At 59.2% G+C, this 56,045-nt stretch carries 59 protein-coding genes, 3 tRNA genes and 2 rRNA genes (1 of these 64 running past the window's edge); 32 read left to right on the plus strand and 32 right to left on the minus strand.

Annotation, left to right across the window (positions count from 1 at the left end; all coding sequences use genetic code 11):
• Positions 1 to 169 precede the first annotated feature (169 nt).
• The 12 genes from ACRCJM_RS05665 to ACRCJM_RS05720 form a co-directional block, all read right to left on the minus strand.
• Entirely contained in the window at positions 170 to 1,444 is a 1,275-nt protein-coding gene (locus ACRCJM_RS05665) for a DUF418 domain-containing protein (RefSeq protein WP_431464148.1), read from the minus strand.
• A gap of 329 nt (positions 1,445 to 1,773) precedes the next feature.
• Positions 1,774 to 2,100, minus strand: a complete 327-nt coding sequence (locus ACRCJM_RS05670) for a hypothetical protein (protein ID WP_185173747.1) — start codon at positions 2,098 to 2,100, stop codon at positions 1,774 to 1,776.
• Between the two features lie 130 nt (positions 2,101 to 2,230).
• Positions 2,231 to 2,680, minus strand: a complete 450-nt coding sequence (gene rplI / locus ACRCJM_RS05675; RefSeq protein ID WP_237199864.1) for a 50S ribosomal protein L9 — start codon at positions 2,678 to 2,680, stop codon at positions 2,231 to 2,233.
• Between the two features lie 22 nt (positions 2,681 to 2,702).
• Positions 2,703 to 2,939, minus strand: a complete 237-nt coding sequence (gene rpsR, locus ACRCJM_RS05680; protein WP_004005948.1) for a 30S ribosomal protein S18 — start codon at positions 2,937 to 2,939, stop codon at positions 2,703 to 2,705.
• A 129-nt stretch (positions 2,940 to 3,068) separates the two neighbouring features.
• Positions 3,069 to 3,737: a single-stranded DNA-binding protein gene (locus ACRCJM_RS05685; RefSeq protein ID WP_431464149.1), complete on the minus strand. Its 669-nt coding sequence runs from the start codon at positions 3,735 to 3,737 to the stop codon at positions 3,069 to 3,071.
• Positions 3,738 to 3,825: 88 nt separating this feature from the next.
• Positions 3,826 to 4,131, minus strand: a complete 306-nt coding sequence (gene rpsF / locus ACRCJM_RS05690) for a 30S ribosomal protein S6 (protein WP_135011322.1) — start codon at positions 4,129 to 4,131, stop codon at positions 3,826 to 3,828.
• A gap of 176 nt (positions 4,132 to 4,307) precedes the next feature.
• A complete protein-coding gene (locus tag ACRCJM_RS05695; protein WP_185173750.1) occupies positions 4,308 to 4,661 on the minus strand; it encodes a TM2 domain-containing protein in 354 nt (117 codons plus the stop codon).
• A 25-nt stretch (positions 4,662 to 4,686) separates the two neighbouring features.
• Positions 4,687 to 5,961, minus strand: a complete 1,275-nt coding sequence (locus ACRCJM_RS05700) for a hypothetical protein (RefSeq protein ID WP_431464150.1) — start codon at positions 5,959 to 5,961, stop codon at positions 4,687 to 4,689.
• Positions 5,962 to 6,055: 94 nt separating this feature from the next.
• The gene (locus tag ACRCJM_RS05705; protein WP_431464151.1) at positions 6,056 to 6,952 is read right to left on the minus strand and encodes an ABC transporter permease subunit; all 897 of its coding nucleotides are present in this window, start codon (positions 6,950 to 6,952) and stop codon (positions 6,056 to 6,058) included.
• A gap of 2 nt (positions 6,953 to 6,954) precedes the next feature.
• Positions 6,955 to 7,971 carry an ABC transporter ATP-binding protein gene (locus ACRCJM_RS05710; RefSeq protein ID WP_431464152.1) on the minus strand — a complete coding sequence of 339 codons (1,017 nt, stop codon included), beginning with the start codon at positions 7,969 to 7,971 and terminating at the stop codon, positions 6,955 to 6,957.
• 119 nt (positions 7,972 to 8,090) lie between these two features.
• On the minus strand, positions 8,091 to 8,669 hold the full coding sequence (locus ACRCJM_RS05715; RefSeq protein ID WP_431464153.1) for a helix-turn-helix domain-containing protein: 579 nt from the start codon (positions 8,667 to 8,669) through the stop codon (positions 8,091 to 8,093).
• Positions 8,670 to 8,734: 65 nt separating this feature from the next.
• On the minus strand, positions 8,735 to 10,141 hold the full coding sequence (locus tag ACRCJM_RS05720; RefSeq protein WP_431464154.1) for a CCA tRNA nucleotidyltransferase: 1,407 nt from the start codon (positions 10,139 to 10,141) through the stop codon (positions 8,735 to 8,737).
• 92 nt (positions 10,142 to 10,233) lie between these two features.
• On the opposite strand from ACRCJM_RS05720, the gene ACRCJM_RS05725 reads away from it, so the two are divergent.
• From ACRCJM_RS05725 to trxA, 5 genes are all read left to right on the plus strand, one after another.
• Positions 10,234 to 10,737: an NUDIX domain-containing protein gene (locus tag ACRCJM_RS05725; RefSeq protein WP_237197713.1), complete on the plus strand. Its 504-nt coding sequence runs from the start codon at positions 10,234 to 10,236 to the stop codon at positions 10,735 to 10,737.
• A 24-nt stretch (positions 10,738 to 10,761) separates the two neighbouring features.
• Positions 10,762 to 12,444, plus strand: coding sequence for a murein biosynthesis integral membrane protein MurJ (gene murJ / locus ACRCJM_RS05730; RefSeq protein ID WP_431464155.1), 1,683 nt, complete (start codon positions 10,762 to 10,764; stop codon positions 12,442 to 12,444).
• A 49-nt stretch (positions 12,445 to 12,493) separates the two neighbouring features.
• Positions 12,494 to 13,756: a serine/threonine protein kinase gene (locus ACRCJM_RS05735; RefSeq protein WP_431464156.1), complete on the plus strand. Its 1,263-nt coding sequence runs from the start codon at positions 12,494 to 12,496 to the stop codon at positions 13,754 to 13,756.
• Between the two features lie 93 nt (positions 13,757 to 13,849).
• On the plus strand, positions 13,850 to 14,884 hold the full coding sequence (gene trxB / locus ACRCJM_RS05740) for a thioredoxin-disulfide reductase (protein WP_431464157.1): 1,035 nt from the start codon (positions 13,850 to 13,852) through the stop codon (positions 14,882 to 14,884).
• Between the two features lie 35 nt (positions 14,885 to 14,919).
• Entirely contained in the window at positions 14,920 to 15,240 is a 321-nt protein-coding gene (trxA, locus tag ACRCJM_RS05745) for a thioredoxin (protein WP_185173759.1), read from the plus strand.
• A gap of 143 nt (positions 15,241 to 15,383) precedes the next feature.
• Here the strand turns inward: trxA and ACRCJM_RS05750 are convergent, their stop codons facing one another.
• The 6 genes from ACRCJM_RS05750 to ACRCJM_RS05775 form a co-directional block, all read right to left on the minus strand.
• Positions 15,384 to 16,043 carry a hypothetical protein gene (locus tag ACRCJM_RS05750; RefSeq protein WP_431464158.1) on the minus strand — a complete coding sequence of 220 codons (660 nt, stop codon included), beginning with the start codon at positions 16,041 to 16,043 and terminating at the stop codon, positions 15,384 to 15,386.
• Between the two features lie 182 nt (positions 16,044 to 16,225).
• Positions 16,226 to 17,011 (minus strand): helix-turn-helix domain-containing protein, encoded by a 786-nt coding sequence (locus ACRCJM_RS05755; protein WP_431464159.1) that lies wholly within the window; start codon positions 17,009 to 17,011, stop codon positions 16,226 to 16,228.
• 97 nt (positions 17,012 to 17,108) lie between these two features.
• Positions 17,109 to 17,387: a hypothetical protein gene (locus ACRCJM_RS05760; protein WP_431464160.1), complete on the minus strand. Its 279-nt coding sequence runs from the start codon at positions 17,385 to 17,387 to the stop codon at positions 17,109 to 17,111.
• Positions 17,388 to 17,403: 16 nt separating this feature from the next.
• Entirely contained in the window at positions 17,404 to 17,832 is a 429-nt protein-coding gene (locus ACRCJM_RS05765) for a hypothetical protein (RefSeq protein WP_431464161.1), read from the minus strand.
• 459 nt (positions 17,833 to 18,291) lie between these two features.
• Positions 18,292 to 19,401 (minus strand): ParB/RepB/Spo0J family partition protein, encoded by a 1,110-nt coding sequence (locus ACRCJM_RS05770; protein ID WP_431464162.1) that lies wholly within the window; start codon positions 19,399 to 19,401, stop codon positions 18,292 to 18,294.
• 199 nt (positions 19,402 to 19,600) lie between these two features.
• Positions 19,601 to 20,647, minus strand: a complete 1,047-nt coding sequence (locus ACRCJM_RS05775; protein ID WP_431464163.1) for a ParA family protein — start codon at positions 20,645 to 20,647, stop codon at positions 19,601 to 19,603.
• A gap of 126 nt (positions 20,648 to 20,773) precedes the next feature.
• Between ACRCJM_RS05775 and ACRCJM_RS05780 the strand changes: the two genes are divergently transcribed.
• On the plus strand, positions 20,774 to 21,289 hold the full coding sequence (locus tag ACRCJM_RS05780) for an N-acetyltransferase family protein (protein WP_431464164.1): 516 nt from the start codon (positions 20,774 to 20,776) through the stop codon (positions 21,287 to 21,289).
• A gap of 65 nt (positions 21,290 to 21,354) precedes the next feature.
• Here the strand turns inward: ACRCJM_RS05780 and rsmG are convergent, their stop codons facing one another.
• The 6 genes from rsmG to rpmH all read right to left on the minus strand — a co-directional run bounded on the left by rsmG (position 21,355) and on the right by rpmH (position 24,595).
• Positions 21,355 to 22,005, minus strand: coding sequence for a 16S rRNA (guanine(527)-N(7))-methyltransferase RsmG (gene rsmG, locus ACRCJM_RS05785; protein WP_237205115.1), 651 nt, complete (start codon positions 22,003 to 22,005; stop codon positions 21,355 to 21,357).
• 3 nt (positions 22,006 to 22,008) lie between these two features.
• A complete protein-coding gene (locus tag ACRCJM_RS05790; protein ID WP_431464165.1) occupies positions 22,009 to 22,539 on the minus strand; it encodes a protein jag in 531 nt (176 codons plus the stop codon).
• Positions 22,540 to 22,561: 22 nt separating this feature from the next.
• Positions 22,562 to 23,533 (minus strand): membrane protein insertase YidC, encoded by a 972-nt coding sequence (gene yidC / locus ACRCJM_RS05795; protein ID WP_237205117.1) that lies wholly within the window; start codon positions 23,531 to 23,533, stop codon positions 22,562 to 22,564.
• Between the two features lie 58 nt (positions 23,534 to 23,591).
• Positions 23,592 to 23,996: a membrane protein insertion efficiency factor YidD gene (yidD, locus tag ACRCJM_RS05800; protein WP_431464166.1), complete on the minus strand. Its 405-nt coding sequence runs from the start codon at positions 23,994 to 23,996 to the stop codon at positions 23,592 to 23,594.
• Positions 23,997 to 23,999: 3 nt separating this feature from the next.
• A complete protein-coding gene (rnpA, locus tag ACRCJM_RS05805; RefSeq protein WP_377127337.1) occupies positions 24,000 to 24,362 on the minus strand; it encodes a ribonuclease P protein component in 363 nt (120 codons plus the stop codon).
• Positions 24,363 to 24,457: 95 nt separating this feature from the next.
• Entirely contained in the window at positions 24,458 to 24,595 is a 138-nt protein-coding gene (gene rpmH / locus ACRCJM_RS05810) for a 50S ribosomal protein L34 (RefSeq protein ID WP_083091541.1), read from the minus strand.
• Between the two features lie 496 nt (positions 24,596 to 25,091).
• On the opposite strand from rpmH, the gene dnaA reads away from it, so the two are divergent.
• The 17 genes from dnaA (at position 25,092) to ACRCJM_RS05895 (ending at position 40,833) form a co-directional block, all read left to right on the plus strand.
• On the plus strand, positions 25,092 to 26,663 hold the full coding sequence (dnaA, locus tag ACRCJM_RS05815) for a chromosomal replication initiator protein DnaA (RefSeq protein WP_431464281.1): 1,572 nt from the start codon (positions 25,092 to 25,094) through the stop codon (positions 26,661 to 26,663).
• A 459-nt stretch (positions 26,664 to 27,122) separates the two neighbouring features.
• Entirely contained in the window at positions 27,123 to 28,250 is a 1,128-nt protein-coding gene (gene dnaN, locus ACRCJM_RS05820) for a DNA polymerase III subunit beta (RefSeq protein ID WP_431464167.1), read from the plus strand.
• 36 nt (positions 28,251 to 28,286) lie between these two features.
• Complete coding sequence (recF, locus tag ACRCJM_RS05825; RefSeq protein WP_237187074.1) at positions 28,287 to 29,480, plus strand: DNA replication/repair protein RecF; 1,194 nt, start codon at positions 28,287 to 28,289, stop codon at positions 29,478 to 29,480.
• Between the two features lie 18 nt (positions 29,481 to 29,498).
• A complete protein-coding gene (locus ACRCJM_RS05830; RefSeq protein WP_431464168.1) occupies positions 29,499 to 30,092 on the plus strand; it encodes a DUF721 domain-containing protein in 594 nt (197 codons plus the stop codon).
• 299 nt (positions 30,093 to 30,391) lie between these two features.
• Positions 30,392 to 32,419, plus strand: coding sequence for a DNA topoisomerase (ATP-hydrolyzing) subunit B (gene gyrB, locus ACRCJM_RS05835; RefSeq protein ID WP_237187034.1), 2,028 nt, complete (start codon positions 30,392 to 30,394; stop codon positions 32,417 to 32,419).
• A gap of 74 nt (positions 32,420 to 32,493) precedes the next feature.
• Positions 32,494 to 35,145, plus strand: coding sequence for a DNA gyrase subunit A (gene gyrA, locus ACRCJM_RS05840; RefSeq protein WP_431464169.1), 2,652 nt, complete (start codon positions 32,494 to 32,496; stop codon positions 35,143 to 35,145).
• A complete protein-coding gene (locus ACRCJM_RS05845; protein WP_237187036.1) occupies positions 35,135 to 35,641 on the plus strand; it encodes a DUF3566 domain-containing protein in 507 nt (168 codons plus the stop codon). The genes gyrA and ACRCJM_RS05845 overlap by 11 nt, the downstream gene beginning before the upstream one ends.
• Before the next feature lie 151 nt (positions 35,642 to 35,792).
• Positions 35,793 to 35,866 (plus strand) — tRNA-Ile (locus ACRCJM_RS05850).
• A 23-nt stretch (positions 35,867 to 35,889) separates the two neighbouring features.
• Positions 35,890 to 36,009 carry a DLW-39 family protein gene (locus tag ACRCJM_RS05855; protein WP_221625849.1) on the plus strand — a complete coding sequence of 40 codons (120 nt, stop codon included), beginning with the start codon at positions 35,890 to 35,892 and terminating at the stop codon, positions 36,007 to 36,009.
• Between the two features lie 12 nt (positions 36,010 to 36,021).
• Positions 36,022 to 36,094: transfer RNA gene (locus ACRCJM_RS05860), tRNA-Ala, on the plus strand.
• A gap of 3 nt (positions 36,095 to 36,097) precedes the next feature.
• Positions 36,098 to 36,214 (plus strand): 5S ribosomal RNA (gene rrf / locus ACRCJM_RS05865).
• Between the two features lie 211 nt (positions 36,215 to 36,425).
• Positions 36,426 to 37,619, plus strand: coding sequence for an inorganic phosphate transporter (locus tag ACRCJM_RS05870; protein ID WP_377127325.1), 1,194 nt, complete (start codon positions 36,426 to 36,428; stop codon positions 37,617 to 37,619).
• A complete protein-coding gene (locus ACRCJM_RS05875) occupies positions 37,620 to 37,907 on the plus strand; it encodes a hypothetical protein (protein WP_135011291.1) in 288 nt (95 codons plus the stop codon).
• 127 nt (positions 37,908 to 38,034) lie between these two features.
• Positions 38,035 to 38,769 carry an ATP-binding cassette domain-containing protein gene (locus tag ACRCJM_RS05880; RefSeq protein ID WP_377127319.1) on the plus strand — a complete coding sequence of 245 codons (735 nt, stop codon included), beginning with the start codon at positions 38,035 to 38,037 and terminating at the stop codon, positions 38,767 to 38,769.
• A gap of 123 nt (positions 38,770 to 38,892) precedes the next feature.
• Positions 38,893 to 38,965 (plus strand) — tRNA-Ala (locus tag ACRCJM_RS05885).
• A 3-nt stretch (positions 38,966 to 38,968) separates the two neighbouring features.
• A 5S ribosomal RNA gene (rrf, locus tag ACRCJM_RS05890) occupies positions 38,969 to 39,085 on the plus strand.
• Between the two features lie 281 nt (positions 39,086 to 39,366).
• Positions 39,367 to 40,833 (plus strand): sodium/glutamate symporter, encoded by a 1,467-nt coding sequence (locus ACRCJM_RS05895; RefSeq protein ID WP_431464170.1) that lies wholly within the window; start codon positions 39,367 to 39,369, stop codon positions 40,831 to 40,833.
• Positions 40,834 to 40,895: 62 nt separating this feature from the next.
• On the opposite strand, the gene ACRCJM_RS05900 is transcribed toward ACRCJM_RS05895, so the two are convergent.
• Positions 40,896 to 41,867: an amidohydrolase family protein gene (locus ACRCJM_RS05900; RefSeq protein ID WP_431464171.1), complete on the minus strand. Its 972-nt coding sequence runs from the start codon at positions 41,865 to 41,867 to the stop codon at positions 40,896 to 40,898.
• 92 nt (positions 41,868 to 41,959) lie between these two features.
• On the opposite strand from ACRCJM_RS05900, the gene ACRCJM_RS05905 reads away from it, so the two are divergent.
• Positions 41,960 to 43,030: a hypothetical protein gene (locus ACRCJM_RS05905; protein WP_431464172.1), complete on the plus strand. Its 1,071-nt coding sequence runs from the start codon at positions 41,960 to 41,962 to the stop codon at positions 43,028 to 43,030.
• Between the two features lie 106 nt (positions 43,031 to 43,136).
• On the opposite strand, the gene ACRCJM_RS05910 is transcribed toward ACRCJM_RS05905, so the two are convergent.
• On the minus strand, positions 43,137 to 43,769 hold the full coding sequence (locus ACRCJM_RS05910) for a hypothetical protein (RefSeq protein WP_237197752.1): 633 nt from the start codon (positions 43,767 to 43,769) through the stop codon (positions 43,137 to 43,139).
• 244 nt (positions 43,770 to 44,013) lie between these two features.
• Positions 44,014 to 44,622: a class I SAM-dependent methyltransferase gene (locus tag ACRCJM_RS05915; protein WP_237221988.1), complete on the minus strand. Its 609-nt coding sequence runs from the start codon at positions 44,620 to 44,622 to the stop codon at positions 44,014 to 44,016.
• Positions 44,623 to 44,809: 187 nt separating this feature from the next.
• Between ACRCJM_RS05915 and ACRCJM_RS05920 the strand changes: the two genes are divergently transcribed.
• The 3 genes from ACRCJM_RS05920 to ACRCJM_RS05930 all read left to right on the plus strand — a co-directional run bounded on the left by ACRCJM_RS05920 (position 44,810) and on the right by ACRCJM_RS05930 (position 47,492).
• Positions 44,810 to 46,000, plus strand: coding sequence for an AAA family ATPase (locus ACRCJM_RS05920; protein WP_431464173.1), 1,191 nt, complete (start codon positions 44,810 to 44,812; stop codon positions 45,998 to 46,000).
• Between the two features lie 89 nt (positions 46,001 to 46,089).
• A complete protein-coding gene (locus ACRCJM_RS05925) occupies positions 46,090 to 46,614 on the plus strand; it encodes a peptidylprolyl isomerase (protein ID WP_135011286.1) in 525 nt (174 codons plus the stop codon).
• Positions 46,615 to 46,721: 107 nt separating this feature from the next.
• On the plus strand, positions 46,722 to 47,492 hold the full coding sequence (locus tag ACRCJM_RS05930) for a rhomboid family intramembrane serine protease (protein ID WP_431464174.1): 771 nt from the start codon (positions 46,722 to 46,724) through the stop codon (positions 47,490 to 47,492).
• Positions 47,493 to 47,737: 245 nt separating this feature from the next.
• Here the strand turns inward: ACRCJM_RS05930 and ACRCJM_RS05935 are convergent, their stop codons facing one another.
• On the minus strand, positions 47,738 to 48,325 hold the full coding sequence (locus ACRCJM_RS05935) for a PepSY domain-containing protein (protein ID WP_431464175.1): 588 nt from the start codon (positions 48,323 to 48,325) through the stop codon (positions 47,738 to 47,740).
• 191 nt (positions 48,326 to 48,516) lie between these two features.
• Complete coding sequence (locus ACRCJM_RS05940) at positions 48,517 to 48,675, minus strand: hypothetical protein (RefSeq protein ID WP_431464176.1); 159 nt, start codon at positions 48,673 to 48,675, stop codon at positions 48,517 to 48,519.
• Positions 48,676 to 48,723: 48 nt separating this feature from the next.
• Here ACRCJM_RS05940 and ACRCJM_RS05945 point away from each other — a divergent pair, with 48 nt between their 5' ends.
• Complete coding sequence (locus tag ACRCJM_RS05945) at positions 48,724 to 49,488, plus strand: IS6-like element IS6100 family transposase (protein WP_001389365.1); 765 nt, start codon at positions 48,724 to 48,726, stop codon at positions 49,486 to 49,488.
• A gap of 269 nt (positions 49,489 to 49,757) precedes the next feature.
• On the opposite strand, the gene ACRCJM_RS05950 is transcribed toward ACRCJM_RS05945, so the two are convergent.
• The 3 genes from ACRCJM_RS05950 to ACRCJM_RS05960 all read right to left on the minus strand — a co-directional run bounded on the left by ACRCJM_RS05950 (position 49,758) and on the right by ACRCJM_RS05960 (position 52,111).
• On the minus strand, positions 49,758 to 49,988 hold the full coding sequence (locus tag ACRCJM_RS05950) for a CsbD family protein (protein ID WP_237187049.1): 231 nt from the start codon (positions 49,986 to 49,988) through the stop codon (positions 49,758 to 49,760).
• Between the two features lie 162 nt (positions 49,989 to 50,150).
• Entirely contained in the window at positions 50,151 to 51,524 is a 1,374-nt protein-coding gene (locus ACRCJM_RS05955) for a galactokinase (RefSeq protein WP_431464177.1), read from the minus strand.
• 44 nt (positions 51,525 to 51,568) lie between these two features.
• Positions 51,569 to 52,111, minus strand: a complete 543-nt coding sequence (locus ACRCJM_RS05960) for a TetR/AcrR family transcriptional regulator (RefSeq protein WP_431464178.1) — start codon at positions 52,109 to 52,111, stop codon at positions 51,569 to 51,571.
• An 81-nt stretch (positions 52,112 to 52,192) separates the two neighbouring features.
• Between ACRCJM_RS05960 and ACRCJM_RS05965 the strand changes: the two genes are divergently transcribed.
• From ACRCJM_RS05965 to ACRCJM_RS05980, 4 genes are all read left to right on the plus strand, one after another.
• A complete protein-coding gene (locus ACRCJM_RS05965; RefSeq protein WP_431464179.1) occupies positions 52,193 to 52,894 on the plus strand; it encodes a hypothetical protein in 702 nt (233 codons plus the stop codon).
• Positions 52,895 to 53,031: 137 nt separating this feature from the next.
• A complete protein-coding gene (gene bioB / locus ACRCJM_RS05970) occupies positions 53,032 to 54,267 on the plus strand; it encodes a biotin synthase BioB (protein ID WP_431464180.1) in 1,236 nt (411 codons plus the stop codon).
• A 93-nt stretch (positions 54,268 to 54,360) separates the two neighbouring features.
• Entirely contained in the window at positions 54,361 to 54,918 is a 558-nt protein-coding gene (locus ACRCJM_RS05975) for a cation:proton antiporter (RefSeq protein ID WP_431464181.1), read from the plus strand.
• 13 nt (positions 54,919 to 54,931) lie between these two features.
• Positions 54,932 to 56,045: the 5' portion of a cation:proton antiporter gene (locus ACRCJM_RS05980; protein WP_272878703.1), read on the plus strand. It continues 86 nt past the right edge of the window; 1,114 of the gene's 1,200 nt are visible here — the first part of the coding sequence; the start codon lies at positions 54,932 to 54,934; its stop codon lies beyond the right edge, outside the window.

A 56,045-nucleotide genomic window follows, 5' to 3' on the forward strand; every position in this document is an offset into this window, starting at 1 on the left:
GCCGGGTCCCCCGACCCAGCCTCATCAATACACACACATTTACACATCGGGGCTAGGCCCCATGCAAGAAACACACACTACTGCTTTCTTGAGATTCTCCAGGGCCACCCTGCGGGCGGCTGCTCTTTCGAACCTTGTACCTCTAGTATGGCGGAGCCTTCTTAAGCTCTTATATACCGTTCCTGTGCGCCAGCTGGGAATATTGGCCAGCTAGCCCGTCCTTACCGTAAGACATCCTGCGGTGCAGGGCCTCTAGCGGGCCGGGCTTGCCCGCCGCTTCAAGAGCCACCGCCACAAGAACCGTCACCAGCCACCCGGCGGTGCCAACCAGCAGGAGCACGGAGGCACCGGCGTCCGCAAAGAGCCCCAGGGCAAAGCCACCGAAGACCACTAAGAAAATCACCGACTGCAGCACGTAACCGGTCATAGACCGCTTACCCAGGGCAATCATGGGCCGAAGCGGGGCAGGGACGGGGGCACCGGCGTCCACACGCTCCTGAACACCGGTTAGTGCCAGCGCCAGCAGGGCAATAAAGCCCGGGCCGCCCAGAACACCCAGGGTCATCGTGAGCACCCCGAAAACACCGGTAGGCAGCAGGCCCAGGGTCTCAAGCCCGGCAGGAATACCGGTGCCCAGGGCAGCAACCAGGCCCACCCCGGCCAGCCACACCAGCACCCGGCGGTGACGCGCAGGATCAGCCAGCACGCCCTCACGCGCCAGCACAAAACCCAGAAGCATCAGCGGGAGCAACATAAAAGCCTGCAAGGGCACGCCGAGGAAACTACCGAGCAGCACAATCAGGCCGTTGAGCAGTACCGACCAGTAGCTTGTTATAGGTAGTAGGCCACCGCTACTACCCCCGCCTAGTAGCTCCTGAAGCTGACCAGCGCCGAGCACCGCCTCAAGTAGGAGCACCCCGGCTAGAGCCACCAGGTTGGTCACGGCAAAAAGCGTACCGGCCACCCAGAGCAAGACCTTAGTGCGCACCGCGATTAGGCAGGCCATGAATAGGCCAATCAGGCCGTAGGCCAGCATGATGTCGCCCCAGAAGAGAAAGACCATGTGTAGGGCGCCAAAAATCGCCAGCATACCGTAGCGGCGGGCGATCACGCCGCGGGCCTTGGGTAGCGGGTAGCCGCGCCGATAGAGGCTGGCGGCAATCAGCCCCACGCCAAAGCCCAGCAGGGTCGAGAACATGGGGAAACCGCGGGCATGCACGAAGGAGGTGGTGAACATGATGGTCAGCTTGTCCCAGAAGCTGTCATTTACCACCCGGCCCGTCATCGAGGCCGGGCCACCGGCAAAGAGAACCCAGGCGGTGGTCACGTTAGCCACCGCAATACCCCAGAGCATCAGCCCGCGGGCAACATCGGGCACAAGCATGCGAGGTGCAGGAAGAGTCTGAGGGGGCTGGGGCTGAAGGGTCTGGTGTGGGCGCTCCATTGCTACCTTTCGTGTGTGGGTCTTCTGCTTCTACCCTAAAGAAAACGGAGCTAGGGCACATCCGCCGGGCGGGTGAAAAACGCTTTAAACACCGATGGCGAGACCCCCATACTGGTCTCGCCATCAGTGAGTGAAAACCGGGTTCAGCATTACCCGCTTTTCGAAGCACACACACATTCGCTTCTTATAGCCTTTCGAGCTGTTACATCTATATAACCGCACTAGGCTTGAGTTGGGTTTTGAGTTGCCTGGGAGCAAGCTGGGTATTTTCGCGGACGCCCGTGGGCGCCTCCCGGGCACGGGCAGGCACCGGCCAGCCCGGGGAACTTCTAGGAGAAGTAGCCAATCAAGAAGAACCAGAGCACCGGGTTAGCCAGCACAGACACCACCAGAATCACGATGAACCAGAGCGTATGCCGGGCAAAGCGCAACAGACCCACCAGAGCCAGCACAAAGGCCAGAGTAGCTGCCACAACAGAAATCGCCATAAACCCCAAGAAAGTCGCTAGAACCGTTGAGGGGGACCCCACGTTCACCACAAAAGCCAACACCAGCGTCAGCACCGCCACGCCCTCGGTAATCGCAGCCGCAATCAGGGTCTGGGTGCTCTGCGGGCGGCGGGTACGGGCAGCAGGAGGTGTCGATTGTAAAGCCATACCCTCTAGCATGCCAGACTCCCCTATGAAAACCGCAAGCCCACCACACGCAGAACGCCCCGCTCCCCCAAGATGGGGGAACGGGGCGTCCTGATGCTGCTAGAAGCCTAGCGAATAATCCTTAAGGGAATTACTCAGCTACAACGTCCAGCTCAACGTTAGCTACAACGTCTTCGTGCAGGCGCACGGAAACGGTGTAAACGCCGGTGCGCTTGATAGCGGAACCGAGGTTGATCGCACGCTTGTCGACGGAGCCTGCGCCTGAAGCCTCGATGGCGTCAGCAACGTGCTCAGCCTTGACGGTGCCGAAGAGGCGGCCGTCAGCGCCAGCCTTGTGAGCAACAACAACGGGCTTTGATGCCAGAGCAGCTGCGGTTGCCTTTGCCTCTTCGAGGTTAGCCTTAGCGCGAGCAGCGCGGGCTGCGCGGATGGACTCAACCTGCTTTTCGCCGCCTACAGTCCAGGTGACTGCGAAGCCGCGGGGCAGCAGGTAGTTACGTGCGTAGCCGTCCTTGACGGTTACAACGTCGCCAGCGGCGCCGAGGCCGGTGACTTCCTGAGTAAGAATGATCTTAGCCATGTTCTTCTACTCTCCTATCGATTTAGCGGCCAGCGCCTGAGTAGGGCAGCAGTGCAACTTCGCGGGCGTTCTTGATTGCCTGAGCGATCTTGCGCTGTTCCTGAACGGTCACGCCGGTGACGCGACGTGCACGGATCTTGCCGCGGTCGGAGATGAACTTACGCAGAAGTGCGACGTCCTTGTAGTCGATTACGGTGACGTCAGCAGCCTTCAGGGGGTTCTGCTTGGGTTTGGGCTTGCGGATTTCAGCCTTAGCCATCGTGGTGCTCCTTTTTCTGGTGGGAGCCCGCGGGATAAACCGCGGGATGGATGAATATTTTGTCTTGGTTCAAAGAAGGACGCCGGGCGCCCCTTCCCTTCTAACGTGCAGGCGGTACCTGCCCGGGGTTTAGAAGGGGGGTTCGTCGTCTGCGCCGGAGCCCCAGTCGTAGTTGCCACCGGACTGCTGGCCCCAGGGGTCAGCAGCAGGTGCCTGCTGGGCCGGTGCGGCCTGGGGGGCTGCTGCCGGTGCGGCAGGGGCAGCATTGAAGTTGCCCTGCTGTGCGCCGCCGGTGTTACCACCGTAGCCACCCTGGTTGCCGTAGCCTGCGCCACCACCGTAACCACCCTGGCCACCGGCGTTGAAGCCGCCACCCTGCTGGTTACCGTAACCGCCACCGAAGCCCTGGTCGCCACCGAAGTTGCCACCTGAGCGCTGGTTGCGGGATACGTTAGCGGAGGCGAAGCGGAGTGAGGGACCGATTTCTTCGATCTCTAGCTCCATGCTGGTGCGGCGTTCGCCTTCTTTGGTTTCATACGAGCGAGACTTCAGACGGCCTTGCGCAATCACGCGCATGCCCTTCTTGAGGGTCTCGGCGACGTTCTCGGCAGCTTCACGCCAGACGCTGGCGCGGAGGAAGAGGGTTTCGCCTTCTTTCCATTCGCCCGATGCGCGGTCGAAGTTGCGGGGAGTCGAAGCGATCGTGAAGTTAGCTACCGCTGCACCGTTAGGGGTGAAGCGAAGCTCAGGATCGCCGGTCAGGTTACCGATGACGGTAATGACGGTATCGCCAGCCATGTGATGCCTCCAGTCGTAATAAGAGTAAGTATTTGAAGTTTTGCACGGGGGTCTGACATTTTAGTGAACAGGGCCCCGTCTCAAACATTTACTTGGAGGAGATCTGCTGATCTTCCGGGCGGATGATCTTGGTGCGCATGACGGATTCGTTCAGGTTCAGAACGCGGTCCAGTTCAGCTGCAGTCTCGGGGGTTGAGGTGAAGTTAACGACGGCGTAGATGCCTTCGGACTTCTTCTGGATCTCGTAAGCGAGCTTACGGCGGCCCCAGATGTCCATGTTGTCAACGGTGCCGTTGTCCTTGGTGACAACTTCGAGGAACTTGGTGAGGGTGGGCTCTACGGCCTTGTCCTCTACCTCGGGGTTGAGGATAACCATCAGTTCGTATGCACGCATGATTAAACCCCTCCTTTGGGCTAAGCGGCTATGGGATTTCCATAGCAGGAGATTACGTACGGTCTGGCCGGTCTCAGGTGTTGGCCGAGTGCCAGCACAGACTTGACCAACTTTACCGCAGGACGCCCGGTTTGGGCAGGGGTGGCGCGGTTAAAGCGGTGTTGTTCACAGCACCATTAGTAGATGCGGCGGTTAGCGAGGGCGTTGAGGTAGCCGACGCGTACGGGGATGGTGAAGAGGTCCCAGATCATGACGATGACCAGGGGGATGTAGAAGATCCAGCCGATGAAGGGCACCGCTGCGGTGATACCGCCCGCAATGAGGTTACCCACGATGTAGAAGATGCCCATAATGGGCTGGCGCAGGTAGAACTTGTGGGCCCCGAGCCACCAGAGGAAGAAGAAAAGCAGGTAGGCCACCAGGGTGGACTTGGCCTGCACGATATAGACGGGCTGGCCCTGCGCAAAGGAGCGGGCGCGGCTGGGATTGTTGATGTAGGTGGGCTGGTAGTGCTGGGGCTGTTCGGGCATGGTCTCCTGCCTTTAGAGGGTGGGCCTAGAGTGAGGCCACAAATTTTTGGAGGGTAGATTTGGCGGCGTCTTCACTGGTGATGGCCTGGCGCAGCTGGGCTTCACTTTCTTCGCTGCCGCCAAGACCCACGCTGATGTCAGCTTGGGTTCCATCTGAGACTACCTCAGCGTTGATGTAGAAGGGGATGATTTCTCGTTGGGCTTTACCGTCGGCGAGGTAGGTGACTTCAAAGGTGGCCTGGCGGTAGCGGGAGGCCCGCCAGACTGTGGGGTCGGTGCGGTCCGGCACCAGGTAGAAGGCGGGGCGGTCGGTGAGTTCCCAGGAGACGTTGCTGATGGTGGCAGTTGAGTCTTCGCCGTGCAGGAGGGAGGTGGGGCACCCGGCAACATCCAGGCGTCGGGCGCTCTCGCAGCGTTCTAGCCAGGAGGTGATGAGGTTGTTGGTTTCGTTCCACATGCGGGGGGACGGGCGCACGTCGAGGGTGAGCTCTTGGGTGGTTTGCCCCTGGCCCGGTAGAGGTGCGGTGATGATGTGGTCGGTGTGATCCAGGGTGTAGTAGGAGCTGCTGGGCAGGGTGAAGTCATAGGTACCAGGGAGGGTGGGGATAGTCCATTGGTAGCCTGCCTCTGTTTCTGTACGCCGAGTGGTGGGTAGGTCGAGAGATTCTCCGTTGACCTGCACTCCGGCCAGCGCCACTGGCGCGGTCAGGGTGAGGTAGGACTGGGCCGGGGTAGCCAGCTGCCAGCTGTCATTAAAGGGCCCGGTACGGGATACCTGGCGCAGGGGGAGGGTGAGCTGGTGTTCCTGCCCGGCAACGGTGGCAAGGATGCTGGCGGTCACCTGCCCAGTGGCGTCCTTATCTGTACCCGTGATGGTGTAGTTTTCTATGCGCCCCTGTGCGGCGCGGTAGATGGAGTTGGTGAGGTAGGTGTAGTTGAAGTTGCTGTAGGCTTCACGGTCAATACCCGAGATATAGTCGCCGTTTTCAAGGGCACCCATGTAGCGGTCAAGGCTATCTTCGGGGGTGTGAGTCAGGGAGAGGTAGTTGCCGACAGCGGCCACGAGTACCGCCAGCAGGGTGACAAAGAGGGTGGTGAGGGTCAGGCGGACGCGGACGGCACGGGCGTCCTTGCGGGTGAGGATTCCGGCGGCACGGCCCGAAAATTCGCCGACCTGGCCGGGGATTCGACTGACTCGCTGTATGGACGTAGAGAAGGTTGTGCGGACGACCTCGGGGCGGGCATGCGAGACGGCACGGGCAAGCCACTGTTCGCCGTCCTTTTTCTTACGCTCAACCATGGCTCTATTGTAAAGCTAAACGATAAGGGTGGTGGCTTCTTCTCTATCGGAGAGAAGAAGCCACCACCCTGTGTCTATGAGGAGCTAGCTGGTTTTAGCCGCGGGTGTCCGTGAGCGTAAACCGCAGGTAGCCTAGCAGGGCGGGCACAGCGGCCCACAGGGCAAACCAAGCGCCGCCCTCTAGGTAGCTAATGTCGGCGTCCTCGCTCAGATCATAGGTGAGAATCACGCGCCCCAGCCCCGAGGGCAGGTAGTTGTAGGCGTCCGCCACCCACTCGAACTGCCCCATGAAGATAGCGGCGATGATGGGTAGCACGAAGAGCAGGAAGACCACCATGACGATGCCGCCGGCGTTGTTGCGGAAGAGGGCACCGAAGCCGTAGCCCATCCAGGTCATGAACATGAAGTAGAGACCCACTGCTACCCAGTTGAGCAGCAGACCATCAGTGAACTCTAGGGTGTCTCGAATGCTCGAATCGAGCACGGGGTAGCCTGCCGCATAGGCCAGGGTAGCTAGCACAAAGCCCAGCACGAAGCCGTAGATGCTCAGCACCAAGAGCTTGGCGATATAGAGGGAAGAGCGGCGGGGAACAACCGTCAGACTAGTATGTATAGACCTAGTGGCATATTCGGCACCAATAAATACAGCGGCAACAGCCGCGATCAGCATATTGGCTAAATCAACACCCGAGGCACCCAAGGCATATGCCATATTGGTCATAGATTCAATGCCGGCGTTGGTCTGCGCCATACCCTCAGAAGCCTGAGCCATCATCTCAGCATTCTCAGCCATAGAGTTCAACATGAGAGAGTAGAGCGGGGCCATGCCCACCATCACCACAGCCAGAATCAGGGTCATAACCCAGTTGGTGGTAAGGGTGCGGAACTTCAAGACCTCGGAGCGCAGCACGCCCCAGAAGGTCAGCTTGCGGTCGGCAAAACGGGAACGATTAACCTGCGCGGACGCAGGAGAAACAGGTGCGGTAGTCATGGTTAGTTCTCCTGTGCTGAGGTTGAGGACCAGGGAGCTGACGGGGTAGCGGTACCAGCCTGGGGCTGGGAGCTGGCGGGGGCGTCCGTACCGAGATTCTGCTGAGGGGCATCGAAGCTAGCTGAGCTGTATTCCACATCGTCACGGGTCATGTTCATGTAGACCTGCTCCAGGGTGGATTTTTGCGGGGTGAGCTCGTGGAGCAGGACGTCGGTGCGGGCAGCCAGCTGGGCCAGGTCGCGAGCCTGGACCTGCTCAACCATCAGACCGTCAGTATCAACGGGGGTGAAGACGTGGCCAGCTCCACGCAGAGTGGCGGCGAAAGCCTCGCGGGCGTCGGTTCGCACAAGAACCTTATTTTCATCGCCGATTTTCAAGAAGTCTTCCATGGAGCAGTTAGCCAGCAGACGACCGCGACCAATCACAATGAGGTCGTCGGCGGTCTGGGACATCTCACTCATCAGGTGGGAGGAAATAAGTACGGCGCGCCCCTCTGAGGCCAGGTGACGGGCCAGGTTGCGCACCCAGATGACACCCTCGGGGTCAAGACCGTTGACGGGCTCGTCGAGGATGACGTTCTGGGGGTCACCCAGCAGGGCGGCAGCGATACCCATGCGCTGGCCCATACCCAGGGAGAAGCCCTTGACCTTCTTCTTCGAGACAGCGGCCAGACCGGTCATCTCGATGACCTCGTCAACACGGGATTTCGGGATGCCGTGCGTCAGCGCCAGCGAGCGCAGGTGGGCCGCACCGTTACGCCCGGGATGCATGGCTTTGGCGTCGAGCAGGGCGCCGACGGAGGTCAGCGGGCTCTTGAGGGAGCGGTAGGGCCGGCCGTCGACCAGGGCGCTACCCTTGGAGGGGTTTTCTAGTCCCACCAGCATGCGCATGGTGGTGGATTTCCCGGCGCCGTTGGGGCCGAGGAAGCCGGTGACCCGGCCGTTGGGAACGGTAAAGCTGATGTCGTTGACGGCCGTTTTGGGGCCGTAGGTTTTGGTGAGGTTTCTGACCTCGAGCATGGGTCTCCCCTTGTTGTGCGTGACGGTATCGCTTTTAACACTAGGGGGTCAGGCTGAAGAAAACATCAGTCTGCGGGGTGAGTTCTTCATGCACCTTAGGAATGGAGCAGATATATGGACTACCGCAGGATCTCTACCAGTTCGTCTATCAGGGCTCGTGTTTCAGACCAGTAGCCCTCACTGAGCCGCTGGCTCACGGCAGACTGACTTATCCCAAGTTTTTCAGCTATCTGTTTCTGAGACAACCCCTGACGAGCCATTTCTCCTGCCTGCTGGCGGGTTTCTTGCCGGTCTATTTCAAGACGGGCGAGCAGGCTCAGGGCTCTATCAACCAGCTGAGCTGACGCTACAGACCCAGCGAAGCAGCAGCGTCCTTTTGCTTTTTTAGCCCGCTCAACCGCCCTACGGGCGTACTCAAAAGCGGGCCCGGCCCCTGCACGGGTTTCTTCAGGTAGCGGCACGTTTACCGCACCTTCCCCAATACCCACGTACCAGTGACCGGTGCGTACCAGGGTCAGAGCGGTTACAAGCGCAGCAGCTGGGTCATCAAACACCGCTTGGGCTTCGTCGCCTGCGGTGCGCTGAAACGGACGGACTGGGGCACCACCGCTCTCTAGGCCATCGATAAGGGCAAAGAGGTCAGGGATCCGGTCCCTATCACCGGATGACCCTACCTGGTCAACAGTCAAAACAAACATAAGATAAGCATATAGCCTTATATATTGAAATATAAGGCTATATGCTTATACCCAAGTTTCTAGCTTTACTTCTTACTCCACTCCAGCAGGCGGGCAGTGGCTTCTTCCTTGCCCAGGGCACCTTCGTCCAGGCGCAGGTTGAGCAGGAACTTGTAGGCCTGTCCCACCTGGGGGCCGGGCTTGATACCCAGAATCGCCATGATTTCTTCACCGTCCAGGTCGGGGCGGATAGCGTCCAGCTCCTCCTGCTCGGCCAGTTCTGCAATACGGCGCTCCAGGTCGTCGTAGGCAGACGCGATGCGGTTAGCCTTGCGCTTGTTGCGGGTGGTGACGTCCGCCCGGGTTAGCCGATGCAGGCGCTCCAGCAAGTCCCCGGCGTCACGCACGTAGCGGCGCACGGCAGAATCTGACCAGCCGGCATCCCCGTAGCCGTAAAAGCGCATGTGAAGCTCGACCAGGCGGGCGACAGCCTTGATGGTGTCGTTATCGAAGCGCAGCTCACGCATACGCTTCTTGGTCAGCTTGGCCCCCACCACGTCGTGGTGCAGGAATCTCACAGCCCCGTTGCTCTCGAACTTGCGAGTGGCGGGCTTGCCAATATCGTGCATGAGGGCGGCAAAGCGCAGAATGAAGTCGGGGCCGGGAACGGCGCCGTCCGCGTTGGTTTCGAGGGCGGCAGCCTGTTCCATGACGGTCAGGGAGTGCTGGTAGACGTCCTTGTGGCGGTGGTGCTCATCGACCTCCAGCTTGAGCGCTGGGATTTCAGGCAGAACAAAGGACGCCAGCCCCGACTCCACGAGCAGATCAACGCCGCGGCGGGGGGCAGCACCGCAGATGAGCTTGACCAGCTCATCGCGCACGCGCTCAGCCGAAATAATCTGAATACGGTCGGCCATATCGACCATGGCTTCAAAGACCTCGGGGGCCAGGTCAATATCCAGGCGGGAGGCGAAGCGGGCGGCGCGCATCATGCGCAGCGGGTCGTCAGAGAAGGACGCCTGTGGGGTGCCGGGGGTGCGGATAATGCCCTTCCGCAGGTCCTCCTGGCCCCCAAAGGGGTCAACCAGTTCGAGGGAGGGCAGGCGCAGGGCCATGGAGTTGATGGTGAAGTCGCGGCGGAAGAGGTCTTCCTTCAAATCTGTACCGAAAGCGACCACCGGCTTACGGGAATCAGGGTCGTACTTTTCAGCACGGTAGGTGGTGATTTCAACCATCTCATTGCCCTTGCGGATACCGATGGTGCCGTACTCCTTGCCAATCTCCCAGGTAGCGTCGGCCCAGCCGTCCACCACAGCCAGGGTTTCATCGGGTGTGGCGTTGGTGGTGAAGTCCAAATCTACCGAGGTTTCCCCCAAAAACAGGTCACGGACGGGCCCACCCACCAGGGCTAATTCAAAGCCCGCGCGGGCAAAGAGCTCGCCCGCTTCACGTGCTACCGGGTGGATGAGGGAGGTATCAAAAACATGCGCCATAACCCTTCAATCGTGCCAGCAAACCGCACAAGTTACCACTTACACCCTCAACTTTTAAAACATAGCCCCGATATATCGGTTAAGGTAGAGACATGACTTTTCCTATTCCCCGGGCACCGAAGAGGCGGGCTTTCACGCCCGTTGCTGCCATGCCCACGGTTGAGGAGGTCTCTGCAGGCGGCGTCATCGTCAACTTTGACGACCGCAACCTGCCCGTTGCTATCATCGCCCGCATCAACCGCGGCGGGCGCCTGGAATGGTGCCTACCCAAGGGCCACCCCGAGGGGGACGAGTCCAAGGCGGCAGCGGCTGCCCGTGAAATTGAAGAAGAAACCGGTATTTCTGGCGATGTGATTACTTCGCTGGGATCCATCGACTACTGGTTCAATGTATCAGGGCACCGCGTGCACAAGACGGTTCACCATTTCTTGTTCTCTGCAACCGGTGGCGAACTAACCACCGAGAACGACCCCGACCATGAGGCGGTTGATGTCGCCTGGGTCAACATCGATGATTTGGGGCGTAAACTCTCCTTCCCCAATGAGCGGCGCATCGCTGAGATTGCCCGTGAGTACATCATTCACCAGCTCTCCTAGCTGACTGAGTAGATAAGGATTCCCGTGGCACGTTCCGGTGCTTTATCCAGCGCAATTATGGCCGCTGGTACGCTCGTTTCGAGGGTTCTGGGCTTCGTCAAAACCTTCCTGATTACTGTTGCTCTCGGTGCCACCACTACCGTGGGCGATATTTTTGAAACCGCTAACACCCTGCCCAACCTAATTTATGTGCTGGTAGCTGGCGGTATTTTTAACGCCGTCCTGGTGCCGCAAATCATCAAAGCAGCTAAGCACGACGACGGCGGCTCCGACTACGTCTCGCGTCTGGTGACGCTGGCGGTCAGCGGTATCGCGGCAGTAACCGCGGTCGTCCTCCTCTTCTCCTGGCCCATTATTGCGGTGATGGGTAGCAAGTGGACGCCCGAGCAACAGCATTTCGGCTGGATTTTCGCTCTCTGGTGCCTGCCCCAGATTTTCTTCTACGGCCTCTACACGGTCCTAGGCCAGGTGCTCAACGCCCGCGGTGCCTTCGGCTGGTACATGTGGGCTCCCGTCCTCAACAATGTGGTAGCCATTGCCGCCCTGGTTGTCTTCATCGTTTCTTTCGGCCCCCAGGACGTCACCACCAACCCGCCCTTCCATAACCTAGAGAGCTGGACGTCCACCCAGACCCTGGTACTGGCAGGTTCAGCTACCCTGGGCGTTGCCCTGCAGGCCCTCATTCTCTTTATCCCCCTGCGCAAGGTGGGCCTGAAACTGCGCCCGAAATTTGGCTGGCGCGGCATCGGCCTGGGCACCGCAGCTAACCTGGCGGGGTGGACGCTGGCCACCGGCGTCGTCTCCAACCTGGCCTTCCTCTACCTGGCCAAGGTTGCAGCAGGTGTGGTCGGCGCCCGCGAGGACTTCCTGGCTATGGGCGTGCAGATTCCCGGTGTGCAGGCCCTGAACTACTCATCCATGCTCTACTCCCTGCCCCACGGCGTCATTGGTCTTTCCATTGCCACGGTGCTCTTCAACCGCATGTCTGCCGCCTCCCAAGACGACGACCATACCTCGGTAGCCACCGCGCTCTCGTCCGGCCTACGCACCGCCTCCATCGCCACCATCTTCTGCGCCGTAGCCCTCATTGTCTTCGCCGGCCCCATCGGTATGATCTTCGGCGGCGGCTCCCAGCAAGCGGGTGCGGTCATCGGCCAAACCATCGCCGTCATCGCCCTGGGCGGGCCCTTCCTCACCATCGCCTTTATGATGGGCCGCGTCTTCTACTCCCAAGAAGACGCCAAAACCCCCTTCTACATCCAGCTCTTCTCGGCTGTGGTTATCGTGGCCATGGGCTTCATCGCCTCCCGCCTAGCACCCCAGCACATCATCTACGGCCTAGCCCTCACCTACGCCCTGCAGAACGTCCTAGCGGTCTACCTGAGCCACCGCGTCCTGGCCCGCCGCCTGGGCAACTACGGGGTACGTGATCTCATCTCAACCCATGCCCGTGTCTCCTTTGCCTCCATCGGTGCGGGCCTGGCCGGGGCCGCCGCCCTCTACCTGCTGGGTGGCTACACCTTCGACGGCTTCGCCTGGGCCTCACGTGGCAGCGCCTTCATCACCGTCCTCGTCGGCGGAATCGTCATGGGCCTGGCCTACTACGCCATGCTCATGCTCTTCCGCGTGCGAGAACTCGACACCCTCATGAACCCGATTATGGCGAAAATCGGTATGCGCCACCCCACGGCCCGCCACAGAGGGTAAACTCAGTAACCTAACCAATCACTCACCCATTCGCAACGGGAGGCCCCACTTGACACAGCAGATTCCCCTCAACACCCTGCTGGGAGATCGCTACAAAGTCACCGCGCACCTGCTCGATACAGCCAAGGGCGACGCCGTGCTCGACGGCCTTGACACGGTCCTCGGCCGCAAGGTCTCCATTGTTGTGGCCGCCCCCGACCACAGCCGTCTTCTGGTCACCAACGCCCGCAATTCCAGCGCACTTTCCCGTTCTGCGGTGCAGGTACTCGATTTAGGCAACCACAGCGAGCGCACCTACCTGATTACCTCTCATTCCCGCCCCGACACCCTACTCGATGTACTACTGACCGAGGGCGAGAGCAACTCTGCCGAAGAGTTCGGCGAAGAGATCTTTGGTGATACCGGTTCCATGACTGCCCCCAACACCTACGTGGTGGCAAAGGGCAAGCCCTCCGGGCAGGGTCAGGACGCCACCGCCGCGGCAGGTGCAGCAGCGGCAGCGGGTGCCACCTCCATCTCAGCCACCCGCAATCTCTCCACCGTTGAAGAAGAGCCCGCCGACGAGTTCGAAGAATACGATGCCGAAGAAGAGGGCTACTACGAGGGCGAAGAATCCACTGAACGCAACGGTGGCGTGTGGGTAGTCGGCATCGCTGCTGTCCTGCTGCTAGTTATCGGCGCAGGAGCCGTCTTCGCCAGCCTCGGCGGCATGGTGGATTCCGGGGCCTCAAAGCAGGTACTCGACGCTAACGGTACCGCCGTAGCTACCGCCTCCGCGAGCGCGTCCGCGTCCGCCTCAGCCAGTGCGTCCGCCTCAGCAACCCCCAGCGAAACCGCCCTACCCACCCCCAAGATTGAGGGAACCTTCACCCGCACGGTTCCGTCCGCTCCCACCCTCATGGCTGAAAGCGATTCCCTGCTGGACAACCTGACCGACGGCAATGCCTCCACCACCTGGCTCTCCCTGGCCTTTGGCTCAGCGAACTTCGGTGGGCTGACCGATTCCTTCTATCTCTCAGCCAAGCTCGATGAGGCAACCACCGTCAACAGCATCACCATCAACCAGGTGTCAGGTGTAGGCGGCGCATTCACTATCTACGCCAACGACTCAGCCTCCATCGACGGGGCCACCGAAATCGGCTCTGGCAGCTTTGCAGCCACCGGTGAGACCACCGTCCAGCTCGACAAGGACGCCCAGGACGGCAAGACCGAATACATCATCGTTCAGTTCACCAGCGCCCCGCAGCTGAGCCAGCCCATCGTCCCGGGCTACGTCTACGGCCTGCGACTGGCAGAAATTTCCGTCAAGTAACACACTAGCTACACCGCCGGCGGGTGGGTTGGGAATAAACCCCACCCACCCGCCGTTCCTTTCTATAGCGCACTACCAACACCAAGGAGAACAATGACCGACAACGCACTCGGAGGCCTCTTCGGCGGCGCTGCTGCCGGCCTCAGCCTGGCAGGAGCGGCCACTACCACTGCCCCCGACGCCACCGCCGAGAGCGGCGACCAGCCCGTCCACAACGTCATCATCGTGGGCTCAGGCCCCTCGGGCTACACCGCCGCTATTTACACCGCACGGGCCAATCTCAAGCCCGTCCTTTTTGCTTCTTCTATCTCCCCCGGTGGTGACCTGATGACCACCACCGAGGTCGAGAACTTCCCCGGCTTCATTAACGGCATTCAGGGCCCAGAGCTGATGACCAACATCGGTGCCCAGGCCGAGCGTTTTGGTGCGGATATCCGCTACGAGGACGTTGCCGAGGTTGAGCTGGAGGGCGATGTTAAGAAGGTTATTCTGACCGACGGGTCAGTTCATCTGGCCAAGACCGTTATCATCTCCACCGGTTCTGAGTACCGCAAGCTGGGCGTGGATGGCGAAGCCCGCCTTTCTGGCCACGGCGTCTCCTGGTGTGCAACCTGCGACGGCTTCTTCTTCAAGGAGAAGGCCCTGGCTGTTATTGGCGGTGGCGACTCCGCCCTCGAAGAGGCCCTTTTCCTGACCTCTTTTGCCTCGAAGGTTTACCTAGTTCACCGCCGCGATTCTTTCCGCGCCTCAGAGATTATGGCTCAGCGAGCTCTGGCCCACGAGAAGATTGAGGTCATCTGGGATTCGGTTGTTAAGACTATCGACGGTGGCGAGAAGGTCTCCGGCCTGACCCTGTCGAATGTAAAGACCGGTGAGGAAACCTCCCTGGATGTTGAGGGTGTATTCGTTGCTATCGGCTCAGACCCCCGTACCTCCCTGGTTCAGGGCCAGCTGGACCTGACCGAAGCCGGCACGATCGCCGTTGAGGGCCGTTCTTCTCGTACCTCTATCCCGGGTGTCTTTGCCGCAGGCGACGTCATCGACCCCACCTACCGCCAGGCCATCACAGCAGCCGGTTCAGGCTGCGTCGCAGCCCTGGATGCCCAGCACTACCTCGAGGCCCTCTAAGCCTCCTCTACCCCCTCTACGAAAGGTTATTTATCATGGCACAGCAGGTTACTGACGCTACTTTTGCTGACGAGGTTCTGAAGTCAGACAAGCCCGTCATCGTCGATTTCTGGGCTGAATGGTGCGGCCCCTGCCGCATGGTCGGCCCTATCATCGACCAGCTCGGTGAAGAGTACGGCGACAAGGTCAAGGTACTCAAGCTCGACGTTGAGAACAACCCCGCCACCGCAATGAAATACGGTATTACCTCTATCCCCGCTATCTATGTTTTCAAGGACGGCGAGGTTGCCAAGCAGACCGTCGGCGCTAAGCCCAAGGCTGCCCTGGAGCAGGAGTTCGCGGAGTTCCTCAAGTAGGCTCTGCTTCTTCTCTAGACGCCCCTGACAAGCCCCTCAGCTTCCTGCTGAGGGGCTTGTTTGTGGCCACAGATGACTGCCAGAGACATCAGAAGAGGGTCGGAATGTTTCACGTGAAACTCAGCAGATTGACCGCCTGATAACTAGGGACGAAGCGTGCAGGATACGAGAAAACGCATGAGCTGTGTTGCATTATCGCGAGTGAAGAGGGTGTCAAGCGCCTGGTTGAACTCTAGCCGTCGAACAAAGGGAATATTGATGGCGTCAAAGCCATGCGACATTAGCTCTCCTGCCATCATCAATCGGGCGGTACGTTTGTTTCCATCAAAATAGAACTGAGATCGCACTGCGGAACAAAAGTAGGCAAGGGACCGCTCCCGAGGGTCTTCTATCTGGCTTAAGGCAGCCAGGAGGTTTGCGTAGTCTGCTAGAAGTTTTTCCCCGTTCTCACCGTGATCATCGCCGTCAATGACGCCACCTTGAGAGAGGCGCACATTTCCTCCGCCGGTCACAATTCCCTGACCTCGAAAAAGCCCGCTCTCGATAGCTTCATGCCGGGCAACAAGGGCATGAACCTGATTGGAGAACTCCCTGGTTAGTTCAAATGTTCCGGACTCAACATGCTCTGCAACGAAGTTGTAGCCCTCACTCAAGGCAAAAATTTGCTCCTCATCTTCAATGCTTTTCCCGCCCACCGTTACTCCATCGAGCAGGGTAATGACTTCTGGCAGAGTGAAAGCATTTCCTTCTAAGGCTGCAGTATTCCAAATCAGCTCGTTCAAATTGTGTTTAAAACGTGCCACAGCTCGCCCAGGCTCACTAGGCAAGATAGAGGAAGTATCTATAGGGCCGTTCCAAAAAATGCGTCCTGTCGTGTGCCGCTCATCTTGGGGAGCTATAAATCCTTCAGGTTGGGACGGCTGTAAAGAGCTGCCCGAAGGGTTACCGTTGCCCCAATGTATGCGGCGAGGAGGGAGACTCATGGTTAGTTTTCACCCCACTGGCTTGTTATCTGGCGGGCTAATGCTCCAAAGCTAAGAGAGTGCAGGTCAAGTATGCCTTGGACGGGGGAAACTAGGTTTATGCCTCCTTCATGAGTGGCTCCTTCGAGCTCATAGGTTTCAGCCTGCGCTAGAACAATTCCTGCAGGTTGAAAATTTGTGGCTTCGACCAGGTTTAGAGAAAGGTTCTGAGCTGCTAGCTCAAGGTTTTCTGCTACCCAGAGAACAATGGGAGCCAAAACAGCTTGCTTCCCCAAAAGGTGCGAGGCAAGGGGGGCACCAGAAAGAGCCCAGGAGGCTTTGCTTTGATCTCCTGCTGAAGCTACACGCAAGGCAAGTTCGGCTGGTGACATCGAAGGAGCTGGCGCGTAGAAACGCACTCCCTGCCGCTGGGCCAGGTTTCCGTAAGGAGCGATTTTTTCAGCAATTTTTTCAGGGTCAAGGGGAGCTTCTGGGGTGGTGGGGATAATTTCCCACCGCTCATAGCGAGTTAACCATTGGGCTACTTCTGGACGAGTTTGAGGCAGGTTTTCCGGCAGGGTAGGGTCGAGAAGATAACGAGCTGCAGTAACAGCCCAGGGGTCTGAGGCTGGCCTGATGGAGCAGCTGAGATCATACCCATGAGCTAGTGCTATTTCGCGCAAGGTCGCGGGTGTGGGCTCCGTTTTTTCTTGGGTTATTCGGAGCAAGGTTGAGCGAGCTATACCGGCTTTTCGAGCTGTTTGGGTAGGCTGTTTGGCTGCTTCACTGATGAGTTCAGATATATCCACATGTCCCACCCTAAAATATCTGTTGCATATATGCAACAGACGGCGCACACACGCAACACATATTTTGAAATGTCACTCCATTCGTTTCACAAGAATCTTATTTTATTTTCTTTCCAAGAAGACTAAATCCCCACAATAAAAGCACCAGCGGTGCCAGCAGGGTTGATAGAGATGGATAACTTTTTATTACCGCACCCTCAGGGAGATTCTCCCATGTGCAGGTATACCCTAAAGGAATAAATGAAAAGCCTGCTTCACCATAAATGGAATCAAGATTAGTTGGGCATGAGGTAAACGTTTGTGAGAAAATAAACAATTCAGCGCCTACAGCACATATCCATATAAGAAGAGCTGCAAAAAATAATTTATTCGACATATTCCAATCTCTATTTTCAGTTGAAAGTCAGCGATGACTGAGCGTACCAACCAGGTTCTGTTTCACGTGAAACGGAGGAATGACCTTTCAATTTAAACAAACTTGATTCTTTAAGGTTGTTTTTCTGACTCAAGAGGGTCTTTGCCAGAATCATAGATTGATGAGCTCTCGCGGCCGTTTTTCGGGGCACTTCGAGCCTAACCGATCGGCCGGGAGCAAAAGAAGAACCATATAATTCCATGGGCTGGGCTAAAGCATCACCCAGCGTCGATTTATTACCAGAAGATATATCACCCTTACTAGCAGCAGATTTATTTTTAGAATTTCCCGCTTTAGGCTTTTCTTTAATAACCACACGGCGCACAACGATAACAGAGGCAAGAAACATCAAACCGTAAATAATAAAAACACCAAACCAGGAAATAAATTCATAGAAAAAATTCACGACCACCACCTCCTTGTGATACACCCAGTGTAAAACATGCGGTATTCACGACCACCACCTCTCTACGCCCACATTTCACGCCCTCACAGACATTTCACCGGGAAGCAGAAGATAAGCCCCCCCTACCAGGGGGCCAGACAAAGATCTGCTGAATGCAACGCAACAAGGAATTCATACGATTTTGCGCTCTAGCAGCAAAAAACTGAAGCCCCAGAAACCCCTCTCCCGGCCTAACTCTCCCCTCCCCATATCCAAGTAAGCCTCACGTCTTTCAAAGCCCGCACAGAGCCTCACAGCGCTTTTTACCTCTCTACCAGCCCCAAAAACCCTGATTTTCGTTGAGGAAACCCCTCGTGCGTCCCGTTTCACGTGAAACATAAAGAAGCGGCACCTACATTTCACGCAGGTGCCGATCCTAGCTAGCAAGGAGGAGTAAAGCGGTATGGACTGCCCGCCCCCCTACTTTTTCTTGATCTTAGGATCAATAACATCAAGGATTCGATTGAGGTCATCCACCGAGGCGAACTCGATGGTCATCTTGCCCTTACGAGCTCCCAGATTAATTTTGACGTTGGTATCCAGTTTGTCGGCCAAAGCATCGGCCAGATAATCCAGACGTTCTGAGTGGTCCTGCACCTTAGTGGTCTTCTGAGCACGCTCAGGGGCAGCAGAGCTACCAGCTGACACGAGCTCTTCAACAGCTCGCACAGACAGGCCCTCATTCACAATCTTCTGAGCCAGAGTCTCAATATCAGCGGCCTTTTTCAGCCCGAGTAGAGCACGTGCGTGCCCCGACGAAATAGTACCGGCAGCAACCCGACGCTGGACCAGGGCAGGCAGTTTCAGCAGGCGGATAGTATTTGAAATCTGTGGGCGAGAGCGACCAATACGTTGGGCCAGCTGCTCCTGGGTGGTCCCGAACTCTTCCAGAAGCTGCTGGTAGGCGGCAGCTTCTTCTATGGGGTTGAGCTGTGAACGGTGGAGGTTCTCCAGCAGGGCATCCCGCAGCAGGTCTTCGTCCTGGGTCTCACGAATAATCGCAGGAATGGTGATCAGGCCCGCCCGCTGGGTAGCGCGCCAGCGGCGCTCACCCATGATGAGCTCGTACTTTTCAGCACCCTTTTCCCGGCTGGGGCGCACAACAATCGGCTGGAGTACACCGATTTCTTTAATAGAGTGCACCAGCTCCTGCATATCGTGCTCGTCAAAGTCGGTGCGCGGCTGCTTACGATTGGGGTGAATATCGGTGACATTCAGGGTCGCAAAATCAGCGCCCGGCACAGGCACAAGGCCGTCTCCTGCTGCAGCGGTTTCGTCGCCGAAGAAGAAATCGACAGGACGCCGGGAACTGGTTGCGGTGCGGAGGGCAGCTCCCATATCCGCCCGCTTCTTCTTGGATGTTTCATGTGAAACACTCTTTTGAGCGGGGGCAGGAACCTCCACACCTAGGCCCAGATCGAGCTGTTCACTATCTACCGGAGCGTTTTCTTTCTTCTCGACCGGGGGCTTTGTGCTCTCCGGAATGAGGGCTCCCAAACCCCGACCTAGACCGCGTTTTTTCTCTGCCACATTGACCTCCGTGCTCAAAAGTTTTCTCCACCCAAGTCTAGTGGAGTCAACTGCGCTGCGTAGACCAACGGCGCCCCGTGTAAACACAAGGCGCCGCTATTCTCACTGAGCTTATCCGAGAGACCCAGCAAGCTCACGCTCGCTGCGAGCCCGCTGGGGCTTTCTGTAAATGTTTGCTAAAACATCTTTGATATTGTGTTTATACTCTTTTTGCCATCTCCATGGCGGCTTTCAAATAAGCCACAGCGCCGGGTGAGGTAGGGTCATAGCTCATCACCGTTTGTTGATAGCTGGGGGCTTCAGAGATGCGCACAGACCGGGGAATAGCGGTATCGAGCACCTGATCGGGGAAGTGCTCCCGCACTTCGTCAGCAACCTGGGATGAGAGGTTGGTGCGACCGTCGTACATGGTGAGCAAGATAGTGCTGATGTGCAGATCAGAGTTGAGGTGCTTTTGAATCATGCCAATATTTTTGAGCAGCTGGCTCAGCCCCTCTAAGGCGTAGTACTCACACTGAATGGGAATGAGCACCTCCCGGGCGGCGCAGAAGGCATTGATGGTGAGCAGCCCCAGGGAGGGAGGGCAGTCGATAAAGATGTAGTCCAGACGCGGCAGCCCGGCAGCTTCTCGAGCAGCAGCATAATCAGAGACAGCGGTCTTCAAACGGGTCTCTCGAGCCACCATAGAAACCAGTTCAATCTCGGCTCCCGCAAGATCGATATTGGCTGGAGCGCACCAGAGGTTTTCGATATCGGGGCAGAGCTGCACAATATCGGCCAGGGGCTTATCGTCAATCAGAACATCGTAGGTTGAAGGAACCTCTACCCCATGCTCAATGCCTAGGGCAGTAGATGCGTTACCCTGGGGGTCGTTGTCGATCACCAAAACATTCATGCCTTTGAGGGCGAGAGCGGCAGCTAGATTGACAGCGGTTGAGGTCTTACCAACCCCACCCTTCTGGTTGGAGATAGTAAAGATACGAGTCTCGTGGGGGCGGCTGAGAGTCTCGCTTGCCAGCGCTTCAAACTGCTGCTTGGCAGAGCGGGCCTGTTGGCTAATGGGGTTATTCTGGGCGGACGCAAGGTCAGCACGCTCTAGCTTTTCACGTGTTTCACGTGAAACATGTGAGCCGCGGTCGGGCTTTGCGGAGGCATCCTGAGGTTCAGGTGGTAACCCAAAATCGGGAATATTGGAGATAGTAGACACCGGCTGTGCTCCCTCGGTAGGTGTGATGGTCTCGCTCATCTAAGGTTACCTGCTTATACCCGGCCGTCTGAATCACTAAATAGCAAACACTATTTATAGGTTGTTTAAATAAATATTTCCCCACGTTTCACGTGAAACACCCCGCCAGTTCTATAATCACAAACCATGACCATCATTCGACCAGCCCGCCCAGAAGACGCCGCCAACCTGGCCGTCCTTTCAGCAGAAACCTTCTCTGAAACTTTTACCTACTACCCACCAGAAGACCTAGCCACCTACCTGGCCGAGGCCTACACAGAGGCGGGATATACGCGTGATATCGCCAGCCCCGACTACGGCATCTGGGTAGCGGAGCAGGGCGGCAACCTCATCGGCTACGTAGTAGCATCCTCCGCCCATCTCCCCCACCCCGAGCTCAAAAGCACTGATGGAGAGATTAGGCGGCTCTATGTGCGTTCTGAGCACCAGGGGCAGGGTCTAGGCTCCCAACTCCTTGAAAAGGCCCTCCAGTGGCTTCTCAAGGACAAGCCACAGCGCACCCTGTGGCTGGGCGTCTGGTCTGAAAACTATGGGGCTCAGCGCCTCTATAGCCGCTACGGCTTTAAACGGGTGGGCGACTACTACTTCGAGGTGGGCAGCACCCGGGACTTTGAGTTCATCTTCAGAAGGGATCCCCGCTAGGCCCATAAGAAAAAGCCCGGCTCCCCTTGTCAGGGGAGCCGGGCTGTGCCGTCCTGGTCTAAAACCTAGAGGCTTACTCGCACCACGGTGGTGGGCTCTTCGAGCAGGGTCTCGCCAGCGACCAGAATTTCGGTCTCGCGAGCGCCGTACTTGTTGAGCTTCTTCTTAGCCTTGGTGATCTCATCAGCCGCGCTACGACCCTTGAGGGCTAGCAGCTGGCCGGTGCCACGCAGAATCGGCAGGGTGATGTCCAGCAGGCCTACCAGGGCAGAAACGGCGCGGGCGGTCACGTAGTCAGCCTCGACCTGCCCCACGGCCTGCTCGGCGCGGGAGCGCAGGATCTCGACGTTATCCAGCCCGAGGTCGTCCACAACCTCGGTTAGCCAGATGACGCGGCGTTCCAGGGGCTCGATGAGGGTCAGTTTAAGGTCGGGGCGGGCAATAGCCAGGCAGAGGCCGGGCAAGCCCGCACCGGAGCCCACGTCGGCGACGCGGGCACCGTCCTCGATGAACTCCTCAACCACGGCGCAGTTGAGCACGTGGCGCTCCCAGAGGCGGGGAACCTCGCGGGGGCCAATCAGGCCTCGTTCGATGCCGCTGGTAGCCAGGTGCTCCACATAGCGCTCTGCCAGGGGCAGGCGGTCACCGAAGATCTGGTCGGCAGCTACCAGGGTAGGGCCAGCCAGTTCGGGAAGGTCGGTGGTTGCTTCGCTCATGGTTTAGTCCTCCGCCGGCATGATGACGATGTGACGGTCGGGGCCAGCGCCTTCGGACTCGGAGTGGAGGCCGTGGGCTGCCACGATGTCGTGTACCAGCTTGCGCTCGTAGGAGCCCAGGGGCTCCAGGTGCACGTCGTCACCGGTTTCTTTGACGCGGGCAATGGCGGTTTCAGCCATGTCCACGAGAGCCTTCTGGCGGCCGGCACGATGCTCAGCGATGTCCAGAATCAGGCGGGTACGCTGACCGGTGGCAGCTAGCACCGAGAGGCGCACGAGCTCCTGCAGGGCGTCCAGCACTTCACCGTCTTCACCCACGAGGGCAGAGAGTTCGGTGTTATTGCCGTCCTCGGTTACAACCGAGAGGTAGGTGCGCCCGTTGCGCACCTCGATGTCGATGTCGCCGTCGATGTCTGCGATGTCGAGAAGTTCTTCGAGGTAGTCAGCGGCGATGTCGCCTTCGTCCTCAAAGCCCTGCTCGGGGTCGATATCTAGGACGTCGTCTGCAGCGGTTTCTTCGTAGGCTTCAGTCATGGGGTTCCTCCTGTAGCTGCCGCTATTTCTTCTTGTTCTGCTGCTTTTGGCGCTTCTTGCTCATAGGCTGCTGACGCTGGCCGCGGTTGGCACGCTCACGCTGGGCTTCGAGCTCAGCTTCGTGCTCTTCCTTGGTCTTACCAACGGGGGGCAGACCCTTGGCGGCGCGGCGCTCGTTGAGCTCACGCTCGGCCTGAGAACCGGGGGTGGGGTTGTTCTTGATGACCCAGTACTGCTGGCCCAGTGACCAGAAGTTGGAGACGGTCCAGTAGACGAGCACGCCCAGGGGGAAGTTGATACCCGAGATAGCGAAGACCAGGGGCAGCACGTAGAGCATGATCTGCTGCTGGCGGTACATGGGGGACTGCTTGGCGGCGTCCGACATGTTCTTCACAGAGAGCTGCTTGGTGATGTAGAACTGGGTGGCGCTCATGAGCACAACCATGATGGCGGCGATGATGATGGTGGCGGCGTGGTTGCCGTCGCCGGGGCGCATCATGGTGGAGAAGAGGGGGGCGCCGAAGATGTAGGCATCGTTGAACTGCTCAACCTTGTCGTTGGAGAGCATGAGGATGCTCTCGTTGTTGGCAGCTGCGCTGGGTACGCCGTTGAGTACCTGGAAGAGGCCAAAGAAGATAGGCATCTGCACCAGGATAGGCATGCAGGAAGCCAGCGGGTTGGAGCCGGTCTTGCGGTAGAGTTCCATTTGCTCCTGCGCCATGGCCTGGCGGGAGAGCTGGTCGGTCTTGCCCTTGTATTTGGCCTGAAGCTTGGCCAGTTCAGGCTGTAGCTCCTGCATACCGCGCATGGCCTTGATCTGCTTCATGAAGAGCGGGATGGTGAGGGTTCGCATGACCAGGGTCAGGCCGATGATGGCCAGCACCCAGGTGACGCCGGACGCGGGGTCCATACCGATGGCGGTGAAGAGTTCGTGGAATGCCCAGAGAATCGCCGAAACGATCCATTTGAAGGGCCAGAGAATGATGTCGAACATAGTTCTCTCCCTGGCTCGGGTGTGTGAGCCGGTTGTGGTGGACTGCAGCCAGTGCCTGTTAGTAGTTCAGGTGCTGGTGCGGGTGGTTTAGAAGTATTATTTTGGGTTCGGTACCGGGGGCGAAGGTGCGCCGTCCGGGTGGAACCGGGTCAAGGCCTCCGGTGGCCCAGGGGTGGCAGCGCAGTAGGCGGCGGACGGTCAGTGAGAGCCCGCGTATGGCGCCGTGGGTGGTGAGTGCTTCGAGCCCGTAGGCTGAGCAGCTCGGATAGTACCGGCAGACGTTGCCGTAGAGCGGCGAGACGATGGCGCGGTAGACCTTGATGAAAGCGATGAGGACGTTCTGGGGCAGGGTGATAGCTGCCTGAACGATGGTGGTGGGCACGACGAATTCGTGGGGGGCGTTATCGAGCAGGACGTCTTCGTCCGTGGGCGCCCCGGCGGGGTGCTGGTGGGAGGTGCTCATAGGTTAGAGCTCCTCTCGGGCGGTGGCACCGAGTTTTTTGAGGGTGGTGGCCAGCGCGCTGGTCAGGTCTGTTTCGAGGTCGGTGTAGGTGGCGGACGCTGCCGGCGGCAGGGCGCGCACAACCACCCGGTAGCCGGTGGGGTTTTCGGCGACGAAGGGGGCGATGATGTCGCGGAGGCGTCGCTTGGTTTTGTTGCGGGTAACGGCGTTACCGACGGCCTTGGAGACGATGAAACCGATGATGGTTGGTTCTTCGCCTGTTTTGGCTGTATATAGAACTAAGTTCCGACGCCCTGAGCGGGCGCCGGAACGTGTAGTTGCTGAGAATTGAGCCGAAGCTCGCATCCGGTGCTGTTGTGCCAGCACGTAGTCTCCTTTGTCTTTTCGGTCGTCTCTCGGCTGGCTGCGTGATCACGCTGGCCTGCACAAGGGGCTAGGCCGAGGCGAGGAGATGTGAAGCCTTATGCTGAGAGGCTTGCGCGGCCCTTTGAACGACGGTTCGCGAGGATGGCGCGGCCTGCACGGGTGCGCATGCGAAGACGGAAGCCGTGCTTCTTGGCGCGGCGGCGGTTATTCGGCTGGAAAGTCCGCTTGCTCATTTGGTTACTCCAAAAATGGTTGGTACGGGGGCCAACCTTTCAACAGTTCTTCGAACAGGTTGACGCTTCTTGCTCGTGTGTTAGCTCCGCCGCGTAAGGGGCGGATATCAGGCCTTAGATATAGGCATAGTCCTAGCACACTTTGACTAAACAACTCTAGAAGAGGTTGCGATATAAGGTCAAGCCCGCTAGGGGTAGGTCTTTAATCACAGGTAGGTGGGAGAGTTTGCCCACACCTGTGGATAGCTTGCGAGCGCGCTCGCCCTAGCGAGAGTTATCCACAGGCGCACCGGGGAAAGTTGTAAGTTACAAAAACTGCGGCTTTGAGCTAGCGGTACGCGGTTTAATCACATACTGTAAACAGGTACTCCCCTCGTTAAATCACAAGTTTTCCACCCTGTGGATAACATGGTGATAAATCGGTGGGCCCTGCGGCTAAGCTGTGGGTAAGTTTTTTGCGTGACCTGAGATTAAAGGAGAGCCAGTGGGCGATTATATGGACCCGGAGCTTCAGAAGAAGTGGATGCACCTGGTAACCCTGTTGCGGGCAGATACTTCGGTGGCTCAGCGTCACCGCGCGCATATTGGCCTGGCTCAGCCTCACGCTTTTATGGGTAATGTGCTGCTGATTGCGGTGCCGAGCGAGTTTACCCGCGATATTTTTCAGCACGAGCTGAAGGAGACCCTGCAGGAGGCTATTACTGCGACCTTTGGCCAGGGGGTGACCGAGGCTTTCATTATTGATACCAGCCTCGAGAATTCTCCTGAGAAGGTGGTGCTGCCCGCAGCGGAACGTCCTGTTGCTCCGTCTTTCCCTGCGCCCGCTGAGAGGGAGCAGGCTTCCCGTGCCGGTTTCGACGACGCTGCCCACCAGCGTCCGGACGCCGCCCCCGCCTTTGGACAGACACCGGCGGCCCCCGAGTTTGCCCAGGTCAACCACGAGGCAGAGCCTCTTGAAGAGCCTGTTGAGGCAGGCGAGCTGGTCGAGGCCCCCGCAGAGCCTGGGGAGGCAAAGACCTGGGACTCCACCGCGCGCCTGAACCCCAAGTACACCTTCGATAGCTTTGTGATTGGCCAGTCCAACCGTTTTGCCCATGCGGCTGCCTTCGCGGTGTCCGAAACCCCGGCGTCTGCCTACAACCCCCTCTTTATCTACGGCGGCTCGGGTCTGGGTAAGACCCACCTGCTGCACGCCATCGGCCACTACGCTAAGAGCCTCTACCCCGGTTTGCGGGTGCGCTACGTGAATTCTGAAGAGTTCACCAACGACTTCATCAACTCCATTCGCGATAACAACGGCATCACGTTCAAGCAGATTTACCGCAATGTCGATATGCTCCTGATCGACGATATTCAGTTCCTGGCGGGGAAAGACAGCACCCAGGAAGAGTTCTTCCATACCTTCAACGCCCTGCATAATCACCAGAAGCAGGTGGTCATTACTTCTGACCTACCGCCCAAGCAGCTCACCGGTTTTGCTGAGCGTATGCGCTCGCGTTTTGAGTGGGGTCTGATTACCGATGTTCAGCCGCCGGAGCTTGAAACCCGTATCGCGATTCTGAGTAAGAAGGCCCAGAACGAGGGTCTTGATGTGCCCGATGACGTGATGGAATATATTGCCTCGCACATCTCCACCAACATTCGTGAGCTGGAGGGCGCACTGATTCGTGTGACCGCTTTTGCCTCCTTGCAGGGGCAGCCGGTGGACATGCAGCTGGCGGAGCAGGTGCTCAAGGATCTGTTGCTGGACGACGGTGCCCAGGAGATTACGGCATCGCAGGTGTTGCAGGCGACGGCAGAGTACTTTGACGTGACGATTGATGATCTGCGGTCGAAGTCCCGTAGCCGTACTCTGGTGAACGCGCGTCAGATTGCCATGTATCTCTTGCGAGAGCTCACCGATATGTCGCTGCCCCGTATCGGGCAGGAGCTGGGCGACCGTGACCATACCACCGTGATGTACGCAGATCGCAAGATTCGTAACCTCATGGCGGAGCGTCGACCTATCTTTAACCAGGTCACAGAGCTTACCAACCGTATTAAGCAGGGGTCTCGCGACGCATCCTAACCCTAAAAGGCCTAGTCATAGGGCTGTGGATAACTTTGAGACTTAAGGGGTTTTAATGTGGATGTTAAGTGCATGAATATGCAAAGCCTGTGCAGTTCGATGATTGCATAAATATCCATCCACTATTCATTCACAGTGGAGGCGGGTTTTCTGCACAGGCACCCCACAAGCACTTGGTTGAGATTCCGGGCTCAAACGGGGTTTTCCACAGTTTTCACAAGGGTTATTAACACTACGATTCTTAAAGAAAAAACGTCAAATAACAAAAAATCTGTGCTCGTGCTGCCGGGCGGGGTTGGGCTCTTGTAATTACAGATTTTCGTGAGGGCTCTTTGGTTAAGGGTCACGGCTTGTAATTACAGAAAAACAGCTTTAGTGCCACGGTAGTCCGGTAGACTGGACACCTGAACTGTGCCCGTTTAAGGGCTTCTCATGTTTAAAGCTTTGGAAGGTGCTCCAGTGAAATTTACTGTCGAACGCGATACTTTGGCCGAGGCCGTCAGCTGGACTGCCCGCTCCCTCTCCCCCCGTCCGCCTGTACCGGTACTCTCTGGCCTGCTCATCAAGGCAACAGCCGGTGAAGTGTCTATCGCCAGCTTCGACTACGAGACCTCAGCTAAGCTCAACATCGCAGCCGATATCGCTGAAGAGGGCGAAGCCCTGGTATCTGGCCGTCTGCTTGCCGATATCTGCCGTTCACTGCCCAAGTCTGACGTGCTCTTTGAACTGCGTGAGGGCAAGGTTCACCTCTCCTGCGGTTCTTCTAACTTCAACCTGTCGTCCATGCCTGTAGCTGACTACCCCGAGCTTCCTGCCCTCCCCGCGGTATCAGGTACCGTTGAGGGCTCTGAGTTCGCCAAGGCTGTTACCCAGGTGTCAGTAGCAGCGTCCAAGGACGATACCCTGCCGATTCTGACCGGTGTGCGCATGGAAATCGAAGGTGACCAGATTACCCTGCTCGCAACCGACCGCTACCGTCTGGCTATGCGCGAGCTGACCTGGAACCCCGCAGACGCTTCTATCTCAACCGCTGCGCTGGTCAAGGCTAAGACCCTTTCTGAGGTCGCCAAGACCCTGGGGGGTGCAGGAGAACTGTCCATCGCCCTGTCAGATGCCCACGAGCTCATCGGCTTTGAATCTGACTCCCGCCGCACCACCAGCCTGCTGGTCGACGGCGAATACCCCAAGATTCGCTCCCTCTTCCCCGAAGTCACCCCCGTGCACGCGATCGTCCGTACCTCAGACCTGATGGAAGCCGTCCGCCGTGTCTCCCTGGTCGCTGAGCGCAACACCCCCGTCCGCCTGGCCTTCAGCCAGGGCCAGGTCACCCTGGACGCCGGCACCGGCGAGGACGCCCAGGCAACCGAGGTGCTGCAGGCCCACCTGCACGGCGACGACATCACCGTAGCCTTCAACCCCAGCTACCTCTCCGAAGGTCTGCACACCTTCGCAGCCAACAAGTTCGTGCGCTTCTCCTTCACCGACCCCCGCAAGCCCGTTGTGCTCTCTGAGCAGGACGACTGGCAGGCTGAAGATGAGAAGAACTACCGCTACCTGCTCATGCCTATCCGCCTGCAGAACCAGTAAAACCGCAGGTCAAACCGCTATCTCAAGGAGGGCGCGCTGTACATCGACCATCTTTCGTTGATGGACTACCGCACCTACCAGCTCCTGACTCTTCCCCTCACCCCCGGCGTCACCGTCTTTCTCGGGTCAAACGGGGTGGGCAAAACCAATATCGTTGAAGCCATCGACTACACTGCGCAGCTGGCTTCTCACCGGGTTAGTCAGGACGCCCCGCTGGTACGTGTGGGCGCTGACCGCGCCTACATCCGCACCCGCACGGTCCGCGGCAACCAGCAGACCGTCCTTGAGTTTGAACTAGCCCCCGGCAAAAGCAACCGGGTACGCATCAACCGGGCGGCGCCCGTCCGCGCCCGTGAAGCCCTGGGCGTCACTCGCACCGTGCTTTTCTCACCCGAGGATTTGCAGCTGGTGAAGGGGGACCCCGCCGGGCGACGCCGTTTCCTTGATGATTTGGCGGTATCCCTGCGCCCCTCTGTTGCCGCCTACCGGGCGGACTACGAGCGGGTTTTGCGCCAGCGGAATTCCCTGCTCAAATCCATGCGCTCGCGGCGCAGCACCGGGGCCGAGGACTCCTACACCCTGGAGGTCTGGAACAAGCAGCTGGCGGACGCCGGTGCCCACCTTCTGCAGGCCCGACTACGCACCCTGGCCCTGCTTCTGCCGCAACTACAGAGGGCCTATACCGAGCTCACGGACGGTTCCAAGAATGTGAGCCTGGTGTACGATTCCACTGTTTTCCCGCCGATTTCAGCTAACCTTCTGCCGACCGCAGCCCTGATGGGGGTAGATGATCTGCGGGAGGCTATGTTGCGCGGTTTTGCCGATAAGCAGCGGGAAGAGCTGGAGCGCGGCGTGACCCTGGTGGGACCCCACCGCGATGATCTTGCCCTGGAACTCGGTGGCATCCCGGTCAAGGGTTTTGCATCCCACGGGGAAAGCTGGTCGTATGCCCTGGGTCTGAAGCTGGCCTCCTGGTACGTGCACCTGGCAGATAACGATGCCCCCGGCGCCTCCCCCATCTTGATTCTTGATGACGTCTTTGCTGAGCTCGATACCGCCCGCCGCCATAAGCTGGGTGCTATTGTTGCCGGTGCTGAGCAGGTGCTGGTGACCTGTGCTGTAGCAAGTGATATCCCTGAAGAACTGGGAGAGATTACCCTGGTCAGGGTTGAACCCGGCAGGGCCCGAGTGGAAAGCTCCCCACTAGGTAATATTCCAAATCAGGAATAATTGGGCAACGGGGTAAATATGGTTGATTCAGAATATGATGTAGAAGCAGTGGATGCTCCCCATGCCCTGCTCAGCCGCATCCGGGCTGCCAAAGAAGCCCGCGGTGAACACCGGGTGCAGGGCGCTGCCGGTCGGAAAATTATCAAGGACTTCGGCCGCGTCATGAACGCTGAGCCCGGCACCAAAGTGCGTCGCTATGCCTCAACAGAATCAACCGGCCAGCTCGGTGGCTATACCGGAGCTGGCCCCAGCGCCCGCGACCCGCAGAGCCTCGGTGGCCTGCTCGACCGCGTCATTATGGAGCGGGGCTGGACCACTCCCCTAGCGGTTTCCTCGGTTATGGCCCGCTGGGACAAACTGGTCGGCCCCCAAATCGCCTCGAAAGCTACCCCCGAGAGTTTTGAAGACGGGGTGATGACCGTCCGCTGCGAATCAACCGCCTGGGCCGTGCAGATTCGCCAGATGAAATACGACATCATGCGCCGCTTCAACGGGGAGCTGGGGGACGATGTCGTCAAAGACGTGCGCGCCTTTGGGCCAGCAGCCCCCTCGTGGAAAAAAGGACGGCGGGTTGCCCCCGGCGGGCGCGGCCCCCGCGATACCTACGGGTAGAAAACCCAAGGGTGCAAATTACAAAAATCGTTTCTGCGCCCCTGACCCCCTGACCCTGTGAGAACCCACAGCATCGGGGTTCCGGTCGCTCTAGCAGCGAGCTAGGGCTCTTCTGGCCCTAAGTACCCCTCTAAAACATCACAAAACAGGTTCAAAAATAGCCCTGTGCGGTAGAATTGAGAGCAGAATACGCGCGCCTGCCCGCCCGTACAGTAGCCCCACCCCGCCGCCTTGAGCGCGGGCGTCCGCGCTGAACGGCCGCCGGTGCGAGACCGACCATGCAAGGAGCCTAACTACCTGTGGCAACTGAAGAAACCTCCCACGAATACGGCGCCGCCGACATCACGGTCCTCGAAGGCCTTGAAGCCGTGCGCAAGCGCCCCGGTATGTACATCGGTTCAACCGGCGAACGCGGCCTGCACCACCTGGTCTACGAAGTCGTTGATAACTCCGTCGATGAGGCCCTGGCAGGGCACGCCGACCTGATCGAGGTCGTCATTCAGAAGGACGGCGCAGTGCGAGTTGCCGACAACGGGCGAGGCATTCCCGTCGATGAGCACCCCACCGAAAAGAAGCCCACCGTCGAGGTCGTCATGACCATCCTGCACGCCGGTGGTAAGTTCGGCGGCGGCGGCTACGCGGTCTCCGGCGGCCTGCACGGTGTGGGTATCTCCGTTGTTAACGCGCTTTCGACTAAGGTCGAAACCGAGGTGCGCCGCCAGGGCTACAAGTGGCACATCAGCTACGCCAACGGCGGCCATACCGTCAAGCCCCTCACCCGCGGGGAGGCCACCGACGAAACCGGCACCACCCAGACCTTCTACCCCGACCCCGAAATCTTCGAAACCGTCGAATTCGATTTCGAGACCCTGCGCGCCCGTTTCCAGCAGATGGCCTTCCTGAACAAGGGCCTGACCATCCAGCTCACCGACGAACGCGAGCTGCACGAGGGGGATGAAGTCACCGGCGAAGAGAAGCCCGAGAAGCTGCCCCTCAACCAGGTGGGTGCCGATGCCAACGGCTACAAGACCGTCACCTACATGTACAAGGACGGCCTCTTCGACTACGTGAACTTCCTGAATACCTCCAAGAAGCTCACCACCGTGCACGATGACATCATCGCCTTCGAAAGCGAAGATACCGACCGCATGATGAGCCTGGAAGTGGCCATGCAGTGGACCACCGCCTACAAGGAATCGGTGCATACCTACGCCAACACCATCAACACCCACGAGGGCGGCACCCACGAAGAGGGCTTCCGTACTGCTCTAACCACCCTGATCAACCGCTTCGCCCGCGACAACAAGCTGCTGCGCGAGAAGGACGACAACCTCACCGGTGAGGATGTCCGCGAAGGTCTGACCGCCGTGGTCTCTGTCAAGATCTCTGAGCCCCAGTTCGAGGGGCAGACCAAGACCAAGCTGGGTAACTCCGAAGCCAAGGCTTTCGTTCAGCGCGAGACCATGGACCAGCTGGGCGACTGGCTGGAACGTAACCCCGGTACCGGTAAGGAAATCGTCCGCCGCGCTATCACCGCAGCCCAGGCCCGCCTGGCTGCCCGCAAGGCCCGCGAAACCACCCGCCGCAAGGGTCTGCTTGAAACCGGCTCCATGCCGGGCAAGCTCAAGGACTGCTCCTCCAAGGACCCCTCAATTTCAGAGATTTACCTGGTGGAGGGTGACTCCGCGGGCGGTTCAGCCGTGCGCGGCCGCAACCCCGAAACCCAGGCGATTCTGCCCCTGCGCGGTAAGGTGCTGAACGTCGAGCGCGCTCGCCTCGACCGCGCCCTGTCTAACGCTGAAATCCAGTCACTGATTACCGCCTTCGGTACCGGTATCGGTGAGGACTTCGACATCGAGAAGGCCCGCTACCACAAGGTCGTCCTGATGGCGGACGCGGACGTGGACGGCCAGCACATCACCACCCTGCTGCTGACCCTGCTCTTCCGCTACATGCGTCCGCTCATTGAAGCCGGCTACGTCTACCTGGCCCAGCCCCCGCTCTACCGCATCAAGTGGTCTAACGCCCCGCACGACTACGTCTTCTCGGACGCCGAGCGCGACGCCGCCCTGGAAGCTGGTTACGCCAAGAACCAGCGCATCCCCAAGGACAACGGTATCCAGCGCTACAAGGGTCTGGGCGAAATGGACTACACCGAGCTCTGGGACACCACCATGGACCCCGAACGCCGCACCCTGCTACAGGTCAAGATGGAAGACGCCGCAGCGGCTGACCAGATCTTCTCCGTGCTGATGGGCGAGGACGTCGAGGCTCGCCGAGAATTCATCCAGCAGAACGCAAAGGACATCCGCTTCCTTGATATCTAAGGCTTTTTAGCGTGAATTAAGCGCTATATAGCCAATATGGAATATAAAAATCAAGGACGAAAAACGAGGAACTTATGAGCGACGAGAACACCACCAGCTCACCCCAGCCCATTGAGGGCGATATCGTTGCAACCGACGCAACCCCGGCACCTGCCGCCGGCAACGTTGAGGTTGTAGACCTGCGCTCCGAGATGGAGCGCTCCTACCTGGACTACGCTATGGCCGTCATTATCGGCCGTGCCCTGCCCGATGTGCGTGACGGACTCAAGCCCGTGCACCGCCGCGTCATCTACGCCATGTACGACGGCGGCTACCGCCCCGAGCGCTCCTTCAACAAGTGCGCCCGCGTGGTTGGTGAAGTCATGGGTCAGTACCACCCCCACGGCGACGCCGCTATCTACGACACCCTGGTTCGTCTGATCCAGGACTGGGTCATGCGCTACCCCCTGGCTCTTGGTCAGGGTAACTTCGGCTCCCCCGGTAACGACGGTGCAGCAGCTCCCCGTTACACCGAAACCAAGATGGCCCCCCTGGCCCTCGAAATGGTACGAGATATCACCGAGGACGCCGTCGACTTCCAGCCCAACTACGACGGCAAAAACCAGGAGCCGGTCGTCCTGCCCTCCCGCATCCCCAACCTGCTGGTCAACGGCTCATCGGGCATCGCGGTCGGTATGGCCACCAACATCCCGCCGCACAACCTGCGCGAGGTAGCCGACGGTGTGCAGTGGTTCCTGCAGAACCCCGAAGCCTCCAATGAAGAGCTGCTCGAAGCCCTCATTGCCCGCATTAAGGGCCCCGACTTCCCCACCGGCGCAACCATCCTGGGCCACAAGGGAATCGAGCAGGCCTACCGCACCGGCCGCGGCTCCATCACCATGCGCGCTGTGGTCAACGTTGAAGAAATCCAGGGCCGCACCTGCCTGGTCGTCACCGAACTGCCTTACCAGGCCAACCCCGATAACCTGGCCATCAAGATTGCCGAACTGGTCAAGGACGGCAAAATCACCGGCATCGCTGATCTGCGCGACGAAACCTCCGGCCGTACCGGCCAGCGCCTGGTCATCGTCCTCAAGCGTGACGCCGTGCCCAAGGTGGTGCTGAACAACCTCTACAAGCACACCCAGCTGCAGGAAAACTTCTCAGCCAACATGCTGGCGATTGTGGATGGCGTACCCCGCACCCTCTCCCTGGATGCCTTCATCCGCCACTGGGTCAACCACCAGCTCGAAGTTATCGTGCGCCGCACCCGCTACCGCCTGCGTCAGGCTGAGGAAGAGGCACATATCCTGCGCGGCCTGCTCAAGGCCCTCGACGCCCTCGACGAGGTCATCGCGCTGATTCGCCGCTCCCCTACCGCAGATGACGCCCGCACCGGCCTCATGGACTTCCTCGACATTGACGAGGCTCAGGCCCAGGCCATTCTGAACATGCAGCTGCGCCGCCTTGCCGCCCTGGAACGCCAGAAGATTCAGGATCGCCACGACGAGCTCATGCGCATGATCGACGAATACAACGCGATCATCGCCTCAGAAGACCGCCAGCGCTCCATCATCTCTGAAGAGCTGGCTGAAATCGTTGCCCGCTTTGGCGACGAGCGCCGCACCAAGATCCTCATGGGTTACGACGGCGACATGTCCATGGAAGACCTCATTCCCGAGGAAGAAATGGTCGTCACCATCACCCGCGGCGGCTACGTCAAGCGCACCCGCAGCGACCAGTACCGCTCCCAGCACCGCGGTGGTAAGGGCATCAAGGGTGCCTCCCTGCGCGGGGACGACGTCGTCCAGCACTTCTTCGTCACCTCCACCCACTCCTGGATCCTCTTCTTCACTAACCTGGGCCGCGTCTACCGCACCAAGGCTTACGAGCTCATGGAAGCCGGTCGCGACGCCAAGGGCCAGCACGTGGCTAACCTGCTAGCCTTCCAGCCCGAGGAAACCATCGCCAAGGTCATGGAACTCAAGTCCTACGAGGACGCCCCCTACCTGATCCTGGCCACCAAGAAGGGCCTGGTGAAGAAAACCGCCCTGTCGGACTACGACACCAACCGTGCCGCCGGCGTCATCGCCATCAACCTGCGTGACGGCGACGAACTGGTCTCAGCCCAGCTGGCCAGCGCCGAGGACGACCTGCTGCTGATCTCCCGCCAGGGCCAGTCCCTGCGCTTCACCGCCACCGACGAAGCCCTGCGCCCCATGGGCCGCGCAACCTCCGGTGTGACCGGCATGAAGTTCCGCGAGGGCGATGAGCTACTCTCAGCCAACGTCGTTACCGATGACTCCTTCGTCTTCGTTGTCACCGCAGGCGGCTACGCCAAGCGTACCCAGGTTGACCAGTACCGCGTGCAGGGCCGTGGCGGCCTCGGCATCAAGGTCGCCAAGCTGGCTGAAGACCGCGGCGAGCTCGTCGGTGGCCTGATTGTGGGCGAAGAGGACGAGGTCATGGTCGTCATGCAGTCCGGCAAGGTCGTGCGTACCTCGGTCTCAGAAGTACCGGCCAAGGGCCGCGACACCATGGGCGTTATTTTCGCCAAGCCCGGTAAGAATGACGAGATCCTCGAAGTTGCCCGCAACTACGAGCGCAACATCGATGAGGCAGACGACACCGACGAAAACGGCGCCGAAGGTCCCGAAAAGCCGGCAGATGAAGTACCTTTAGAAAACAACACCACCCCGGCAGTAGCCGACACCGCAGACGCACTTGGAGGTAAGAGTGAGCACTAAAAGCACCGGAACCGCACCGCGGCCAGCGCCGCGAGCCGGCACCCCGCGCGCTGCCCAAGGTAAGGCACGCCCCCAGAGTGCGGCGTCCGCAGGTGCCCAGCGTAAGCCGCTGGTGCGCCCCGCCCCCCGCTCCAAGATCCGTCGCGCTCGCCTGGTCGTTGCCAAGGTAGATACCTTCTCGGTCGCCAAGCTCGTCTTCCTGCTCTCGGTCGCCATCGGTATCGCTACCGTGGTTGCAGCCGTTATTCTCTGGCTCGTCATGCAGGCCACCGGTGCCTTCCAGAGCCTCAATGACCTGCTGACCCTGCTCGGTACCACCGGTGACGCCGTAGACATCTCCCAGTACCTCTCACTGGGCCAGGTAGCTCTCTACAGCACCATCATCTCCGTGGTGAACGTCGTGCTCTTCACCCTGCTCGGCACCCTGGCAGCCATGCTCTACAACGTGGCAGCCAAGCTGGTTGGCGGCGTGGGCGTAACCCTCACCGACGAATAAACCAAAACCCTGCCTCGTGGCGCCCTGTAGATTCAGGGCGCCACGAAGCTTTTAAACACCCTTTCAGGGTATGTGTCTCAGAACACGCTATTTCGATTTGGCAAGGTGTCAAAACCTGTGTAAAGTTATATCTCGTTCTGATGAACACCAAGGGCGTATAGCTCAGACGGTTAGAGCGCTACACTGATAATGTAGAGGTCCCAGGTTCAATTCCTGGTACGCCCACTCACCTTGGTTGAAAGGTTGACATGAAGAAATTTATGGCAATCACGCTCGCTGCGCTGGCAACAGCGGTAGCAGCAAAGAAAGCTAAGGATTCTCAGGAGAATAAAAAAACTTGGGAAGAAGCTACAGATAAAATTTCATAGGTAGCACCCGATGGGGGCGTGGCGCAATTGGTAGCGCACCTGCTTTGCAAGCAGGGGGTTAGGGGTTCGAGTCCCCTCGCCTCCACTCTTCGGTGATTATAGCAAGAGGGAAACACCCGGTCCCATCCCGAACCCGGAAGTTAAGGCTCTTAGCGCCGATGGTACTGCACTGGCGACGGTGTGGGAGAGTAGGTCATCGCCGAATTAAATTTGGTAAGGAACCCCAGTCGAAAGACTGGGGTTCCTTTTTTCTATAAACACTAAAAAGTTATTCCGATAGTTCTCTGGGATAGGTATAGCGCTGTCGTCGGCAGAGTCGCAGGTGAGGCTCGGAGTTGCCTGCAATGACTAACAGCACAAGCGACTCTAGTCTGTTATAGCCTTGAAATAAGCAGAGAAGCATGAGAATAGAAACCGTGACTACAGAACTCATCATTCTGGTGATCGTAGTGCTGACCGCACTAGCCTTCGACTTCACCAACGGCTTCCACGACACAGCCAACGCCATGGCCTCATCTATCGCCACCGGCGCCCTCAAGCCCAAGGCGGCTGTCGCTCTCTCAGCCGTCCTTAACCTCATCGGCGCCTTCCTCTCCATCGAGGTAGCTAAGACCGTCGGCTCCGGCCTCATCGACCTTGAAACTGCCGGCGGTGGCCCCAGCCTCATGCTGATCGTCTTTACCGGCCTGGTAGGCGCAATCCTCTGGAACGTCTTCACCTGGCTGCTGGGCCTGCCTTCCAGCTCCTCTCACGCCCTCTTCGGCGGCCTGATCGGCGCAACCCTGGCATCGCTGGGCACAAGCGGCGTGCTCTGGAACGGCGTGCTGATGAAGATTATCGTCCCCGCCCTGATGGCCCCGCTCATCGCTGGCGTTGTTGCCGGCATCGGCGCTGCCATCATCTACGCGCTGACCAAGAGCGTGCCCGGCGACCAGAAAAAGAAGAACTTCCGCTTCGGCCAGATTTCTGCCGCTTCCCTGATGTCCCTGGCACACGGTACCAACGATGCACAGAAGACCATGGGCGTTATCTTCCTGGCCCTGGTTGCTGCCAACGAAATCAACCCCGAAGCAGATATCCCCTTCTGGGTCCGCCTGGTCTGCGCCCTGGCTATCGCCCTGGGTACCTACCTGGGTGGCTGGCGCATCATCAAGACCATGGGCAAGGGTATCGTCGATATTGAAGGCCCCCAGGGCTTCGCAGCGGACGGCTCCTCGGCAGCTATCATCCTGACCTCCTCCCACTTCGGCATGGCCCTGTCCACCACTCACGTAGCAACCGGCTCCATCATCGGCTCCGGTGTCGGCCGTCGCGCCAAGGTGAGCTGGTCAACCGCCCGCCGTATGGTCATCGCCTGGATTATCACCCTGCCCGCCGCTGGCTCCGTCGGTGCGCTGACCTGGTTCGTGGGTAACGGCATCAACTCTATGACCGGTAGCGCCTGGATGGGCGAGGCAACCGTCTTCCTCATTCTGGTTGGCTTCTGCTTCTGGATGTGGGCCCACTCCCGCAAGAGCGCCGTCAGCCACATCGATATGCACTCGGGTGAGGCTGTCACCGCCCGTGAGGTGCACACCGAGTCGATTCCCACCGTGAAGGCTGGTTCCTAAATGTTGATTGTTGATATCTTCCACAAGATTTACCCCGTCTTCTTGGCCGGTCTGGGCTTTGGTGCTGGCCTGCCGATTCTCTACGCCCTGGGTGTGCGCCTGATGAGCGGCACCGCTGTAGAGACCCCTGAGGGCACTGTCTACACTGAGCCTGCCCCTGTGGCCCGCGCTGCCGCCTATGTGCTGTTTGCGGTGCTGGCTCTGGCTGTTGTGAGCGGTATTCTCTGGATCGCCAAGGACTTCATCTACGCCTACACCGGCTTCAACTTCCTGGGAGCTGCAGGCTAAAAGGGTTCTGTATATAGACGGCGGGGGCTGGTGGTTTGTAACCACCAGCCCCCGCTGGTTTTAAGGGGCGGACGCCGGTGGGCTGGTGTCTTGTTTTGTGAGGGGAGGCGCAGGTAGGGTGCGAAGTATGGTGCTCAACGACCTTCCCTTACGCAGTATCACCGCCCGTAGCGATTTCGAGCCGCTCACCGGTGTCCGCGCCCATACCTGGCCCTATAATCTTGCGGTCACCCGGGCGGCGCTCGCAGGGCTCACCTTTGGGCAACTCACCATCATTGTGGGAGAAAACGGGGCCGGTAAATCCTCCCTCGTGGAATCCATCGCAGAAGCCTACGGCCTGCCTCTCGGGGGCGGGGATAACCGGGTTGCCCGGCCTACCTATGAGCAAGCCTCCGCCTTCGGCGCTGACCTACAGGTTATACGCGGGGTCGCCGGACGCCGGGCAGGGCTCTTCCTGCGAGCTGAGGGAATGCTGGCTCATCTGGAACATATGGCCAGCCTCAAATCACAGCAGGCAGTCGATATTCTGCGCCTCTCCCATGGGGAGGGTACCCAGTGTTTACTTGAAGAATCCTTCGATGATTACGGCCTCTGGATCCTTGATGAACCCGAATCAGGCCTATCTTTCTCGGGGCAGCTTGAACTGTGCGCCCGCGTCCTTGCCTTTCTTGAGCGAGGCGGGCAAGTAGTGCTCTGCACCCACAGCCCGCTCCTTGCTGCGCTCGCTGCACGCCGCAATGAACTGGTGTGGGAAATAGGGGAGTGGGGGATCCAGAAACTGGCCTGGGCTGAGCTCGATATGACCACCCACTGGCGCAATATGCTCGATGACCCCGACATGTACCTGCACCACCTTGGATAAACCGGGGTATATCGCCTATTTTTCAGACTTTCACCCTCAACCTGTGGCGGAGCTAACCGCATATTTGGTAGAATTGGTTTGCGCGTGCAAAAAACCTGTAGTAAGGTAGAAGCATAACACCACGGGGGCGTGGCGCAATTGGTAGCGCACCTGCTTTGCAAGCAGGGGGTTAGGGGTTCGAGTCCCCTCGCCTCCACTTTTCGGTGATTATAGCAAGAGGGAAACACCCGGTCCCATCCCGAACCCGGAAGTTAAGGCTCTTAGCGCCGATGGTACTGCACTGGCGACGGTGTGGGAGAGTAGGTCATCGCCGAATTAAATTTGGTAAGGAACCCCAGTCGAAAGACTGGGGTTCCTTTTTGTATGCGCAGTTCTTTTGGCGAGCGTGCATGATATCGCTGAGCGTGCGCAGGGCGGGTGCACGCTCAGCGATATGGCGCACGCTCGCGTCCGCCCACCGCTCGCGTCCGCCCGTCTCTGTCATAAATAGCCAGAGGCAACCCTGTGTAGGTAAACTAAACACTTCAAAAGTAAGTAGTGTTGCAATCTCTGTGATTGCAGGTGCAAGGACGCACCAGCGAGAACAAAGGCAAAACCATGTCACCACAAGCAGTTGGCTTCGCCCTCCTTATCCTCGGCGTAGCCCTTCTCATCGGCAAGATTATTCGAGTCAAAGTGGGCTGGGTGCAAACCCTCTTTTTGCCCAGCTCTATCGTGGCGGGCGTCCTGCTACTCCTGCTCGGCCCGCAGGTTCTTGGCCGCTTCTCCGGCCCCTGGGGTGAAAACGGCCTCTTTACCGACGCCATGCTCACCACCTGGGGAGCCCTCCCCGGCCTGCTCATCAGCGTCATCTTCGCAACCATGTTCCTGGGGCAAGAGCTCCCCACGCCCAAGCGGGCCGTGCAGCTTGCCGGCCCCCAGCTCTCCCTGGGCGTGGCTCTAGGGTCGGGCCAGTACGTCGTGGGCCTGCTCCTTGCCGCCCTGGTACTCGTCCCCGTCTTTGCAGCCTCGCCCATGACCGGCGCCCTCATCGAAATCGCCTTCGAGGGCGGGCACGGCACCGCTGCCGGTATGCGCGGTGTCATGGAAGACCTGGGCTTCAGTGAAGGTGCCGACCTGGCAGTTGGCCTGGCAACCGTCGGTATCGTAGGCGGTATCGTCATCGGTATTGCCCTCATCAACTGGGGCGTGCGCACCGGCAAGACCGAAATTCTCAAGGGTGACGCCAAGATGTCGATTGCCGAGCAGAAAGGTCTCTTCCGCGAGGACGAGCACTACTCGGCCGGCACAATGACCTCCCGCCCGGCGTCCGTTGAACCGCTCTCCCTGCACATGGCCATTATGGCGCTGGCGGTGCTGGTGGGCTGGCTGATTCTGGAGGGCCTGCGCTGGATTGAGCAGCAGACCTACGCCTCTATCATGCTGGACGAGAACACCCCGCTTGAAATCTTCGCCTATGTGCCGCTCTTCCCCATGGCCCTGCTGGGCGGCGTCATCGTACAGATGGCAGCTAAGGCGGTAGGAGCTGCTTCTATCATCGACCACCAGATGATGCTGCGTATTCAGGGCTGGGCCCTGGACTTCCTCATCGTCGCCGCAATCGCCAACCTGTCCCTACAGGCTGTGGGCGAGAATCTTGCCGTCTTCGCCATACTGGCGGTGGCCGGTATCGGCTTCAACGTGGCTATCTTCCTCTGGCTGGCCCCGCGCCTGATCGGCCGCTACTGGTTCGAACGCGGCATCGGCGACTTTGGCCAGTCTATGGGCGTCACCGCCACCGGCCTGATCCTGATGCGCGTGGTTGACCCCAAGGGCGAATCCCCTGCCTTCGAAGCCTTCGGCTACAAGCAGCTGGTCTTCGAACCCTTCTTCGGCGGTGGGCTGGTGACCGCCCTGGCCGTCCCCGTCATTTATCTGACCGGCATCTGGCCCCTCTTCTTCGTCATGCTCGCCATCTTCATTATCTCCATCGCGGTGGGACTCATCTTCCTGCGCCCCAAAGAGATGAAGGACCGCGAGCGCCACACCCAGCAGATGCAGCAGGTCAAGGCTAAGGACGCTTAGGCGCGGCCCGGGTGCCCCGCCACCTGCCCCCGCTGGGGTAGGCGGCGGTGGGGTGGCGTCTTTTAGGAGAAGAACTTTTGGGCGTTGGTGGTGAGAATGGCGTCAGTGTCTTCGGGGGAGAGGGCTATAGCCCGATCTCCCAGGTGTAGGCTAGCGCCCTGCACGTATTCCACCGCGCGAGTGTATTGGGTGTCTTGGAAGTAGGGGTAGTCCGAGCCCATCATCAGCTGGCTCACTCCGTAGGCATCGGCTGCCAGTAGCAGGGATGGGCCGTGGAAGTTCGCGGTATCAAACCACATGTTGCGCAGCGTCTGTGCAGGGGAATGGTTGAAAGCATCCCAGTCGGTGTAGTTATCTTCGATGCGCTGAGCCAAGAAGGGCAGGTCGCCCGCTAGGTGGGCGATGTGGAAACGAATCTTTGGGAAGCGGGCCGGGATATCTGCTTTGAGCAGGTGGAGCACCGCTACGGCGTCCTCAACCGGTGCTCCGTTGACCCAGACCAGGTCGTGTTCGGTGAGGAGCTCAGAGCCGACCCCGCCGCCGGTAGCGTGAACGTAGACCCTGGCACCCAGCTCATTGAGGCGTTCGTACAGCGGTGTTAGCGACTCGTCCGCGATTGAAAGTGACCCCTGAATGAAGGTGGGAAGGCCCACTCCGATAAAGCCCTCGCGGTCAAAGTATTCATCGAGGACGATCAGTGACTCGGCTACGTGGGGGACGGGCAGCGCCAGGTAGGAACGGAATCGCCCCGGGTAGCTCTGCATGGTTTTTTCGTAGATATCGTTGACTAGTCGGGCTGCTGCTAGCGCATCCTTAGCATCAGGGAGCATGGGCACCTGCGGGGTCACTGAGAGAATCTGCTCGGCGACTCCAGCGTCATCCATCTGCTTCAGACGGGCAGCCATTTCTTCAGGATCATCACTGGCCCGCATGTTCCGGGCAATCTGAGTGGTGGCGGGGTCTGCCCCGTGCTTCTCTAAGAAATCAAGGTAGCGGGCCGGGTAGAGATGGGCGTGGGTATCGATGGTGTTCATATCATCCTTCTTGAGACGTGTCTTACCTTTCTTTGTCTGACTCTACACCTCGTCCCGACGGCTCACTAAGGCTCTGCTAGGCTGAAACCACCATGACCCACCCATACCCAGAACAGCCTTATAACGCCCCGCCTGGGGAAAGCGCGTCCGCTCCGCCTCCGCCGGCTGAAGCAGTGCCTGCCCCGATGCCCGGTGCCAGCGCCCCCGGAATCGACAACAGGTCCTACACCCGGCGTAATATTCTGATTCTGCTGGGTGTGCTGGCTGTTCCTACGGTGCTGGTTCTGGCGCTCGTGGCTTATTTCGCGGGATCCCGCAGCCACATGACTCTGGGCGGAGGGAGCATCTGGGATTCTTCCCTGCTGGCTGATGATGGCTCTTCCAGCTCAGATGCCACCTGGCTGTACGCTGTAGATACTGAGAGCGTTGAGTCGGGCGCCCTTGCCGAGCACCTTGCACAGACGGTTCCCCAGCTGGGCGGCACCAGCGGAATCTTCCAGCGGGAATCCACCCACTCCACCTATATTCACCTGCCGAGCGGTGGCTCCATCAGCATCGACAGCCACGAGGAAATCCCCATCACCCTCTCAGCCGAGACCTGGCAGGAAATCCTCACGCGGGCGTCCGACGAGCGCATGGGGTCGGTGAGCGTCTCAGCCCACGGGGCTGGTGAGTACGAAACCGAGGCTCCCTGGGTTGAGGTCAAGTACTACCTCTACGGAGATAACAGCTCAGACCAACGATCCCTACTCGCTGATATGGCTAGCTGGGAGCCCCTGGACGGGGTAGATATGGAGAGCGTCTCGTACATGGACGAGATAGAGCTTGATACTGATACGGTGCAGGTTTTCGCCTTTGGGCCGCTGAGCGAGGTGCAGGCCTGGTCGAGTTCTGCCGCCCCGATTGCTCAGGCATTCGCGGTGCACACCGAGGGGCTAGAGGTCGTGAGTATCAACAAATACCGGGACTCTACCAACTACTTTGTGACCGCCCGCTTCGAGAGCTACACAGGCGATACGGATGCCGCCCGCCAGGCCATGGTCGAGAGCATACAGGGCACAGCAATCGGCAGTGCCTTTGACCTTGACCTGATGGACGCCACCACCTCGGCCTACTACTTCGAAGGCCGGTGGGACGTCTACGAGTCAGGAACCTCAGAATAAGCCCCCCCTTACAGCAAAGGCCCCGGCCTCCCTGTGCGGGAGCCGGGGCCGGGCGTCCGCGCTCGCAATCAACGAGGGGCGGACGCGCGTGAGCAACTAGTGAGGACTAGGCAGCGGGGGTCTTCCAGGGGTCCTCAACGGGGCGAGAAGCCTTGAAAGCAGCCGCCCCAGCGACAGCGCCAGCAACCAGCAGACCAAAGACCAGCAGGCCCTTGTTGCCGCTCTTAGAAGCCTTCTTCTGCTCCTTGGCGTAACCCTTAGCGGCCTTAACAGCAGCCTTCTGAGCCTTCTTCAGGGCCTTCTTGTCGCCGGTGACCTTAGCAGCAACAGTCTCAACCTGGGTGGGGACCTCAGCGTCGGAGAGCTTATCTGCAACGGTGGTGGCAACGTCAGCAGCCTTAACGCGGGCGGTTGCTACAGCGTTTTCAACGGCGGGGGTGACGTCGTCGATGGTGTGCTGAATCTTATCGGCCAGGGTGGACTGGACCTTCTCCAGCTTCTTGGAGCTGTCCTTAGCGGCAGCCTGGGTTGCCTTGGAGATGCTCTTACCCTGCTTCTCAGCAGCCTTCTGCAGGGCTGAAACCTTCTTGCCGGTCAGCTTCTCGGCGCGAGCGGCCTTCTTCTCGGCCAGGGCGGTCAGCTTGTCAGCCTTCTTGCCGGTGTTCTTAGCGGCCTTTGAGAAGAACTTCTCTGCCTGCTTCTGAGCTTTCTTAGCCTTGCTCTTCTTGCACAGTGCCATGGGTGTTTCCTCCATGTGTGGGGCTGCCCCTCACCTAACTCGCGAGTTCGAGTAGAGCGCGGTGGCAAGCAACTTACATTTAGTATCAGCTTACTTTCTAAAACCTTAAAAGTGTTTTGCGGCGGCGCAAAAACCCTCGTGTTTCTCTGCCCGCTAAAGTTAAGGGCTCCTGAAGGGTTGGCGGACGCTGGTGCGCACCCGCTCGAATGCGACGTGAATTCCCGAGCGGGCTTCGTCTTTAGGGCTAACGTTGTGCGATAAGAGTAAAGATATGCCAAAACTTCTCACCAGTGAAAGTTTTTCCATGGTGGGCTTTTTCATCGAAATGCAACACGGTGAAATCTTCTAATGAGTCCTCAACCCAGCTACGCTCTACCGTGGAGATAAGCGGTTGTTCGGCCCACGAATCACGCGGACCAAGAAGGTCGACTGCGAGGATACCGCCGGGAGCTACAGCATTGAGTATGCGTGACCACGCAGCAGGAAAATGCTCTGGTGGGCAAAAGGGAAGTGCGAAACCGGAGTAAATGAGATCAAAGCTGTGCTTATCAAAGACAAAATCTTGGGCAGTTGCTACAGAATGCGACCAGCGTTTTAGATAGTCGGGGTCTGCCTGCATGATGGTGCTCTGAATGAGGTTCTCACTGTGCGCGTCAGGCTCTACAGAATGAACCTCAAATCCGTGAGAGAGAAGTTTGGCAGTTTCTACTCCAGCGCCAGCGCCCAGGTCTAGAGCCCTACCCTTGCCTGGTGAATGGCAGTAGCTCAGCGCCTGTATAAGGAGAGGGCGGACAGGACGGCCTGCTTGCGCCTGATTGTACTTAGTCCAATGGTTTTCGTCGGAGGAAAGCATGTTTTGATAGTAGCCAGCGGAAATGTGGCATACAAGATATTACGTGAGCTGAATGTGGGATAAGTGCTGTTTTGCGGCCGATCTAGCTAGAAGGCTATGGCTGTAGGGCTACCCTGTTCTAAATCTTTCTAAGGCGTTCTAAAATATTTTTTAGAACGCCTTAGAAAGATTTAGAAAGCAGCGAACGATGAATCAAGACCTCAATCCCTTCACCCCCGGGGCAGGGCTAACACCGCCTGAGCTCACAGGTCGAGACCAAGAAATCATTGACTTCGACAGGCTCGTAGCCCGCAGCAAAATGCGCCTGACCGATAGAGGGCTTATGCTCTACGGTTTACGCGGAGTCGGTAAAACCGTCCTGCTTCGCAGACTAGAAACCCATGCAGAACGCTCCGGCTGGCTCACCCTCAGACTCGAAGGGAGCCTTACTTCCTCTGCCCAAAAACAGCTTCGTATCAAACTCGCACGAGATCTTGCCCAGCAGACCAGGGTAGTCACCCAAGGGCACACTGGAAATGCAATACAGCGAGCAATCGCCTCTATTGCCGAACTATCACTGACGCTGGGCTTTGCCCAAGCCCGCCTAGTGCTCAAACCTAAGACTGACGAACCTGCCTTCACCACCGGCGTCCTCGACATAGACTTCCCCGAAGCAATCTTGAACCTGGCAGAAGCCCTCAAAGAACTCCCCCAGCCTAAAGCTATCGGTTTTTTCATTGACGAAATCCAAGACCTCGACAGCGAACTGCTCGATATGCTCCTGACAACCCAGCATGAGGCGGGACAACGGGAACTACCTTTTTACATCATCGGGGCTGGTCTACCCTCAGTGCCCACCCGTCTAGGGGAAATCAAAACCTACGCTGAACGCCTCTTCAGCTACCGCGAAATAGGTGCTCTTACCCCGGATGCGACCCGGCGGGCTTTCATCGAACCTATCCGCAGGCCCGGCGGTCACATCGTAGCAAGCGCCCTCGAAAAAGCAACCGTAGCCTCGCAGGGCTACCCCTACTTCATTCAGCAGTACGGGCAGGCTATCTGGAACTCTGCCGCCCAACAGACCATCACCGACGACGATGTGCTTGCTGGCCTTGCCGTAGGGCGAAGCGAACTAGATAGCGGTTTTTACCTCACCCGCTGGCAGCGGACTACCGATGCAGAACAGGACTACCTGGTTGCGATGGCCCGCGTGATGAAAGGTCAGGCCGCCCGCACCGGAGAAATCGCAGAGACCCTGAATAAGACAGCTAACGGAACCAGCGTGGTGCGTAAATCCCTCATCGAAAAAGGGCTGGTGTACTCGCCGGGTGTAGGCCAGCTGGCCTTTACGGTGCCGGGAATGCAGGACTTCGTGCTGAGACAGGCGGGGCAGGTATAGGCCGCCCGTCGGCGTCCGCTTCTTTCACTCACCGCAAAAGCTCAGGTCATATCTAGCGGCTGCTCACCTGCCCGTGCGAGAATAGGGGCATGACTGCAACTGCAAAAGCAACTATTCACACCAACCACGGTGACATCGTCGTTAACCTCTTCGGTAACCACGCACCGCTGACCGTCAAGAACTTCATCGGCCTGTCAGATGGCACCCAGGAATGGCGCCACCCCCGCACCGGCGAAGTACAGGAAGGCCCCCTCTACAAGGACGTCATCTTCCACCGCATCATCCGCGACTTCATGATCCAGGGTGGCGACCCCCTCGGTCAGGGCATCGGCGGCCCCGGCTACCAGTTCAAGGACGAAATCCACCCCGAACTGAGCTTCAACAAGCCCTACCTGCTGGCCATGGCTAACGCAGGCCCCGGCACCAACGGCTCCCAGTTCTTCATCACCACTGTTGAGACCCCCTGGCTCAACGGCCGCCACACTATCTTCGGTGAGGTCGCAGATGAGGACTCCAAGAAGGTCGTTGACGCCATCGAAGGTGTAGCAACCGGCGCTATGGACCGCCCCGTCGAGGACGTCGTTATCTCATCCATCGACATCGAAGAACTCTAAACCTTCCACAGGTTAGTGCAAGGCCCGCCCCTTCCTGGGTGGGCCTTTGCTCTACCCTAGAAAAATTTTTTTTGAGCGGCTAACGCCGCAGTTGAAAGGACGAGCGCGTGAGCGAGCAGGTCGGCAGGTACGGCTATTCCAGTGATGAGACTCCGGTGTGCCCCCGCCACCCTGACCAGGTGACCTATGTGCGGTGCGGACGCTGCGGGCGGCTAGCCTGCGGGCAGTGCCAGGTACCGCTTGAGGTGGGCATGATGTGCGTGGACTGCCTGGCAGAAGCGCAACGCTCGGCACCGCGTATCCGTTACGCTAAGGCCCGCCTCACTATTACATATGCTCTTATCGGTATAAATAGTGTGGTGTGGATTTTGCAGTTCTTCTTCGCTAGCATCACCACTTTCGGTATCTATAACCCCCTCTACGTGGAATACACGGGTCAGTGGTACCGTCTGCTGACCTCTGGGTTCTTGCACTCGCCCAACAACGTCACCCACCTGCTCCTTAACATGTTCACCCTCTACCTCTTTGGGCAGGCGCTAGAGCCGCTCATGGGAAAGTGGAAGTTCCTTGCCACCTACCTGCTCTCAATTATTGGTGGCTCCGTGGCAGTGCACCTGCTGGCATCTGTTCTGGGCGGTATGGACGTGAGCACCCTGGGGGCCTCCGGCGGCGTCTTTGGCCTCTTTGGAGCCTTCTTCGCCCTCTCCCGGGCCCGCCAGCAGAGCACCAGCAGCATCGTGATTCTGGTGACGATCAACTTCGCCTTCGGCTTCCTCATGCCGGGTATCTCCTGGGAAGCTCACCTCGGCGGCCTGGTGACCGGCGCCCTGGTCGCTGCTGTTCTTGACCGGCTACCGAGCCGCCCGCGTAGGCCGTAAAACAGCCCAGAAAGAGTGAGGGCCCACCATTACGGTGGGCCCCCAACTCTTTGTCCACAGGATTTATCCACAGCTGTTGATAACTACAGGGGTGTAATTCCACAGATGTTAAAAACCTGTGTACAGCACCAAAAAGCTTTAACTGCCGCCTGTAATTACACCGGTGTAAGAGATTTCCCCAGTTTTATCCCCACCTGTGGATAACTCCTATCCGCAGGGTGTAGAAAACCTGTAATTTCAAAAAATTACTCGGCAGGTACTACGTCACCCGTGAGAGCATCAACCTTGACCGAACCCAGGTCGTTGCCGCGGGTGTCCTCAAAATCAACCTCCCACACCAGGGCGCCGTTCTGGTCATCAAGATCAAGGTCGGTGGCAACCTGCCCGCCGCGCCCCTCAGCGGCGGTGCGGACGGCGTCCGCAGCTAGAACCTGAGCCGCAGCCGCACGCGCTACATCATCAGCATCGTCGCTGGTCTCTTCATCAGCTATAGAACCATCGGCGAAGACGGTGAACTCATGCTTGACCCCGTCCACCACTATGTCAAGATCAAAGCTGTCTTGGGTCTCATCTTCCTCATCCGCCTGCACCACGGTGCCGCCGGGGCGGGCAGCTAGACCCTGCTCAAGCGCAGCAAGCAGAGCCCCCGTTTCGGCAGGGCCCTCAGGGGTAGGGGAGGAGCTGGCGGATGTAGCTGCCTGGCTGCTTGTGGCAGCTGCAGCGGTGGTTGCAGCAGAGGTTTGAGGGGCGCTGGTCTCGGCGCTCCCCGAACCGCACGCTGCAAGTGCCAGCGCTGCTACTGCCGCTGAAGAAGTAAAAACAGTCTTTTTCATAGAAAACATCATACGCTCATTCTTTCAGACCCACATGAAACCAGGAATAAACGAGGCTTAAACCGCTACTTGCCTGAAGTCTCAATCAGCTCAGCTACGGCCTGCGGGGCGCTCGCAGCTGAGACAACAAAAGACCTCTCAGCGGTGCGGACGGTCGGCATCACGGCATTACCGCCATTGACGCTCTTAACTTAGGCCTCGGCGTCCGCGTCCTCCCAGATATTCACCCAGAGGGCTCGCTCACCCATCTCGCCCAGGCCGGCGTCCAGGCGCTGGCAGAAAGGGCACCCCGGGCGCCAATAGATTGCGACGCCACCCTCGGCGACAAAGGTTTCGGGGCTCTGTTGCAAAAATCGTGAAGCTTGAGCATGCTTGGCGGAGATTGGACGGACGGAACGATGACGGATTTCAAGTGGCGCCATTTCCAGGGTGATGTGATCCTGTGGGCGGTGCGCTGGTATTGTCGCTATCCGATCAGCTATCGCGACCTTGAGGAAATGCTGGCGGAACGCGGCATTTCGGTCGACCATACGACGATCTATCGCTGGGTCCAGTGCTACGCCCCGGAGATGGAGAAGCGGCTGCGCTGGTTCTGGCGGCGTGGCTTTGATCCGAGCTGGCGCCTGGATGAAACCTACGTCAAGGTGCGGGGCAAGTGGACCTACCTGTACCGGGCAGTCGACAAGCGGGGCGACACGATCGATTTCTACCTGTCGCCGACCCGCAGCGCCAAGGCAGCGAAGCGGTTCCTGGGCAAGGCCCTGCGAGGCCTGAAGCACTGGGAAAAGCCTGCCACGCTCAATACCGACAAAGCGCCGAGCTATGGTGCAGCGATCACCGAATTGAAGCGCGAAGGAAAGCTGGACCGGGAGACGGCCCACCGGCAGGTGAAGTATCTCAATAACGTGATCGAGGCCGATCACGGAAAGCTCAAGATACTGATCAAGCCGGTGCGCGGTTTCAAATCGATCCCCACGGCCTATGCCACGATCAAGGGATTCGAAGTCATGCGAGCCCTGCGCAAAGGACAGGCTCGCCCCTGGTGCCTGCAGCCCGGCATCAGGGGCGAGGTGCGCCTTGTGGAGAGAGCTTTTGGCATTGGGCCCTCGGCGCTGACGGAGGCCATGGGCATGCTCAACCACCATTTCGCAGCAGCCGCCTGATCGGCGCAGAGCGACAGCCTACCTCTGACTGCCGCCAATCTTTGCAACAGAGCCGGTTTCGGCGGCAGCGTGGGTGGAAGATGTGCTCGGCATACAATGCTCCTTTTGTGAAAAATATGGCCTAGTGTCCGATATAACGCACTACAGGGGCAGGTATTCCCTCTGTAGCTACTTGGGTGGGGCGCTCACGCCCGGGCCTAGATACAACTATCGCCGGGCCCCACGATTATCGTGAGAACCCGGCGATGTAGTACCTCAATGGGATGAGACTAGTCCTTCTTCAGGGAATTCTTGATGCCGCTGATGGCGTCCTTAGCCTTATCGACACCGTCTGAGATGGCCTGCTTGGCTTCATCGACCTTGTCCTTAGCCTGGGCCTGAATCTGGTCGGTCTTGCCCTCAGCTTCGAGGCGGTCGTCGCCGGTCAGCTTGCCGCCGGCTTCCTTGGCCTTGCCAGCCAGGTTGTCGAGGCCGTTTTCAATCTTGTCTTCTGCAGCCATGGTGGCTCCTTTCATCTCTCGCCTGCGCGAGCCTGGAATACAGGGATAGTTCGTAGGGTTCCCTTATTGATAAGTTTACGCACTAGTCCTACAAAAGGGAAGCCGGTAGGCTGAGAAAATTCTGACGGCTAGCCCTGAACTAGCCAGAAGGGAAAGATAAGTCTAGATATCCCGATCTGCTGGGAAGCCCGCTACCATCGGCAGGAACTCGGGATCAGCATAACCGTGCTGGGCATAGGCCAGGGCTACCTGCTCGGCCGCCGACTCCACCAGGTGCAGTGGTAGCAGGGCCATCACGGCCCCACCAAAACCGCCACCCACAATACGGGCACCCAGAGCTCCGGCTGCCAGGCAGGTATCAACCGCCAGGTCAACTTCGGGCCGGGAAACACGCAGTTCATCGCGCATCGACACGAAGCTCTCAGTAAAGAGCCTGCCCAGCTCCTCCCAGTCAACCTGCCCACCGGCGTCCTGACGCCCCAGAAGATAGGCAGCCCGCTCCACCAGAGTCATATCGTGCAGGGTGTGACGCACCCAGCCGCGCGGAAAGGTACGAGGCTGGCCGCTTTCCTCCAGGGCGCTTAAGGCGCGGTTGACGGTCTGATCCACCAAATCTAGGCGGCACTGCTTGGCCTCACGCCCGCTCATGCCAGCGCAGGTAAGATCCTCGGGTAGGGCGTTGCGCAGATAGTCCAAGCCCATGGCCTCAGTAACCGCCTCGTTGGCCTCACGCCGTGCCGCAAACTCACCCCCCGCCAGCTCGTGCGGGGTATTCGTATTGATGACCAGCCAGCCCAAATCAGCGCTGGCCACATCAACGGTTAGCGGGTTGATGGAGAAATCGCGGAAGTCCACCACCAGGGCCTTGCCCGGTGCCGAGCGCAGCGAAGCGGTCTGGTCAAGGCCGCCGGTGCGGGCCCCTGCCACCTCGTTCTCGGCGCGAATACAGACCTGGGCCAGGCGGGCACGCAGGGCGTCGTTAGCGGGGGAGAGGTCAGAGGGTAGAGCCTCAGTGCAATCGCACCCCTGGCGTAGGGGGCAGGAAAGATCCAGCAGGGCCAGGGCTGTGGAGCACTCCAGGGCGGCAGAGGACGATAGCCCCCCGCCCACCGGCACCTGGGAGGTAATCAGCAGGTCAGCCCCAAAATTATGGGGCAGGGCGATATCTTTACCACCTTCCCGGTTCATGGCCCAGGCTACGCCCGCCACATAGGTGAACCAGCCCTTAAAAGTGCCCGGGGTGATCTCGCGAATCACGACCGTGCGGTCGTCCCCCGGCATCTGCAAGGACGCCGCCCGCAGCACCCCGTCGGTGCGCAACCTACCCGCCACATAGGTGCGGTAGGGCAGGGGCATGGGCATGCAGGAGCCACCGAGAAAGTCGATGTACTCACCCAGCAGGTTGAGACGCCCGGGCGCTGACCACACCCCGTCGGGCTCCACCCCGTACTTTTCAACAAAAGCAGCGCGGGCTGCCTCAACTTCGGTGCGGTGGTCTGGCAGGGTAGCCCAGGCGGGCTCAACACGGAGGGTCACGGTCTTATCTTTTCGTTCTACGGGGGTTGGCTGAGTGGGGTTGGTTAGGCGGTGAAGCCCTTGATGATGGCGGTGAGGGCGGAGGTGTAGGACGCCGGTGGTTCGGCGGGTGGGGTACTGCCGGTGAGCAGGGCCCGGGTCTGCTCTTGCTCGATGAGGCTCAGGCAGGTGTGCATAAAAATTTCGGCGGCCTGAGCCGGCTGCGGGGTGCCGGTGGCGGCTTCAAAGTCAGTTTCAAGGGCGTCGAGCAGTGCTAGCCTATCGGGGGTGAGCGTTGCGGGGTGAAGGGCCAGGGCTAGGCGGATGACTTCGGAACATTCCTTAACCGGAATAAGTTGCCGGTAGGTGTTTTCCCCGGTGATGAGCAGGGTATCGGGACTTGCCGGAGTGCTGGGCCTTTCTACCGTTGCCAGCATGCGGGAGGCCAGTGAGGCTAGAAGCTCCTGCTTGTTCTTGACGTGATAGTAGAGCGCACCGGGGGCCACGCCCAGCTCGGTAGCCAGCCGACGCATCGAAAGGTCAGCTAGGCCAAACTGGCGCAGCACATCAAAAGCGGTATCAAGAATCTTCTCACGGGATAAAGCCACCCCCTCATTGTGACCTACTTTCGCTCCCGGCAACAGCTGGCAGTGGGCGCTGTTCCCTCGAAGGGGAGTAGATTTGAACTCATGACCCTCAACTTTTCAGATCTTGCCGCCCGCCTACGCGCAGGCGAAACTGCCTCACCGGCCGACCTTTACGACGTGCTGACCGCCAGCCCTGCCGCCACCTTCGCCCTCATGGATCTGGCTGCAGAACTACGCGCTACCCGCTTCGGATCAACCATCACCGCCACCAACCTGCTGGGCGCACCCGCGCCGCAGGTGGCGTCCGTCCGCCTGGAAGTGACCGCCCCGCTCGATGCCGACGCCCTGGCTGCCAATCTGGCAGACCTGGCGGCTGACCCTGCCATTGAGCGCATTGACGTGGACTATGTGGGCCGTCCAGCACTCGCCCCCATGGAGGCCCTGCGCGTGCTAGCTGCTGCCCGTCTGGCCGCACCGGCCAAGAGTCTGCACCTGGGGGAGAGTCGCGAAATGACCCTGCGCTCCCTGCAACCTCTGGCCGTGGGTGCCCTTGATTCACTGGTACTGACCGTAGACCCCGCCCAACCCCGCCTGGTGTTTGAAGATCTTAAACTCATCGTGGGTGCTGGCCTGACCATCGCAGATGCGGGTGACCGCGACCTGGTAGCTGAGTATGTAGAGCACCTGCGTGCTGCCGGGGTGGAGGATGCGGACGCCTACGCCCAGGTCGCGCTGGAGGGTGCGGCGTCCGGCGGCGGCTGCGGTGGAAACTGTGCCTGTGGCTCTGGGGGCTGCGGCGCCTAGCCAGTTTTGCCGAAAGGTACCATCTAAATCAGAAAAACCCACGAACTAGGTGGGTTTTTCTGATTTAGATGGTACCTAGTTGATGTCATAAAACTAGACAATTTGAACACTGTTCAAAATCGGTGTTGACTGGTTCCATGATTGACTTCTCTGCCATCGCCGACCGCGCTCTGGCCGGCCAGTCCGCAAGTCGCGACGAAGCGCTTGCCGCCCTGACCGCCAGTGACGCCGAAACCTTCGCCCTCGTCGACGCCGCCTCCCGCCTGCGTCGCCACTACTTCGGAAACACCGTCAAGGTAAACTACCTGGTCAACCTCAAATCCGGCCTCTGCCCCGAAGACTGCACCTACTGTTCCCAGCGCCTCGGATCCGAAGCTGAAGTGCTCAAATACTCCTGGATCAAAACCGACGAAGCCGTCAAACAGGCCGGCTACGGCATCGCGGGTGGAGCCTCCCGCGTCTGCATGGTCGCTTCGGGCAAAGGACCCACCGACCGCGACGTCGAGCGTGTCGCCACCATGGTCGAAGACCTCAAAGAAGAACACCCCCAGGTGGAAGTCTGCGCCTGCCTGGGCATTCTCAAGGACGGCCAGGCCGACCGTCTCAAGCAGGCCGGGGTGGACGCCTACAACCACAACCTCAACACCAGCGAAGACCACTACGCCGATATCTGCACCACCCACACCTACGCTGACCGCCTCGCCACCGTTGATAAGGCCCAGAGTGCCGGGCTCTCGGCCTGCTCCGGCCTGATTGTGGGTATGAAGGAAACCGACGAGCAGCTAGTCGATGCAATCTTTGCCCTGCGCGATCTGGGCGGCGACTCCATTCCCGTCAACTTCCTCATGCCTTTTGAAGGCACTCCGCTAGCTGGCACCTGGGAGCTCACCCCCATGCACTGCCTGCGTATCCTGGCCACCGTGCGCCTGGTCGCCCCTGATAAGGAGCTCCGTATGGCGGGCGGACGCGAAATGCACCTGCGCACCCTGCAACCCCTAGCCCTGCACGTGGTTAACTCCCTCTTCCTGGGCGACTACCTGACCTCGACCGGCCAGTCAGCCCTTGAGGACCTCAAGATGATTCGGGACGGCGGGTTCGTCGTCCTCGGCGCCGAAGACCGTGACCTGGTCGCCGAACACGAAGACTACCTGCGCGCCCACGGCGTAGACCTCGCCCAAGAAGCTGCTGTTGCGCCCGCGCCCTGCGGGGCGTCCGGTGGATGCGGTGGGTGTAGCTCCGGGGCCTGTGGAACCCACCCGTCCGCAGGGGAGGCGGACGCCGGCGTCCGCCCCGCTGACCAGGGGGCTACCGAGGTTCTTATACCCGAAATCCGCCACCGCGGAGTAGGGACGGACGCCGTCCCCAACTTCTAGCCCCGGGGAAAGGGCATCTCAAAACCACACATGAGGCACAGGGTCCCCCTAGATTGAGGTACTAGAGTTAAAATCGGTGACGAAGGGGTGGGTGTGGAAGTCCTCATTGTGATTGTGGTGCTGTTGCTGGCAACGGTGGTGCTGGTAAGTGTGGGGGATAGGCTAAATCTGCCCTGGCCCGTGCTGCTGACGCTGGTGACCGCCGTGGTCATCGTGATTCCGCAGATGCCCAGCCTGCACATTGAGCCCGAGATTATTCTGCCCATCTTCCTGCCGCCCCTGCTGTGGGCTATTGGCCAGCGCGTCTCGTGGGGCATGCTGCGCAGAAGCTGGCGCAGCGTCCTGATTTACTCCATCACCCTGACAGCTGTCTCTGCCCTGGTGGTGGGGTGGGCTACCTGGATGATCGTGCCCGGTATCAGCATCGCCCTGGCCCTGGCTATCGGTGCGGCCGTCGCCCCGCCCGACCCTGTGGCAGTAGAAGCTGTGGCTGAGCCGGTAGGTATTCCCCGCCGCGTCATCTCGAATCTGCAGACCGAGGGTATCTTTAACGACGCCGTATCTCTGGTGCTCTTTCACATCGCCCTCGCTGCCCTGACGGCTGGCACCGATCCCCAGCCCCCTGTCTGCCCTCGGCAGTTTCGTCTATAGTGCTCTCGTTGCTGTGGCCCTGGGACTAGCCCTGGGCTGGGGCGGTAGCCTGCTACGCCGCAACCTTTCCGACACCGTGGCCCGCAGTGCGCTAACCCTGGTCATTCCCTTCGGTGTTTACATCATCGCCGAGGAGCTGCATGCCTCGGGTGTAGTAGCCGTGGTCATTGCGGCAATCCAGATGGCCAGCTACAGCGCCGATCTCACCGCCGAAGAACGCCTAGCTAACACCGTTTTCTGGAATGTTCTCGAAATGCTGGCGACCGGTCTAGCTTTCGGCCTCATCGGCCTACAGGCGGGCGAACTGCTCTACAGCGCAGACCGCAATGTGCTGACCATGATTTGGCACGGCGTACTCATCTCGGCCGTTGCCATTGGTACGCGCCTGGCCTGGTTGACCGGCATGTGGCTGTGGGGCCGCTGGCGGGGCTCCCGCCGCACCACCCCGTGCTCCTTTGCTGAAGTGCTGGTGATGACCTGGGCCGGTATGCGCGGTCTGGTCACCCTCGCCCTGGCGCTGAGCCTGCCCGAAATGGCCGACGGCCTGCACACCGAGGCTGTCTTTATTGTGCTGACCGTCCTCTTCTTCACCATGGTCTTCCCTGGTCTGACCCTGCCCTGGCTGGTGCGTGTGCTGGGTGTGAGTGCTACGGCTGAAAAGGACGACCACGAGGAACAGGAGCTCTTGCAGATCGCCCAGAGGGCTATGTGGAAATCTATGTATCAAACCGTTGCTGAGAGCGGGGATTTGCAGTCCTTCGAGCAGCTCAAGCACGTGGTCACCAGCATGATGGACCGTATTGAGGAGGGCCAGAAGACCGGTGACTTCCAGGAGCGCTGGGCTGAACGTCAGCGTCAGTGCGAGTTCATGAACCTGGTGCGGCAGAAATCGGTGTTGGCTGCCCAGGCTGCGGTGCTCGATGTGCGCAACAAGTATGACTATGAAGTAGTGAGTAACGTGCTCTACCAGATTGACGTTCAGGTGCAGGCCCAGGACGCCATGGACCAGGGCTCCGGGGCACTCACCATGTCACTGCCTAAGTCCTTCATTAACGGCGAGCACAAATTGGATCGCGAGAAGGCAGAGCAGCTCTTTAAGACCACCGAGATGCGCATTATCTCGGCCC

Origin of the sequence: Rothia sp. L_38, assembly GCF_050689125.1 — a bacterium.
GTDB lineage: Bacteria > Actinomycetota > Actinomycetes > Actinomycetales > Micrococcaceae > Rothia.

Coding starts and splice junctions, on each gene's coding strand:
- ACRCJM_RS05665 (WP_431464148.1), bottom strand. CDS start 1,444: ATGGAGCGCCCACACCAGACCCTTCAGCCCCAGCCCCCTCAGACTCTT.
- ACRCJM_RS05670 (WP_185173747.1), bottom strand. CDS start 2,100: ATGGCTTTACAATCGACACCTCCTGCTGCCCGTACCCGCCGCCCGCAG.
- rplI (WP_237199864.1), bottom strand. CDS start 2,680: ATGGCTAAGATCATTCTTACTCAGGAAGTCACCGGCCTCGGCGCCGCT.
- rpsR (WP_004005948.1), bottom strand. CDS start 2,939: ATGGCTAAGGCTGAAATCCGCAAGCCCAAACCCAAGCAGAACCCCCTG.
- ACRCJM_RS05685 (WP_431464149.1), bottom strand. CDS start 3,737: ATGGCTGGCGATACCGTCATTACCGTCATCGGTAACCTGACCGGCGAT.
- rpsF (WP_135011322.1), bottom strand. CDS start 4,131: ATGCGTGCATACGAACTGATGGTTATCCTCAACCCCGAGGTAGAGGAC.
- ACRCJM_RS05695 (WP_185173750.1), bottom strand. CDS start 4,661: ATGCCCGAACAGCCCCAGCACTACCAGCCCACCTACATCAACAATCCC.
- ACRCJM_RS05700 (WP_431464150.1), bottom strand. CDS start 5,961: ATGGTTGAGCGTAAGAAAAAGGACGGCGAACAGTGGCTTGCCCGTGCC.
- ACRCJM_RS05705 (WP_431464151.1), bottom strand. CDS start 6,952: ATGACTACCGCACCTGTTTCTCCTGCGTCCGCGCAGGTTAATCGTTCC.
- ACRCJM_RS05710 (WP_431464152.1), bottom strand. CDS start 7,971: ATGCTCGAGGTCAGAAACCTCACCAAAACCTACGGCCCCAAAACGGCC.
- ACRCJM_RS05715 (WP_431464153.1), bottom strand. CDS start 8,669: ATGTTTGTTTTGACTGTTGACCAGGTAGGGTCATCCGGTGATAGGGAC.
- ACRCJM_RS05720 (WP_431464154.1), bottom strand. CDS start 10,141: ATGGCGCATGTTTTTGATACCTCCCTCATCCACCCGGTAGCACGTGAA.
- ACRCJM_RS05725 (WP_237197713.1), top strand. CDS start 10,234: ATGACTTTTCCTATTCCCCGGGCACCGAAGAGGCGGGCTTTCACGCCC.
- trxB (WP_431464157.1), top strand. CDS start 13,850: ATGACCGACAACGCACTCGGAGGCCTCTTCGGCGGCGCTGCTGCCGGC.
- trxA (WP_185173759.1), top strand. CDS start 14,920: ATGGCACAGCAGGTTACTGACGCTACTTTTGCTGACGAGGTTCTGAAG.
- ACRCJM_RS05760 (WP_431464160.1), bottom strand. CDS start 17,387: ATGTCGAATAAATTATTTTTTGCAGCTCTTCTTATATGGATATGTGCT.
- ACRCJM_RS05775 (WP_431464163.1), bottom strand. CDS start 20,647: ATGAGCGAGACCATCACACCTACCGAGGGAGCACAGCCGGTGTCTACT.
- ACRCJM_RS05780 (WP_431464164.1), top strand. CDS start 20,774: ATGACCATCATTCGACCAGCCCGCCCAGAAGACGCCGCCAACCTGGCC.
- rsmG (WP_237205115.1), bottom strand. CDS start 22,005: ATGAGCGAAGCAACCACCGACCTTCCCGAACTGGCTGGCCCTACCCTG.
- ACRCJM_RS05790 (WP_431464165.1), bottom strand. CDS start 22,539: ATGACTGAAGCCTACGAAGAAACCGCTGCAGACGACGTCCTAGATATC.
- yidC (WP_237205117.1), bottom strand. CDS start 23,533: ATGTTCGACATCATTCTCTGGCCCTTCAAATGGATCGTTTCGGCGATT.
- yidD (WP_431464166.1), bottom strand. CDS start 23,996: ATGAGCACCTCCCACCAGCACCCCGCCGGGGCGCCCACGGACGAAGAC.
- rpmH (WP_083091541.1), bottom strand. CDS start 24,595: ATGAGCAAGCGGACTTTCCAGCCGAATAACCGCCGCCGCGCCAAGAAG.
- dnaA (WP_431464281.1), top strand. CDS start 25,092: ATGGACCCGGAGCTTCAGAAGAAGTGGATGCACCTGGTAACCCTGTTG.
- ACRCJM_RS05830 (WP_431464168.1), top strand. CDS start 29,499: ATGGTTGATTCAGAATATGATGTAGAAGCAGTGGATGCTCCCCATGCC.
- gyrA (WP_431464169.1), top strand. CDS start 32,494: ATGAGCGACGAGAACACCACCAGCTCACCCCAGCCCATTGAGGGCGAT.
- ACRCJM_RS05855 (WP_221625849.1), top strand. CDS start 35,890: ATGAAGAAATTTATGGCAATCACGCTCGCTGCGCTGGCAACAGCGGTA.
- ACRCJM_RS05875 (WP_135011291.1), top strand. CDS start 37,620: ATGTTGATTGTTGATATCTTCCACAAGATTTACCCCGTCTTCTTGGCC.
- ACRCJM_RS05880 (WP_377127319.1), top strand. CDS start 38,035: ATGGTGCTCAACGACCTTCCCTTACGCAGTATCACCGCCCGTAGCGAT.
- ACRCJM_RS05895 (WP_431464170.1), top strand. CDS start 39,367: ATGTCACCACAAGCAGTTGGCTTCGCCCTCCTTATCCTCGGCGTAGCC.
- ACRCJM_RS05900 (WP_431464171.1), bottom strand. CDS start 41,867: ATGAACACCATCGATACCCACGCCCATCTCTACCCGGCCCGCTACCTT.
- ACRCJM_RS05905 (WP_431464172.1), top strand. CDS start 41,960: ATGACCCACCCATACCCAGAACAGCCTTATAACGCCCCGCCTGGGGAA.
- ACRCJM_RS05910 (WP_237197752.1), bottom strand. CDS start 43,769: ATGGCACTGTGCAAGAAGAGCAAGGCTAAGAAAGCTCAGAAGCAGGCA.
- ACRCJM_RS05915 (WP_237221988.1), bottom strand. CDS start 44,622: ATGCTTTCCTCCGACGAAAACCATTGGACTAAGTACAATCAGGCGCAA.
- ACRCJM_RS05920 (WP_431464173.1), top strand. CDS start 44,810: ATGAATCAAGACCTCAATCCCTTCACCCCCGGGGCAGGGCTAACACCG.
- ACRCJM_RS05925 (WP_135011286.1), top strand. CDS start 46,090: ATGACTGCAACTGCAAAAGCAACTATTCACACCAACCACGGTGACATC.
- ACRCJM_RS05935 (WP_431464175.1), bottom strand. CDS start 48,325: ATGAAAAAGACTGTTTTTACTTCTTCAGCGGCAGTAGCAGCGCTGGCA.
- ACRCJM_RS05945 (WP_001389365.1), top strand. CDS start 48,724: ATGACGGATTTCAAGTGGCGCCATTTCCAGGGTGATGTGATCCTGTGG.
- ACRCJM_RS05950 (WP_237187049.1), bottom strand. CDS start 49,988: ATGGCTGCAGAAGACAAGATTGAAAACGGCCTCGACAACCTGGCTGGC.
- ACRCJM_RS05965 (WP_431464179.1), top strand. CDS start 52,193: ATGACCCTCAACTTTTCAGATCTTGCCGCCCGCCTACGCGCAGGCGAA.
- bioB (WP_431464180.1), top strand. CDS start 53,032: ATGATTGACTTCTCTGCCATCGCCGACCGCGCTCTGGCCGGCCAGTCC.